A 41,357-nucleotide genomic window follows, 5' to 3' on the forward strand; every position below is an offset into this window, starting at 1 on the left:
CTCTTTTATGAGTTTTGAGAAATTCGTCATCAGGGCAAACTACCTATTGTGAGGTGAATAAGTTGTCTAGATTCTATCTATAATAGCATTTTTTGTCTGACTTTTCTCAACGTTCAACACTTCTGGTTTTAACGCCTAAATTTAAGCGGACTTTCCGTAAGTTTGTTCTCAGAAATCCTCAACGACAGAAAGCGATTGAGAAGACATTGGCACAAATGAGGGAAGATATTTATTTTTTGAGCTTGGGAACTCATTCATTAAGAGGGGAATTATTGGGACTTAAAGCTTGTTCTTGTGGTTATGATTGTCGGATTATTTTTTCTATAGAAATTGAGCCAGACACCCAGGAGGAAGTTATTATTTTACTAGACATTGGCACTCATGATGAAGTGTATTGATAAAATAGGAAAAACTAGAAAGCAATCCTGCGGGTTTCGGCGTTGCGGTACACATATATTTATAATAAATAATAAGATAAATTTGGCTCTCTTAGGTTTGGTGGGTCTAAGATACAGTCCTGGTGACGAGCGAGTGGATCAAACCACAAAGACACAAAGGACACAAAGATTGATCGCTCCTATATAAGTTAAACTGATCACACAAAGAATAAGATATCCCAGGTTTTTATCGAGAGTTAAGAGGTAAAATGATGACTTTGCAAGAAATGATCAAATCTTTTGAGAATTTATCAGAGGATGAACAAGAGTCATTGTTAGAGATTTTGTCTCAATATAGAGCTAAAGCAAGAGAAAGAGAAATTTTAGCTAATTTTAAGGAATTGAAAGAGGCGATCGCTACTGGAACGGCCAGAAGGGGAACCGTAGAAGATTTGATTGCTGATTTGAATGAGGATTAACCATGGATTTAATATGGAGTGATGGGTTTAAGCGTTCGTTTAAGAAGCTAATCAAGAAAAATCCCCAGTTAAAACCTAAAATTTTCGATGTACTTAGAAAACTGGCAGAAGACCCATTTACACTGTCTTTAAAAACCCATAAGTTAAGTGGTAATTTATAAGGATTATGGTCTTGTACTGTAGCTTACGATTGTCGAATTATTTTTAGTTTTTCGGAAGATGGAGAATATTTAGAAGTTATCATCTTGTTAATTGATATTGGTAGTCACGATCAGGTGTACAGAAAATAGGATATACTGGAAAGCGATCCTGCGGGTTTCGGCGTTGCGGTACACATATATTTATAATAAGATAAATTTTTCCTAATCGTTAGGATTTCTTTTAAGATAGGATTTAAACACAGGATTAATGGGAAAATAGGACGAGGTTTCTGATGGTAATTTATCCAGTAAACAGCGTCTCATTAATGACTGAATAGCTGCCCAAAATTGGGATTGAGAAAGGTCAAGATTAGCAGTTTTGGGAAATTTTTCTACCGCTTCAGTTTGATTAGCTAACCAGTGCATCACCTTTTTTTCTGTTGCGGATAAACGCTGTAAATGACATTCGATCGAGTTTTCTATATCCCCTAAATAAATTTCATTTTTCATTTGTTCTAAAAATAAGGATACTTCTCCATCAAATAGTTCAATAATGGTTGAGGAGATAATATTTAACCAGTTAGGATGACCTTGATAAAGTTCCCTCAGTTCTGTCCATTTCTCCTCACTTTTTAAACCGTATTCTTTGAATATTTCTTCAAATTCTGTTGTTAAACCTTGCAGGTATAAAGTTTTAATTTTATCGGATTTTAAGGTGACAAAATCTCTGGGAAGTTCCCAACTAATTAAAATCCAACAACTTTGATGAGATGTGGTAGCGATTTGCTGAAAAAATTTATGATAGTCCTGACAGTCGCTTAAATATTTACCTGCTAATTCCCCCAGTTTAAAAATATTCTGCACATCATCAAGAATAATTAAACAACGATAGGAGCTTAGATAATCTATTATATCAGGTAAGGGGGTTGATAGAGGTTGGGCGAAAAACTGTTTTAGATCATCTTTGAGAGCGATTAATTGAGGAATATTTTCCAGACTGCGATAAATAATATAATCAAATTGTGGGGCAATTTCTGAAATTAATTTAAGGATTAAAGCTGTTTTTCCAATTCCAGTTAACCCATAAATAGTAATTAATCGAGTTTTATTATCTAGCCATTCTTTTAAGGTTGATATTTCTAACTTACGTCCATAGTTATACCTTAATTCTGGGGCTTTTGTTAGGTTAATTATTGGGTATTGATGATCATTATCTGGAAAATTTGAAGACTTTTTTAAGTTATTTTCTGAGTGGGGGTTATTTTCTCTACAGATATTAACACGACTATTGCTAATATTATTATGTGGAGAGTTAACAAAGTGATAAATAGTAGATGAAGCTTTATTTTCTAAAATAGAACGAACATTAGACTTTTTTATATCTTCTTGAAAAATATCTGATAACAGTTGCCATAATTTCCATGCTTCTTTTTTTATATGGTCATAACTGCGCTGATTATCTTTGGCAATTTCTTCGTAATCTTGATGTTCCCAAATACCCTGTAAGATGGATTCTTGCAATGAATCAAGATGTTTACCGGTTTTCTCTAATACCTGTTTATCTGTCCATTCTAAAAGGGTTTGAATATCCATATAAGTAAGTGATAGAACATTTGTATTGCTGGTTGGTATAAGGGAACAGATTTTATTTTTCTCGTTTTCTTATAAATATTTGCCAAATTATTTTATTTCTGACATTTAAACCTCCTGATTTGTTTCCGACTGTCACCTGTTACTTAATCGATTAATATTAATGCCAATGCTTGATTAATAATTTTATTTTTATCAATCATAGCTTCAATTTCTTCTGCTTTATATATACCCTCAAAAGCTTCTAATGATGCTTGTCTTAAAGCTGAAAAATAAGCATCATCTAAAGTTTCCTTTAACTCTTCTATTGTTAGATAATTTCCTCCAGTTTTACGTCGTTGATTAATGCGTTGAATCTGTTTAACAGAATTAGAAATAGAGGTTTCCCATGAGCGGGTACTGCGTTTTTCTGCTTGCTGTTTAATCAGATGTAATAGAACAATAATACTAAAGCTAAAAATCTTATTGAGCTTATCATCTTTGCTCATTTCTGTCATTTCCTCTACCAGGAGCAAGGCATCGGGAATATTGCCAGCTAGTAATAGATTTTTTAACTCTAATAATTCTTCCATTTTTTGCCTTTTTTTTACTGATTAACCTCTTAATTTAGTAATTTGTCCTGCATTTAAATTAACCCAAGTTGCTAGTTATAAGCTTCGCTAGTTCGATCCCCCTAAATCCCCCTTTTTAAGGGAGACTTTGAGTCTGTTTCCCTCCTTAAAAAGGGAGACTTTGAGTCTGTTTCCCTCCTTAAAAAGGGAGACTTTGAGTCTGGTTCCCCCCTTTTCAAGGGGGGCTAGGGGGGATCGAACCTAGAAATCAAATTTAGCCTTTTTTATGATCCTTGCCCTCCTTTTTGCCACTAAATCCCACTTTATCCCACGAAAATTATTATATCAGAAAATCCAAAATGGCCACAAATTCCCATAGACAAAACCAAAGTGAACATCTAGATTGTAAGAATCACTCAGTTTTTTGGATTTTTATCAGGTTATGAACAAGATACTAGCTAATTGTATCAGCTTAGGGATCGGATTGGGTGCGATCGGGGTAACTTTCCCCGCACAAGCCGCCTCTTTTCAGGGATTAGGGTTCTTGCCGGGGGATGGTATCAATTTCAATAGTCGTGCTAATGGAGTATCAGCCGATGGGTCTGTGGTGGTTGGTGATAGTTTTGGTGAGGCATTCCGTTGGACACAAGCAACGGGGATGGTCGGACTAGGGGATTTATCTGGGGGTAGTTTCGAGAGCGATGCTACTGGAGTATCAGCCGATGGGTCTGTTGTGGTTGGTAGCGGCACAAGTGCTAATGGTAATGAGGCATTCCGTTGGACACAAGCAACGGGGATGGTAGGACTAGGGGATTTACCTGGGGGTGGTTTCTCGAGCGATGCTACTGGAGTATCAGCAGATGGATCTGTTGTGGTTGGGTACAGTGAGAGTGAGAGTGCTATTGGTGGTGTTGAGGCATTCCGTTGGACACAAACAACGGGGATGGTCGGACTAGGGGATTTACCTGGGGGTTTACCTGTGGTTGGTTTCTATAGCAATGCTGCTGGAGTATCAGCAGATGGATCTGTTGTTGTTGGTTTCAGTCAAAGTGCTATTGGTTTTGAGACATTCCGTTGGACACAAGCAACGGGGATGGTAGGACTAGGGGATTTACCTGGGGGTGGTTTCTCGAGCAGGCCTTTGGGGGTATCAGCCGATGGGTCTGTTGTGGTTGGTATCGGCAATAGTGCTAATGGTCGGGAAGCATTCCGTTGGACACAAGCAACGGGGATGGTAGGACTAGGAGATTTATCTGGGGGTATTTTCTCTAGCGATGCTTCAGGAGTATCAGCAGATGGGTCTGTTGTTGTCGGTGGTGGCACAAGTGCTAATGGTAATGAGGCATTTATCTGGAATAGTACCCAAGGGATGCGGAGCTTACAAGAGGTTTTAACTAATGATTATGGTTTAAATTTAACGGGTTGGACTTTGACTTATGCCAATGCAATTTCTGCTGATGGGTTAACAATTGTGGGTAGTGGAATTAACCCCAGTGGTAATACTGAAGCTTGGATTGCTCGTTTAAATCCGCAAAATAATCCATCTGTACCGGAGCCTAGTTCTATATTAGGGTTAGGGCTGTTTTCTTTGGTGGGTTTTTTAATTAAGAAACGGTCATAATATAACCTAACTTTGATGGGAAAGTCCATAAATTACCTATTTTTGGCATTTCAATCAGTTAGCATCTAAATCATTAGATAAAAGGGCATCCTCGAAAAGGGGTGCTTTTTTGTTGTTCGGATGTATCGATCGAGCTACTCTGTTCTCACTCAACAAGCTCGGAGAAAGCGGGTTTCTTAACAAAAAATCTGAGCGTTAATTTAGATATTTACCAGAAACCCGCTTTCTGTTGCACTGACTGATAAGTATTGATATTGACTGATAACTGATAACTCAGGTTAACTAACTATTTTTCGCCTCTAATTTGGTCAAACGACTTTTAAGTTCCTGATTTTCCTGTTTCATTTTTTCTAATTCCTCGCGAATTTCCTGAATTGCTTTGTCGGAACCTAATTTTTTCTGGACTTTTTGTACTGCTTCCTCCGCTACACGACGCACGCGACCATCGGGAGTTTGATCGCTCAAAGCTTGTAAAATAGCGATAGCTTTGGTATTTTCTATCTGTCCTAAAGCGTTACACAGTGCCACCTGCGTCAAGAAAAAAGTTTCCTTGGCAATGGTTTCTAAACGTTCCAAAATTACGGTTAATTTATCCGTGGTTTGTCCGGAAGAAATCGCTCCTAGGGCGCGGATAGCGGCTAATCTCAGGGGTTGAGGCGTGCCTAAAGCCGTGTAGGTCAAAATTGACTCCAAAGCCGCCGGCGAGGTTTTTAACTGGCTTAAACCCCCAATTGCGCCCGCTCTTACTACCTCATTCCACCCCTTTCTTGACTGTAAAATGTGATTGAGCAGGTCAATAATTTCCCCTTCTTTATTTTGCAATTGTCCCACGGCCATGGAGCCTAATCCTCGCGCTGTGGCTGCTTCCACATAATAACTAGCATCTCCAGCTTCTAGTAGGGATTTAAGCGCGTTATAACTATCTAAGGTTTTAATTTCACTTAATCCCTCGACCACTGCCCGACGTACTTGTGCTTTTTCGTCGTTTAAACCTTTAATTAAAGCAGTAACTGCCTGATCTAAACCAAGAGTTGCTAACTGTTTGGCCACCTCCACACGCACCCCCCAAAAAGGCTCATTTTCTAGGGATGTTCCTAAAGCTTCGATCGCTTCTAAACCGCCTTTTTTAGCAATGGCCGTCGCTGCATAGATACGGGAAATCGGGTCGGGATCCTGTTGTAATTGCGCTTTTAATTCGGCGATGGGATACTCAAGAGTGACGGTTTTGAGGAAATTATTACCCCGATCAAACTTGACAAAATCGGGCTTTTGTGCTAGGGGAAAATAGAAACTTTGTTCTTTTTGGTGAATCCGCAGATTGTAGGTAAGATCCTCAGAGTTGAGATAGGCAAAAGCGACAGGAATTTTCAAGTCGAATAGTTCCTTTTCATCCTGAGTTTGAGTGACAGTTAATTGGGCTAAATTATTCTCATTATCCCAACTGTAAGCGACCTTATAATCGGGATGACCACCGCGATAAACGTACTGATCAAAGAGGAATAATAAATTGTAGCCAGTCGCTTTTTCGATCGCCCGTAATAAGTCCACAGTTTCTACGGTTTTATAGGCATTATCCCGCACAAAAGTCTGAATCGCTTTTGCGAATAAATCTTCACCTAAAATAGAGCGGATCATGTGATAAACACAAGCAGCTTTTTCGTAGAGATGACGATCATAAAGTTCGATCGCTTCTCGATAAACATGAGTAACAATCGGACGACGATAGCGGGAAGCATCTTCTTCTAAATAACTTCTTGCTTCCCCTAATAAATAATAACTAGCATCAGCTTGTCCGTATTCCGATTCTGTCCATAAAACCTCAGAATAGGAAGCCATTCCCTCTTTAATCCAAGCGTGAGACCAGTGTTTAATCACCACTAAATCACCGAACCATTGATGAGCTAATTCATGGGCAACTAAGCTTTCTGTCCAAGTATAATCGATGCTGGCTCTTTGATCAATTAAACAGCGATCGGTTAAAATTGTGGTGGAAGTATTTTCCATCCCACCAAAGATAAAATCATCTACACAAACTTGTGCGTATTTAGGATAGGGATAGGGATAACCAAACTTTTGGCTAAAAAACTCGATCATACGGGGAGTTTTACCCATACTTCTTTGTCCCTCTTCTTCCCGTCCTTTTTCCACATAATAAGTGACAGGAACACCATTCCATGAGTCGCATAATTCGGCAAAATCTCCCACCGCAAGAGTCATTAAATAGGTAGGATGAATTTGCTTTTGTGACCAGTGATAAATTCTGTCCTCACCAACGGGTTCCACCGAGATTAATTCCCCGTTAGAAATAGCCATATAGGGTTGGGGAATTTTAACCCGAATTTCGGAGGTAGCTAATTGGCCGGGGTAATCAAAACAGGGAAACCAAAAGCGAGAATCTTCATCTTCTCCCTGGGTCCAAACTTGCATCGGTTTGTCAGGATAATATTCGTCGGGTCTGATAAAATATAATCCCCGTTGTGGTTGGTTAACTTGATAGTTAATCGTCAGGATAATCGGTTTCTCGGTGGTGGGTTGTAGCAGATGAATGGTCAGCAAAGAACGATCATAGTCAAAGGGTTGACTGATACCTTCAATGAACACAGAATTAATATTTAAATCCACCGCATCTAGGGTTAAACTGCTAATTCCCTGACGAATGGGGGTGAGGGTAATCTGACAGCTACCCTCAAAACTTTGTCCGGGAATATCAATAATTAAATCGAGAAAAATATGATTAACTTGTCCGGGTCGATCGGGGTTATAATGGGGTTTAGCCCCCGGTAACTCAAAGGGTTGACGCTGATTATTTTCCGTGTCGATGGTGAGATGAGACATATTAGCCCTAACTTGCTGATTTTTGTCCGGTAAACTTAAATTAACACGATCGGTCGTCCCTTTCTTTGCTAACAATAATCCCACCCCTATGAATCTCCCCTCCTTTCTCTGGTTATGGAAAATTGCCGCTTGGTCGATGGGATTTTCCCTCTTTGCCTATTTTTTACTAGCGGTTTCGGGGGTAAACATGGGTTATCGACGACTTGCGGGCCAATCTCGACCGAAATGGTTAAGACCCTTTCATCTCCTCAGCGGCCTGATCATGGTTGCTTTGGTCTTAATTCTGCTGGGAATCGGATTAGTGGGAACAATCGGTCATTATGGCAGTTTAGGCCACTCTTCCCACCTGATAGCGGGTTTATCGGTGGTTTTTCTGGTTTTTGTTTCGGCAATTAGCGGCCTGAACATTACAACTCGTCCACCCCTAGCGCGGTCTCTCCACATCGGCACTAATCTTTTATTGTTTCTGGGTTTTCTTTTTGTTACCCTAACAGGATGGGATGTTGTCCAAAAATATCTACAATAAAAATAGTCGGCGATCGAGTGGAGACTGTTCGATCGAGAAAAACTAGCTATCTCATCCCGAAAAATCGCTTTTTAGTGATAGAATACTCACCCCCAAATCATTATGCAAACCGTCGAATCACAAGCTATTAACACCATGTCAGTGCCAAAAAAAGGGATACCAGTAACAATTATTACTGGGTTTCTTGGTAGTGGCAAGACTACTCTCCTCAATCATATTCTCAGCAATCAACAGGGATTAAAAACTGCTGTTCTTGTCAATGAATTTGGCGAAATCGGTATCGATAATGAACTGATTATCAGCAGTGATGACAGCATGGTAGAATTAAATAATGGCTGTATTTGCTGCACGATTAACGAGGATTTAATTCAAGCAGTTTATAAAGTTCTCGAACGTCCCGAAAAAATCGATTATTTAGTCGTAGAAACCACGGGATTAGCCGATCCTTTACCGGTAGCTTTAACCTTTTTAGGGACGGAATTACGGGAAATGACCCGTTTAGATTCCATTGTCACTATGGTGGATTGTGCTAATTTTAGCCTCGATTTATTCAACTCGCAAGCAGCCTTAAGTCAAATCACCTACGGTGATATTATTGTTCTCAATAAAACTGATCTAGTGGATGAAGGGGATGTGGATTCTTTAGAAATAAGAATCCGGGACATGAAGCAAGGAGCGAGAATTCTTCGTACTAGCAAAAGTCAGGTTCCTTTACCCTTAATTCTCAGCGTCGGACTATTTGAATCGGATAAATATTTCGACACAGAAGAAGAACACCACGACCATCATCACCACGACCACGACCATTGCGATCATGATCACGATCATCATCACCACGATCATGATCATCACGACCATTCCAATCATTTAGAGGTGGATGGATTTACTTCTATTTCCTTTGCTAGTGACCGACCTTTTTCGATTCGGAAGTTCCAATATTTCCTCGATAATCAGTTACCGGAAAGCGTTTTCCGCGCTAAGGGTATTCTCTGGTTTGATGAAAGTCCTAAACGTCATATTTTTCACCTCAGTGGTAAACGTTTTACTCTCGAAGATGACGAGTGGAAAGGTACTCCGAAAAATCAGCTAGTTCTTATCGGTCAAAATCTCGATCATGAAACCCTAAAAGAACAAATTAACAGTTGTCTCATTTTACCTGCTGTCAATCGCGGTAAAGGATTTGGGAAATAGATAACCATCTCTTGCGGGGGTGTTAGCCTAGGGTAACACACCCCCATCACCTAAATTCCCCACTTCCCCCAATTATTTATTTTTATTCGGGTACTTTTCCTCCTAAAGATTCCACGATCAATCGAGTATTTTCTTTCAGCATTTTTACATAACTATCCCCCCTAGTACCCACCGCACCGATGGAATCAGAATATAATTGTTGTGGTGCTAATTTCACCCCCGCTTCTTCGGCTACAGTGGTAATTAAAGCGGGATTAATAGTAGTCTCGGCAAAGATAGCAGGAACCTGGAGATTTTTAATAGCATCGGCTAAGTTTTTCACCGTTTGGGCGCTTGGTTGTTCTTCGGTACTAATGCCAATTAAAGTTCCCGCTACTTTTAAACCATAGGCATGAGCATAATACTGAAAAGCGTCATGAGTGGTGACTAATTGTCTTTGGGAAGGGGGGATAGTTTCAATAGCCGCAGTAATCCAGCGATCAAGATTTTCTAATTCTGCGATTAATTGGGCGGCATTTTGGGTAAAAATTTCTTTATCTTCGGGACTTAATTCAATCAATTGATCTCGAATTTTTTCCACCATAATTATACCATTTTTAGCCGAACCCCAAACGTGGGGATCGGGGACTTTCTGCCCCTCTTTTTCTAGTTGTAAAGGCTTGATTGCTTCTCCCACAGCCACTTTTTTAGCTTTAATTCCCGTAGAATTGATCATTTTAATTAACCCTGGTTCGAGATTATAACCGTTATAGAGAATTAAATCGGCTTTTTCTAAAGCCACACTATCGGCGGGAACCGGTTCATAAACGTGGGGATCATCCCCCGGTTTTAAAATGTCTTGATGGTCAATTTCTTCACCGCCTACTCGTGCGGTTAAATCGGCGATAATTGTGCTAGTGGAGATTACCTTGGGTTTTTGGTTATCGGTGGTATTAACCGAGGCATGACAAGCAACCAATCCCAAAAATAAACAGGATAAAATTAGTTTTTTCATCAAGAAATAGAGATGAGGGGTTAGAGGTTAGAGATGAGCGGAAATGGCATTGATATCTATCCTGATTTTTTTCCTGACTAAAGACTCCTTTTACTATTAAAATAGAGAATAGAGAAGGTGTAAATTGAAGAGATATGGATAACCAAGCCCCGATTAAACTACCGAAAACCAGCGAATCCGACCACCTCAAGCGCATTCGCCACACCACCTCCCATGTTATGGCCATGGCGGTGCAGAAATTATTCCCGAAAGCCCAAGTTACTATCGGGCCTTGGACTGAAACCGGATTTTACTACGATTTTGATGTGCCAGAACCTTTTACCGATAAGGATCTCAAGGACATCAAAAAAGAGATGGTCAAAATTATCAATAAAAAACTGCCGGTGATTCGCGAGCAAGTTTCTCGGGAAGAGGCGGAAAAGCGCATTAAAGCGATTAATGAACCCTATAAGCTGGAAATTCTGGCGGGAATTCAAGAACCCATCACCCTTTATCATCTTGGGGACGCTTGGTGGGATTTGTGCGCCGGTCCGCACCTAGACAATACAAGTGAACTAGACCCGAAAGCGATCGAATTAGAGACGGTAGCGGGTGCTTATTGGCGTGGGGATGAGAATAAAGCCCAATTACAGCGCATTTACGGCACAGCCTGGGAAAATCCCCAACAATTAGCCGAATACAAGCGCCGTAAGGAAGAAGCACTGAAACGGGACCATCGGAAATTAGGCAAAGAATTAGGTTTATTTATTTTCTCTGATTCTGTCGGGCCGGGGTTGCCTTTATGGACACCCAAAGGAACTTTAATTCGTTCTTTGTTGGAAGATTTTCTGAAAAAAGAACAGTTAAAACGCGGTTATTTACCTGTAGTTACTCCCCATATTGCTCGCGTCGATTTGTTTAAAATTTCCGGTCACTGGCAAAAGTACAAAGAAGATATGTTTCCCATGATGGCAGACGATGAGGAATCTGCTAGTAAGGAAATAGGATTTGTCCTCAAACCGATGAACTGTCCTTTTCATATTCAAATCTATAAAAGTGATTTGAGATCCTATCGGGAATTGCCGATGCGTTTGGCAGAATTCGGGACGGTTTATCGTTACGAACAATCGGGAGAATTGGGAGGATTAACTAGAGTTCGCGGTTTTACCGTCGATGATTCCCATTTGTTTGTCACTCCCGAACAATTAGACAAGGAATTTTTAAGCGTTGTTGATTTAATTTTGACGGTGTTTAAGAGTTTACAATTAAAGAATTTTAAGGCGCGATTGAGTTTTCGTGACCCTGAATCGGATAAGTATATCGGTTCCGATGAAGCTTGGGAAAAGGCACAATCAGCGATTAGAAAAGCGGTGCAAACTTTGGGGATGGATTATTTTGAAGCCCCCGGAGAAGCGGCTTTTTATGGTCCAAAATTAGACTTTATTTTCCAAGATGCCCTCGAAAGAGAATGGCAGTTAGGAACGGTACAGGTAGATTATAATTTACCCGAACGTTTTGAATTAGAATACGTTGCTGAAGATGGTAATCGTAAACGTCCGGTGATGATTCATCGCGCACCTTTTGGTTCTTTGGAACGTTTAATCGGTATTTTAATCGAAGAATACGCGGGGGATTTTCCTCTTTGGTTAGCCCCTGTCCAGATACGATTATTACCGGTTAGTGATAGTCAATTGGATTACGCTAAAGAGGTGACAGCGAAAATGCAGTTGTTAGGAATTCGCGCCGAAACCGATACCAGTGGCGAACGTTTGGGTAAAATGATTCGCAATGCTGAAACTGCAAAAATACCCGTGATGGCAGTGGTGGGGGCAAAAGAAATGGAAAGTAATAGTTTAAGTATTCGCACCCGTGCCACGGGCGATTTAGGAGTAATTAGCGTTGAGGAAGTGGTGGCAAAATTAGAAACTGCCATCCAAAATCACGGTAATTTTTAAGCGTTTGCTCATCTAATTCTATGGGGCAGAAAATATTTCTGTCCCAGCATTTTTTATCAAGCGAGGAGATTTTTCGGGTGCATCTGATATTTGTGACTTTCTCTCACATATAGGTGAGCAGCAGCAGTTATTCAAAGAGGGCGAATGCAATTCGCCCCTACAATAATATTATTGCGCCAATAGTAGGGGCGCACCGCGTGCGCCCTGTAATATAGATATTTCTACAAAATTGAGATGCACCCGATTTTTCTTGATTATCTTTTAGGTATCATCATCTTTTTTAAAGGGATTTTCCCCAATGCCTAGGCCTTTTTTGCTCTGTTTTAAGTCTTTCCAGAGGGCTTTAATTTTTTGGTAGGCTTCTAGAGAACTGATTTTGCCCCCCGTTTCCAGATTACAAATAAAACTGACTTTTTGGGCAAATTCCTGTAAATTGGCGTTAAATAGCAAGTTTTCTGGCTTAAATTCTCCATAGTAGGGGGCGCGAGGATAGAGAAAATCCTCCTTGCGGCGATCGGGGAGATTCGGGTTATCATCGTTAGGAGGATTCTGGTTCATAGGGCGACGGCGGGTAATTGTGCGGAATTTCTTTAGATTTTTCGGTAATGGTAATGGGAGATAATATCAATTGTTGGCTATCATTGAGGATTTAAGTAAAAACTTGACTGATTCGCCAAAAGTTGACCCCTGGTATCGTGACACTTTTTGGTTATAGGTTAAGGTTCGGTCGCCAAATGTTGGCATTTATCTTTAAGCAGCAATTATACATTATTTTTCTCAACAATTATCCCCCTGATGAGATAAATTTTTTGTCTGGGTTGATCGCCCAAATTTACTGATGCCACTATCTGATTAACCATCGATTTTATTCTATCAATGCCGAGGATGATAACTATGGAAAAACTCTATGAAGGTAAGGCCAAAATTCTCTATCAAACCGATGATCCCGATATTCTCCTCACTTATTACAAAGACGATGCCACTGCTTTTAATGCCCAAAAACGCGGGCAAATTGTTGGTAAAGGGGAAATTAACTGTACTGTCTCCACTGCCCTATTTCAATGGTTAGAATCCCTAGGAATACCTACCCATTATATCGATCGCCCTAGTTCTAGGGAAATGCGCGTCAAGGCGATTAAAATTATTCCTTTGGAGGTAGTAGTCAGAAATATCGCCGCCGGGAGTTTGTGCAAGCAAACGGGATTAAAGGAGGGGAAAGTTTTACCTTTTCCTCTTGTAGAATTTTACCTCAAGGATGATGCTTTAGGCGATCCTTTGTTAACGCCCGATCGCATAAAAGTAATTGATATTGCCAGCGAGGAGCAAGTCAATCAGTTACGAGATTTAGCCCTGAAAATCAATCAATATCTACAAGAATTTTTTGATAAGTGCCAGATTATTCTCGTCGATTTTAAGTTAGAATTTGGAGTTGATAAAACGGGCAAAATTTATCTAGGTGATGAAATTAGCCCCGATACTTGTCGTCTCTGGGATAAAACCCAAGAGGATGCTCAAGCGCGTATTCTCGATAAGGATCGTTTTCGTCGCGATTTAGGAGATGTGGAAACTGCCTATCAACAAGTACAAGCAAGAGTTTTACAACAGATAGAGAGTTTATAACCGTAGGGTGTGTTAGCGAGCGCGTAACGCACCTTAATTGAGATTAGCAATTTAATAATTTATGTCGAGAAGAATTATCGGGTTAACAGGGGGAATAGCTTGTGGTAAATCCACGGTTTCTCATTATTTGGAAAATATCTACAAAATTCCAGTCCTTGATGCGGATATTTATGCTCGGGAAGCAGTGGAAAAAGGTTCGGCAATTTTAGAGAGAATTTTGGCGCGTTATGGCAGAAAAGTTAAAACTGAGGATAATTCCCTTAATCGCCAACAGTTAGGAGAAATTATTTTTAATAATACCGAGGAAAAAATCTGGTTAGAAAGTCAGATTCATCCCTACGTTAGAGAATGTTTTAAGCGGCATTTAGAGCAGTTAGAAGCATCGATAGTTGTTTGTTCTATTCCTTTATTATTGGAAGCTAAATTAACCCATTTAGTCACAGAGATTTGGGTGGTTTCTTGCAGTTTCGAGCAACAAATTCAACGCTTAACGACTAGAAATAACTTAACTAGAGAACAAGCGATTGCTCGGATTAATAATCAAATGCCTTTAGCCGAAAAAATTGCCTTAGCTGATATTGTTTTAGACAATTCCGGGGATTTAGAAGCTTTATATACCCAGATCGATCGAGCTATAAGTAGCTGGTTAGAATTAAATTGAAGATAGATTTTGGGTTCGATCCCCCCTTAATCCCCCCTTGATAAGGGGGGAAACTGATAGTTTTTAACACCTAACTACTTACAATAGGGATTAATTTTAAAACAACCAGGCAAATTTTCCTACCCCGAATTTTACATAGAGAATGATTGCCAAAACCAATAAAAATAGAAAGCCAATAATTAATAAATAGTCTTTATTGGTTAATATTGATTCCTGTAAAAATGTGCGATCAGGATCACCAGAGAAAGCTTTAGCCTGTAGAACTACCTCTAATTTTTGCGATTTAGCCATAGCGTTTAAAATTAAAGGTACAGCGATGGAAGCATAAATTTTTCCTTTTTGCAGCCAACCCATTTTTTCTATTGCTAATCCTCGTAATCTTTGAGCAGAAATAATCGATCGAGATTCTTCTACTAGGAGAGGAAATAAGCGCAGGGTAGAGGAAAAAATAAAGACTATTTTGTAAGGAATTCTGGCTTTAGTTAAACTCACCATCATCTGATTTATATCGGTGGTAAAAATAGCGAGGGGAATAATTAAAACCATCGTGAGAGTTTTAAAGATCACATTTAAACCGTAGAGGGTTCCCTCCACAGTCATTTTATTAGAACCGACAGTTAATAAGGGAGTTAATTCAGTTTTTCCCGTTAAAGCTTTTACCTGTTCCACATTAAAAAATCCCATGGTAATTAATAAGAATAGATAAAAAGGAGCCATGAATTTTAAAATAGTGAGGAGATAAGACCATTTTACCCCCGCCCAGAGACAAGCTAAAGCGACAATAAGAGTTAGCAAACCGCCAGCGAGGGGACTTTCCCAAGTAAAAGCGATGAGAGTAACCACGATCATCATGGTTAATTTTGTCCGAAAATCTAGGCGAGTAAAAGGAGAATCTCGATCGACGGTTTGCCAGTTAAATGATTGCATAATCAGGAAAAAAGTTAGTAAGTAGCTAGGTGTTAAAAACTGTCAGATGCCCCCCTTATTAAGGGGGGATTAAGGGGGGATCGGCACCCCCCTTATCAAGGGGGGCAGAGGGGATCGGCACACCCCTTATTAAGGGGCGATTAAGGGGATATCTATCTTCAATTTAATTATAACTTTAAGGGAATGAGTTAATTACCCATCCCCATTAATCAACTAGGAAGGGTTAGCAACTCTCTTCATTTGCTCTTGAATTTCGGGGTTATAAATCTGGAGATAATTCCAATAATTACCAAACACCGATTCTATATAACCCTTAGTTTCTCTAAAGGGAATATTCTCGACAAATTCATCGGGATCGCTAAAATCAAAACGCTGTCTCCATTTGGAAACTGCTCCAGGTCCAGCGTTATAACTAGCCACAGCAAAAAGTGAATTTCCAGCGAATTTACCGTGGGTATAATCGAGATACCATGTCCCCATCATAATGTTATCTTCGGGATTGGTTAAAGAATAACTTTTATTGCCAGTATTACCCGCGATATATTTACCCGTATCGGGCATAATTTGCATTAATCCCACTGCCCCCACAGGAGAACGAATTTCTTTTTCAAAGCGGGATTCTTGCCGGATTAAAGCTGTCACTAGCAGGGGATTTAATTGTCTATCTTTTGACCATTGTAGGATGCTATCGTAGTAGGGGAAAGGGAATAAAGCGTGCCAGTATTTATCATTTTGTCGTAGGACTTTCCATGCTTCTCTTTCCTCCGGGGTATCTCTTTCTCGCAAGCGCCAAATCAGGTTAATTCCTTCTAAATTTTGATTGCGAGAGAGTTTATAGACACCGAGGTTAAATTGTTCGTCAACGGTTAAATTCCAAGGATCGACAATTTCTGCTTGGAAGAGATTCCAAGCGTCCGTATCTTCACCAATTCGATATAATTCCTTGAAAGCTTCCGAACCGGCGGGGGGATCGTTACGAGTAGCGGGTTTGACGGTGGTAGGATTATAGGAGCGGACAGTGGTAAAATCCCCCACGTCCCAACCTAATAAAACCGCCGAGCGCCAAGCATAATAGGAATGGGGATGACGAGAAATAGTGTAGGTAAAAGCTTGTTTTGCTTCTTGGTTTTTGCCCAGTTTTTGCGCCCATTTTCCCACCCAAAAGGCCGCTTTCGGGGCAATTTGACTATCGGGATTATTAACCGCAATTGGCTGCGCCCACTGCCACGCCTTGGCGTAATCACCGGATTTAGCGGCTCTTTGGGCCATTAACCAGCGATAATCGGCGGCTTCGTCGGATTTTGGGTATTTATTTAATAAAGTCTGCCATGTTTGACTAGCGGCCTGGGCATTAGTTGATTCCAGTAATTTGGCTTTCGCTTCCAAAGCTTCCGGCGCGCGATCGGGAAATTGCTTGACAATGCGATCGAGATATGCTATAGCATCGCGGTTAGGGGAAATTTGGGCGAGTCGCAGTAATCCTAACCCGGTTTCTGGGGCCTGGGGATAGGTTTTAATTAATTTTTGGTAAGCGATGCGAGCTTCTGGCAGTTTTTTGGCAATTTGTAGCCCGCGAGCGTAACGATAGGCTTGTTCGGGGCTAGGAGTGGCTTTAGCGTAGGCTTTATAGGCTTTTTCGTACAATCCCGACTGCCAATAACCCGCCCCAATCATTGCCCAATCCGCCGGAGTTAACTGATTGGCGTAGTCTTTCACCAAACGATCGCGGGCCTGATTGAGGGTAGGATCAAAAGGATTAGCCTTGGCTAACTGTAACCATAAGGGAAATTGATCGGGATTTTCTTGAAGACGTTGGCGAATTAAAGCCAAAGTACGCGGGTGTCGGGGGTATTCCTTAAGCAATTTCTCATAATAGCTGGGGTCGTATTTGCCCAAAGAGTAGTAAGCTTCCGCCACTACGGGCGATTGGGGATAGGTTTCCAGTAATTTTTGCCAAATTTCTCGCGCTTTTTCACTATCATTGCTTAATTCGTGGGCGCGTCCCTGTTTGAGGAGAATCTGGGGAGCGAGGACAGGATATTGTTTTTCTAAGCCTTCTAATTGTTTTAAAGCTGGACCCCCTTCATATTTTCTCAATAAATCCATAGCCAAGAGATAGCGGGCGCGACTACGATCTAAAGAGGGCGCATTGGCATCAGCAACATTTTTTAACTTGACATCTCGCTCGGTTTGTGGTAGGGAAGCGCTATCAACTACGGCAGAGGGTTGGTTAGGATCTTGGCTAGGAACCGAAGCACTATTGCGATCGAGCCAAGCAAGGATTTTCGGGTGAAAGAGAAAGAGACTGGTGAGAGTAAAAAGCGCAACCCCAGAACCTAGTCCAAGAATGAGCGGGGTGTGAGGGGGGAATTTCTTAAACATTACCTTATTAAAGACAGCAACTCAACATACATTATCAGTGATCGTGGTGACAGGTTGTTTGTTTCAATCTGGTTGGGGAAGTGGGGTGTGGGATGTGGGGAGAAAATTAATGAATTTTGGCCAGTAGCTGCCTTTTGCCTTTTGCCTTTTGCCTTTTGCCTTTTGCCTTTTGCCTTTTGCCTTTTGCCTTTTGACTTTTGCCTTTCCTAACCAAGAAGTTAATTTTGCACGACTACTTACTTAACGTGATTACCAGCCCCAACTATTGGGAACGCCTTTAAACGGACCCACCACATCGAAGGTTATCCATCCCCCATAAAAGTTGCCCGGTTGCGGTTGTACTAATTCCCCGTCGGCATAACAAGCGCTCATTTTCGCAGGATAAAAAGCCAGATAATTCTTAATTGCCTGAAACTCTGGTGTCGGATCCGGATAATACCAAGCGGCGTTAATTGCCCGTTGATCTCCAACGGTGATATTGTAATATCCCGCTAGACCTTTCCACTCACAAAAAGACTTTTCTGCTGTGGCTTGCAGGTATTCCATTTTAATATCTTGGGGCGGTAGATAATAAACTGGAGGATGACTGGTTTCTAGAACTCGATAACTGCTTTTAGTATCGGCAATTATCACACCATTAAAGATAATTTTTAGGTGTTTAGGCGATAATTCTAGGCGCGGGGGACGAGGATAATCCCAGACGGATTCCTGTCCTGCTTTTGCTGGTATCGGTTGGGGACGAAACATAATTTTTCTTATATTATTCTCCGAGTCAGTATTCTCCGAGTCATTTCACCGTTTACTGATTACTGATTACTGATTGGGTGCATCTCCTATTGGTGACTTTCTCTCACATATAGGTGAGCAGCAGAAGTCATTTAAAGAGGGCGAATGCAATTCGCCCCTACAATAATAATATTATCGCACCAATGGTAGGGGCGCATCGTGGTCAGTGAGTTTATCGAACTGCGTGCGCCCAAATGTAGTATAGATATTTCTACAAAATTGAGATGCACCCGATTACTTTTCACTGTTTACTGTTTACTGATCACTGAAAAGAGTTTTCTCAGGGTTTCCACTCGTTCTCGATTGACATTTAAATCCGATTCTCCTAAGCGGGAGGCCGAGCGAACATCGATCGCATTTTTGCTAGGATTAAGAGAAAATTCCAGATCATCGACAAATCCCATCCATTGACTGCTAAATTCGGCGTAGAGATAGTTACTATCTTGGTTAATAATTTTAGTTCTCGGTTGGGAAGCGATAATTTTAGCTAATTGCTCGATCGCTTTTTCCCCGCTACCCTGATAACTAAGGGATTCGATCGCATGAGCCGGATCCTGACTCTGACTACTAACACAATTAGGACTGACCGGACAAGGGGCCAGTTTACCCTCCCTGACTCCCAAATAATCGGGACGAGTACCAGCGAATAAACTGACGCTATCGGGAGCAATTAACCTAATTCCTAGCCAGATGAGCAGTATTCCCAGGAAAATAAACGGGGTTAGCCGGAAAGATTTTTTCACCGTGTCGGAAGTTTCAGTCATGCTAGTCTCACAGAATCACTTCAATTAACTTAACATTGATAGGTGTGACAATATCAGGAGATAGAATAAGATGTTTCTCGATGAATTACAACCCGTTGTTAAAGAACTGATTCAACAACCGATCGCTTTTTTCGGTGGTTTTGCCTCTGGATTACTGCGCTTGAAACTTTCGGACGATCCCCTCAAAAAATGGTTAGAAGAGCAGGGATTAGTCAGTTTTAACGACAATAATCAGGATAACGGCAACGGTCCCCAGTCGATCTCGATCGATTAGGGATCAGGGGTTAGCTGTTGGGGGTGAGGGTATTCTCCCATCCCCAAAACCCCCCACTTATCACCCCATCAGCTTAACTTGTTGCTGAAAGTAGATAAATTTCCTCGGCTACTCGTTTTAAGCGTCTTAATTGCGCTTCCATATCCTTTTTAGTCCATTTGGCGGCGAATTGCTGAAATCCCCACCCCACAACTGGATTAGGAATCGCAAACTCAAAACGATTGATGAGACAAGTGCCGCTGTCATTGGGTTGACATTCCCAGCGATCGCAACCGCGAAAAAAGCCTTCAAATTGCCAGACAATTAATCCCGGTTCCCTCTCAATCACCGTACTTTTTAGCGTTGGCTGAATTAGGGGGATTTGAATCAAAAAACGACTTCTCCCACCGATATCGGTCTTCCAATCGCCGATAGGTTCACAAACTAACACTGGATTCAACCAACGACGCATTAACTCTAAATCCGTGATACAACGCTCCACCGTCGTGGCACTAGCTTTAATCTGAATTGATTGTTCAAATACTTGACAAGATGACATTGATCTGCTTATAAATTGCTGGCTGAGAATTATCGGTAGTCGGACAAAAATAAAGTTAACTGTGCAGACAAGGCAACAGTAAGGGTTTTGTACTTCGTTACATTTCTTAACATAGTCTTGTTTATAGCCTTTCTCATCAAGATGAAGTGTAACCTAATTTGCTATTGGAGTCAGGTTTGTCTAGAAAACGGGTTTCTTAAAGAAACCCGTTTTCTGTTATTAAAGACTAATTATTTAGGATTTGCTGAAAAACTTTTTCGGCAAACCCTAACTATAGGCTCAAGCTCACTTTTTAACCAACTTGACAAATTTTCGAAAACGTTGGCGTAAACTCTCGATATTAGCCGATTTCCCGCCATAACGCCAATCAACGTAGGCGCAAGCAATCTCCTCGATAATATTCGCCACTGGCGGCGGTTGGACGCGGCGGGCGGCGGTGGCGTATTCTAAAGGGGTTTGAGCGGGATGTTTACCATAACCGGCTTCTGTTAAGATTCCTAACATTTGCTGGTATAAACGCTCGATTGGTGGTAGTTTTGCTAACCGGCGACCCCGACGCCAACGATGGAACTGTCCCCATCCTAACCAACCAGCGTAAGCGAAAACGACCCCCACTAAACCACCGAGAATTCCCCCGAAAAGACTGCCGGAAATAAAGCGCCATAACCAGGCCAATAACTGACCGATAGTAACGATAACATTTTCCCAAATCAGACCGAGAAAACCCGTTACTGGAGAGGGCAACCATCCGGCCACCCATTGCCAAAATTGCTTAAGGACGCTAAAAGGTTCCGCTTCCTCAAAGGATGGGGGAATTAATTCGTGGCCTGGGATAGGATCGAAAGTGTACCAACCGTAACCAGGGAAAAACACCTCTGTGATGGCGTAAGCGTCCGTATTTTGGACAACATAAAAGCCAGTAAAAGGATTAAACTGGCCAGGGGCAAAACCGGTGGCTAATCGGGCAGGAATACCGATCGAGCGTAACATAATCGTTAACACGGTGGAAAAATGATCGGCGTAACCCCCCTGAAAACGAAATAAAAAGGCCGAGACTAAATCCTCATTTTCGGCTAAAAAGGGCAAATCGGCTTTTAATTCGTAGTTTTGCTTCAATGCTTGGGCCAAATATAGGGCCTTCTCGTAGGGAGAGGTTAAAGGTGTGGGAGATTTGGCCAGCAATTCCTCGGTTTTTCGGCGGACTTTCGGGGCAATTTCGGCAGGAATTTGTAAATAATACTTGAGAATAGACTTAGGATAAGTTTCTGATGCTGATCGCAATTGGCTGCGATTGCGTTCCGGCACTTGTGAGATTACAGTATAAGTTAGCCCTTCCGCTAACCCCCCCGGCGACCTTAAGCTATTTTCTCGGTCCAGAGATACCTGTCGAGTAGGAAAAAAGAGAAACTGGGGCGAAGTAAGAGCAGGGATAATATTCGGTAAACTAGAGACAATGCTGTAGGTTTGGACTACCTGATGGGTTTTGGCTTGGGTTGCGGGTAACGGCACAAAAAAGCGATAGGACCAACTACTGCGATTTAAATCCTCTAATTCTTGATCTCGCGAGATTTGCCACCCTTGACCAGTATAGCGATCAAACGCCATGGCGCGCCAGAATCCGGGGGCTTGGGAACGTACCCGCATGACTATTTCTGGAGTCATACTTCCCCGCAAATTTTGGTTGATTTGGCTGTTAAAACCGTAATAAAAGGTTGGATCTAACTGTCCTGACCCTTTAGTGGGACTATTACCGCCATTTACGCCACCATTCCCCGTTTCACCCTCGCGCACATAGCCGGGGTTAACGATTTGTCTGTCTCCCTGTTCAAAATCCTGATTTTCCATACCTCCTGGACTATTGACGGGAAAAGATTGAATTTGATAACCCGGAAAACGCGGCATCAGAGCAAAAATTGTCAATCCCAAGAGGAGAATTGTCAGAAAGAAAATCCCGAAACGTTTGGGAGAAAGGGGAGAATTTTGCAGGGAAACTAATTTTTTTGTGGCTAGACGGGGGGGTTTCTTTGAGAAGAAAGGGAGACTCTGATTGAGATTATCTAAACCTAAACGAGAACGATAGTCTAAAACTAGGGTAGGTAGGGATAAAAGCAGAAAGAGGATTAACCAAGGCGCAAAAGCGAGGGTTTGGGAGATTGTCCCGGCGACTCCCAAGAGAATTAAACCGATTACCATAGAATACCCTAAATCTTTGCGTCGGGGCAGGTCAAAACTATGGAGAATTTGCAATTGAATTAATAATTGTGTTAGAGCAATGCGACTATCCTGCATCGCAACGATATTACCCAAGAATACCGCCAACACTACCAACATTCCGATCGCTATACAAAATTTTGCCCCAATATTGCGCTTTTTCCTACGTCGCCAACTCCAGATTCCACCGATAATACTGAGAGGAACCGCCCAAATACTGGTATAACTATCGATAGCCACATCGGTGGCGATAATACCCACGATTACTAAAGCTTGCACCAGAATTCTTAAAATAATCGATTCCTCGGTTTCTGGCAACGGAGAAGATTCTATCTTTTGCCAGAGGGTTTTTAAGGAAGGTCTTGGACGAGCGGCGCTGCTAACCATAGGGTAAATTGGGAGAAGGACAAAGAAGTTAATTTTATATTTCCCAGTTCTAATCTCGATCGCTCCATGGGGTAAAGTGGATTTTAGATGTCAGGAGACAGGGAGATAGGGAAATAGGGTGATAGGGAGATGGGGAGCAAAAAGCTGATAACTAATGACTGATAACTGATAACTGATGACTGATAACTGACCTATGATAGCCGTTACCAACCCTGAAATTTTACCGTTACTTCATCCCCTGATTGGACAATTAGCCACAGCAATTTTGTCCCACTGGGAAAATTATCTTGATTTGTCGCCCTTTGAGTTACCCGAAGGTTTAGGCTATGTGGAGGGACGTTTAGAAGGGGAAAAATTAATTATCGAGAATCGCTGCTATCAAACCCCCCAGTTCCGCAAAATGCACCTAGAACTGGCTAAACTGGGCAATGGTTTGGATATCCTTCACTGTGTCATGTTCCCCCGTCCAGAATATCCGCTGCCGATGTTCGGATGTGATATAGTCTCTGGCAAAGCGGGAATCAGTGCCGCTATTGTGGATCTTTCTCCCACCAGTGGCGATAAAACCCTCTCTAGTGCCTATAATCAAGCTTTAGCGGCTTTACCTGCGGTCGATTTCGCCCAAGCTCGTGATTTGCCGCCTTGGGGTCATATTTTCTCCCAATATTGTCTGTTTATTCGTCCCGAAACCGCCGCCGAGGAACGACAATTTTTACAAAGAGTAACAGATTTCTTGACAATTCACTGCAAATGTGCTAGGGAAAGTCAGCCTCTTTCTGGGGAAGAAGCGCGTATTTATTTACAGGGACAACGGGATTATTGTAGTCAACAGCAAAAAAACGATAAAACTCGGCGTGTACTAGAAAAAGCCTTCGGGTGGGAATGGGCAGAGCGTTATATGACGGGTGTTCTCTTTGATTTACCCGATTAAGTAGGGAGGCACAATTATTTGTCGGATGGGTTAATGGTATAAAACCCTACACCCCCCTGCCCCCCCGATGTCGGGGGGGCAGGGGGGGCCACACCCTGCCCCCACCGAAAAACTTTTTTAGCAAACCCTAATTAAGCTGGAAGTCTCTTGAAACTTAACAATATTAACAGACAAGGACAGGAAAATAATTGCTAGATTGGGTTAGGTGCAGTCAAATGTAACCGCGAGAACAAGCGAAAAAAAGGCGGTTTTGCTAGGTAAAACCGCCAAAAAGCCCTAGCTTAATTTCTCGATTCTGACGATTAAATAAATATTAAAACAGCCGATGAATCTAACGAACTTTCCTTGGTTAACTGCCATCATCCTTTTTCCCATCGTCGCCGCTTTATTGGTTCCCATAATTCCCGATAAAGACGGTAAAACCGTGAGATGGTTTGCTCTGACGGTGGGATTAATCGACTTTGCCCTAATTATCTACGCTTTCTATACCAGTTACGATTTCGCTAATCCCAATCTGCAATTAGTGGAAAGTTACCAATGGTTGCCAGAAATTGACCTAAGATGGTCCTTAGGAGCCGATGGCCTCTCCATGCCTCTGATTATCTTAACGGGATTTATCACCACTCTCGCTATCTTAGCGGCTTGGCCGGTCACTTTTAAACCGAAACTATTCTACTTCCTGATGCTGTTGATGTACGGGGGACAGATTGCAGTGTTTGCCGTGCAGGATCTGTTACTGTTCTTCCTCGTCTGGGAATTAGAATTAGTCCCCGTCTATCTGATCCTCTCTATTTGGGGCGGTAAACGCCGTCTCTACGCAGCCACCAAATTTATCCTTTACACCGCCGGAGGCTCTCTCTTCATCCTTGTAGCGGCGCTGACGATGGCTTTTTATGGCGATACCGTCTCCTTTGACATGGTGACTATTGCCGGCAAGGATTTTCCCCTGAAACTGCAATTATTCCTCTACGCCGGTTTTCTGATTGCCTACGGGGTAAAACTGCCCATCTTCCCCCTCCATACTTGGCTGCCGGATGCCCACGGCGAAGCCACTGCCCCTGCCCATATGTTACTAGCGGGAATTTTGCTTAAAATGGGTGGTTATGCGCTCCTACGCATGAATATGGGGATGTTACCCGATGCTCACGCGGTTTTCGCTCCCGTTTTGGTGATTTTAGGGGTAGTTAATATTATCTACGCCGCCTTAACTTCCTTTGCCCAACGCAATCTTAAGCGCAAAATTGCCTATTCTTCCATCTCTCACATGGGATTTGTCCTGATTGGTATGGCTTCCTTTACCGATATTGGTACAAGTGGGGCGATGTTACAGATGATTTCCCACGGACTGATTGGGGCGAGTTTATTCTTTATGGTCGGTTGTACCTACGATCGCACCCATACCCTGATGTTAGACGAGATGGGCGGTGTCGGCAAGAAAATGAAGAAAGTTTTTGCCATGTGGACCACCTGTTCCCTCGCTTCCCTCGCTTTGCCCGGGATGAGCGGTTTTGTGGCGGAATTAATGGTATTTATCGGTTTTGCCACCAGTGATGCCTATAGTCCCACTTTCCGGGTTATTATCGTCTTTTTAGCGGCTATCGGTGTCATTCTCACCCCGATTTATCTCTTGTCCATGTTGCGAGAAATTCTCTACGGGCCGGAAAATAAGGAATTAGAAGAACACCATGCCCTCGTCGATGCGGAACCCCGGGAAGTCTTTATCATAGCTTCTCTATTAGTGCCAATTATCGGTATTGGACTCTATCCCAAAGTGGCCACGACAATTTACGATGCTACTACCAATAAATTAACCGCCCTAGCGCGTAATTCTGTCCCCAGTTTAGTGCAACAGGCAAAGGCAAAAACCCCTAGTTTCTCCTTTTATTCCCTAAAAGCTCCCGAAATCTAAGAAGTTATCAGTTACCAGTTATCAGTTATCAGTTATCAGATTTGAGTTTTAAGTGAGCAGTATTAAATCCCACTTTCCGCACTTCCTAATATTCAATTGATAATTTTTACTAATATTAAATCCGGTTATTAAAGAATGATTATTTATTCTCCCTTTTGCCTATTGCATGAGTAGAAAACGGGTTTCTCGGAGAAACCCGTTTTCTGTGCGTTACTCAACGGATTTAGTATTATTATACTTTTAATTGATTGTGTGATTATTTTAATGCGATCGCTACCGAGTACAGCCTAGAGAATTATGAGAATTAGTCCCCACTGGAGCAATCGCGCCCACAGAAGATTAGGCGGTCGCAACGCGCTCGCTACGCGAGACCGCAACATAGCAAAATATAGGAGTTTAGCTCATGTCTAACGAAACCGTGACTTATTCCCTAGAAGCTGTTCTAACAAGGATTGAGGGGAAAATAGACTCTCTACAAAAAGATGTTAATCAAAAATTCGGCTCTTCTGGTTTTCGTGTGTTAATTTTTGTTATGAATTAAAGCAAGCAAACAGCTTAAGTCGAAGATGTTCAAAATTGGTAAATCCATAACTCATTCTTTTAATAAGCTTTATTTTGGTATTCATTCCCTCAATTAATCCGTTGGTTGTATGATTTTCAAAGTAATTACAAATACCAGGCAAATGCTTCTGGATCATGCTGGCACTACTTTCATATAATATCTTGCCTATTCTTATCCATTTTTCCAATTTTCTCTCAGCACCTCTGAACGTTCTACTACTTTGATAAATTTGTCTAATTTCTTCTTTCATTTCCCAGGCTATTCCCAAGCAGGGATGTTCTTTTAAGATAACTTCTAGTTGTTGTTTTTGCTCGTCCTTTAAGTCCTCTTTATTCTTCCATAATAAATGAGGTAATCCTTTTTCATGCACCCCCATTAACTTTCTCAAGTTATTAAGCTCGTCATTGATGATAGCCATTACATGAAAACGGTCATAGATGATTTTAGCATTGGGAAATAATTCCTTGATCACTGCCGTAAATCCTGACCACATATCGACGCTCACTTTTTTCACCTTCTCCCGAACTGCGTCTGGCTGTGCCTTTAAGGCTTCCATTAATTCTTCTTGCTTATGTCCTTTAATCACATCTAGTAAAATTTTTTTGTCCAGATCTACGACCGTTGTTATGAAATCTTTATGTCCTTTTAAGTTACTAAATTCATCTAAGCTTATTCGTTCTGGTGCTTCCCACTCTTCCTTTTCTAGTTCTTTAGCACAGTGATTAAATATTAACTCAACTTCTTCCCATCCCAACCCTTCTTCTCGACTTATTTCTTCGATACTACAATTTTTTACTCTCTCATAAATCATCGATTCATAGCGAATTGTATGATGCTGTCTTAATCTCATACAACTCAGTCTTTCGCTGATATACTTTTGACAATGAAACTGGCGGCATGGTACTTCTAAATATACTCGATTGCCTAATATTGACAAATCTCTGACTAGATTATACTCTGTCTGATTGATTCTGTCCAAGGTTTGATGGCAATTCGGACATTCAATTGTTTCATTTAAAAGAGCGAGCTTTAGGAAAATTGTCTGAGCAATTTTTTGATAATTGACCACTGTTACATTTGGTAAATCGAGGAGTTGATCAAAATTTATCCACATAATCCACCCCCTGTTCTGTGTCACTATTATACCATGCTCACACAGAACCTAGAACAGCCACCAAAACGAACAGATAACTGCTGTATTTCAATTTTTACAGTTTATTTTAAATAAATCAAGAGATTTAACCCCGGAATCGTGCGCGAGAGGGTCCAGATAAGGAGAGTGATATAAAAGATGCCGATACCCCATTGATACCAAACTAAAAAAGAAACAATGGTGGGTAATTCTCGATCGCGAACTCGCCAATCATTAAAGCCTAATTTTAGCAAATTATTGAGACTTAAATCGTAATAATTTAACCAATTCCAACGCTTTTGCCAAGGAATAGGAGTATAACGATCGCGAAAGAGGGGAAATTCGGGAACTACGGGTAAACGGGTAATTAATAAGCGTAATTGTCGCATACTACCATCTTGGAGGAAATAGGAACTATCCATTAAATCGTGATAGCGTCCCCGACGATAAAGTTCGATAATTAAAATTAGGGGTAAGGGGACAAGAATTAGGGCAATAGCTGTTAAAGTTAGGAGAGGACGACTGGCAGATTGCAGAATATTAAACACACCAGAAAGGGTGAGAATAATATAGCTAGTTACCATACAAAAGATTTCATAACCATTAGGAATTACTGGTTTAGGAGTGAGACGACGCACGCGATCGATTAACCAAAATAAACAGCCAAAATAGGCAAAAATTATAATTCCTGTGCCGAAAACTAAACTAAAATTTGTACCATCTTGACTTAAGAGTAATAGTAAAGTAAGGAAAGAAGTATGCAGAAAATCAGCTACCCAAGTGAGGTTAATTAGGCGAATAATTGAGATATTATTTAGTTTTTGTTTTAACTGTTGTAATCGCAATTTTTCAGTTTTGTATTCAATTTGATTAGCATCGGCAATTTGTTCTAGGGAGCGAAAATTACGAACTAAATTTCTTAAAACTGTTTCATTTCCTGCTAGGTTTGGTAAATAAATTGCTTGACCAATTACTCCTCTATCTCCTAGTATTTTCGCTTTATCGGAATCAAAAGCTAATCCTGATACACTCAAATAACTATTTTTACTAAAAGTGGAATTGCTAAAATCTACCTGATCTAAAAGTTTCACATCTTGAAAACTAACCACACCATTAAAATAACTAGACCGGAAAGCACCCGATTTTTCAAAAGTGGCATTTCTAAAGGTTAATAAACTTAAAAATCTACTCTTAGAAAATAGCGGACGATCTCGCCATTGACTTTGGGAAAAATTGGCTTCTTTTTGCCAGAAAGTACGGGTAAAATCTGCGAGTTTATCGTATTTGGTTTGATCAAAATAAGCTTCGGCAGTAAAATGACTGCCATGGAAGTTAGTAATACTTTTAAAATGGGCCGTGCGAAAAATAGCTTTATTTAAAAATTGACTTTGACTAAAATTTACATCTCCCATAAAAGTGGCTTTGCTAAATTTCGCCACCCTAGCAAAACGGGATTCTAACCAATTACTTTCACGACTAAATTTTGCTGCCATTGCTTCGACAATTTGCAGAAAAAAAGTCTTAGAAAAGTCCACTTCTCCCATAAATACGGTTCCCTGCAACTTCACCGGTCCACGAAAAACTGTGACATTAAAAACCGGTTCATCGCTATCGAATAAAAAATTTTCGTCCTGTTGTAATAACTGTTCTTCCATGGGTGATAATAAGGTAGCGAGAGCTACTTTTGTTAAAGGAGTCGGTAAACCGAGACGGGAAGCGATAAAATTGCCTTGAATTAAGGAATTACTAAAATCTAAACCTAGGGGTTGTTTAGCGCGATTAATTTGACCTTGAATCTGTTGATAAAATTGTTCTTGCAGTTCCTTATTTTCATCGCGGATATCGATAACTAAATTGGCTAAATCGATGGTAGTCATCCCTTCTTTAAGGACGGGTGCGCTTAAACGTTCCTGCAATAAAGTTACTGTTAAGGGAACCCTATCCACTACTGCCAAACTAGGGAGAGAATGTAAACAGAAAAACAGAAAAACAATAATTAGTAACCAGCAGCCTTTCAACAACGCACCCACGACAGTTATTTTCCTAAACAAGCTTGGATAGCCATCTCTAAGTCCTCTTGGTTTAAATCGGTGATAACAAAGACTTCCTGAACACTTTTTCCTGTCCTCGCAATCAGCTTAAAACCACCACGAATCGGCACTGAGATCCGCAATTGTAACCGAGGACAATGACCTTTTGAGCGAGAAAGTACCCCGGGGGTGACAGTAGTGATTCCTTGATAGGTAATTAACTTTTCTAATACCGCAATCAACCCCGGGATATGAGTAGAATGATTCCAAACTAAGCGACCATTATTCATAATTATGCGGCCTCTAGGGGAGCCATGGTTAATCCTTCCCGTCGCAATTGTTGGTGATAAAGTTCCGCTTGTTCTTGGGGACCGGTCCAGACAATTGCCTGTCCTTCGTGGTGAACTTGATTAGTTAATTCCCAAGCTCGATCGGTAGTCATATCCGGGATATATTTAATTAAACAATTGGCCACATGATCGAAGGTGTTAAAGTCATCGTTGAGAACAATAACTTTATAGTTGGGATAAGTCTTTTTGACCACTTGGGTGGACTTATCTAAGGTGGTACTGGGTGCGCTGGCCATAAAAGTTACAATAGGTCAAGGTTTTTGCGATTAAATTCGAGCATTTTGACAACAATTAAGCGGCAATAGCCACAGAATTATTCTTCAAAACTTGGTGATAGTAATTTAATAACTGTTTGGTGGCCGCTTGCCATGCCCATTTTTCCGCTTCTAGACGCGCATTTCGTCGTAATTCCTCTCTTTCTGCCTTGGCGGTTAGTAATCTTTGGGTGGCACTAATTAAACCTTTTTCATCCCTAGGATCGAAGAGATGACCATTAACTCCATCGGTGACAATATCGGGAATTCCCCCCGAATTTGCCGCTACTACCGGACAACCGGCAGCCATGGATTCTAAGAGTACCAAACCGAGGGTTTCTGTGCGTGAGGGAAAAAGAAAAGCATCTGCGGAAGCAAAAGCGGAGGCTAATTCTAACCCTTGTAAATAACCGACAAAATGGGTATTTGTGTCGGCAAAATGACTTGTTAAAGCTTCCCGATGGGGACCATCTCCCACAATGGCAAATCTTGCTTCGGGAATCGCTTCTAATACTGGTTTAATGCGATCAATTTCTTTTTCGGCCGACACTCGACCAACGTATAATAAGAGAGGACTATCGGGGTTATTTTGGGATAATTTCAGTCTCATAGCTGGGGATTTTAAATGAGGTTGAAATAATTCCGTATCGACTCCCCTTTGCCAAAGCTCTACCTTTTCAATGCCACGACTAGATAATTCTTGTACCATAGCGGTGGAAGTGCAGAGATTTAAACTTGCTTGATTGTGGGCCAATTTTAATAATTCCCAGAGTAATCCTTCTAGGGAACCTAACCCGTAGTGCTGTAGGTATTGGGGGAGATGGGTATGATAGGAAGCGACGAGGGGAATGTTCATAGTTTTGGCAAAATAAATGCCGCCCACCCCTAAAATAGCCGGGTTAACCACATGAATAATATCAGGTTTAAACCTCTCTAAAGCTTGACCGACTGAAGGCCGGGGGAAAGCCATTTTTAATTCTGGATATAGGGGTAAGGGAATCCCTGTAACTCCATGAATCTTAGCACCTTTGTACTCTTTTAAACCGCCATCGGGAGAGAAAACTAATACCTGATGACCTAATCTTTGTAGGTGTTCCACAGTATGTTTAAGACGGGTGACAATGCCATCGATTTTCGGTAAGAAAGTTTCTGTAAAAAGAGCAATTCGCATAGAGAAAACAAGGTTAAGTAATAATTAAGGGCAAGCTTTTTGAGATAGCTAGGAATAATTACTGAATTTCTCAAGGCAATTAACTCCCCAATTAATCATAGATCAGAAAGGCCAAAGGTTTTAATCACTCGATCGCTACCTTCGATAACCACCGTCGCTCGATAATTATCGCCGATTGCCGTTGTCCATAATTGCCATTCCCCCGCCACATTGTCTAATTTTAAGGGATTAAGGCCCACTTCCACTCGATCGAGTCCCCCGCTAATTCCCGTTCCCAGTGCCTTTAAATAAGCCTCTTTTGCCGTCCATAACTGAAAAAATAACTTTTCCTTCTCTGCGGACTTTTCAACAAGCTCATGTTCCTTAGCACAAAAAAACCTTTTTGTCAAGCTATCTAAATCTTTCATCCGGCGCATTTTCTCTAAATCTACCCCAATGCGAGCGGTTAAAGTCAAGCCACAGATGGCCATCTCCTCGGAATGGGAGAGATTAAACTGCAATTGGTGGTTAATACTCGGTTTTCCCCGTTCACTGTAGATAAACTCGATTTTTTCGGGACTTATGGTCAAATATGACCCTAAAATCTCGCGTAAACATCCCCTAGCCACCAAAAAACGCCGCTTGTGTTGGGGAAAATGGTAACGATTAGCTCTAATTATTTCATCTTCCGAGAGCAAAGAAGCCAGTTTTTCTAGTCTATCCCCAGAGGGATCGAGACTGATAAAATAGAGATGAACCTCATCGGTAGATATAAACATTAAACTCAGAAGCGATCAAATAATTAATTATCGGTAAATTTTACCGTAAAATGAGAATTGCCGACTCAATAATTTATCCACCTTCTAACTCTTGACTTTGCAGCACACCTATGAACTTTTTTCATACTGAAGACCACCTCCAACAGTTCGGTACAGATATTTTAGAAACAACTTGGCGAGAATTTCCCCAATTAGCTCAAGAACAAATCGCCCTAACTTGGATAGTATATGATCCTCCTGTTATCGTCAACACGGGGGGAGCAATTTCTCACGAAGAATTCTGGAAATATTCCCCCCGCGGATTTAGCTATCGCGGACAAGAAAGAACCTATCCCGCTAGTTTAGTGAAATTATTTTATCTAGTAGCGATTCATGAGTGGTTAGAGGGGGGGATGATTGCCGAAAGCAGCGAATTAAATCGCGCCATTCGTGACATGATTGTTGACTCTAGTAATGATGCTACCAGTTTAGTTGTAGATCTAGTCACGGGAACCACTAGCGGTCCAGAAATTGCCGCCGGTCCCTTTGAAACTTGGAAGCAACAACGCAACATAGTTAATCGTTATTTTCAATCCCTAAATTGGCCAGAATTAGCGACAATTAACGTTAATCAAAAAACTTGGTCTGATGGTCCCTATGGACGTGAACGCGCTTTTTTAGGGGAATTAATGGAGAATCGCAATATGTTAACTAGCAATGCAGTGGCGCGTTTAATTCATACTATTATCGGGGGGATTGCTGTTTCTTCCCAACGTTCTCAAATGATGATGTCTTTACTAAAACGAAGTCTTAATCCTGCTGATTGGACAAGTCAAGGAGATGATACACAAATCTTAGGATTTCTAGGACAAGGATTACCAGAAAATAGTCAAATTTGGTCAAAAGCTGGTTGGACAAGTCAAGTACGTCACGATGCAGCTTATATTGAAATTCCCCATCATACTCCCTATCTATTGGTGGTATTTACCGAGGGAAAAAATAACAGTCAAAATCGCTTAATTTTACCTTTTATTTCCCAGAAAGTAGCCGAGAAAATTATGCAGTTCAATTAATTGAAGCTGTGAGTAGGATGGTTTTTTCTGCCATTATCAAAAGTGCTAGATAAACATCCTACTGCTATGAACCCGTAAATTGACTGATATTCATCTCAATATGTAGCTTTTCTGGGATAGATGGGGTTTGTTCTTGCAGCTGAAATACTTGATTAAGTAAGGATTTAGTCTGTGCTTCACCTTGACGAGAAGGGCTATCACCATTTAAACTAACAATAAGTTGTTCTTACGTATTTCCTCATATGTGTGACTTTTAACCCTCATCATTGTCATAACGAAAGGGAAGTGGAGAGTAAATTCATTGTCCAGTATTTACTCCCCAAACTAGGCTACAATGCCGAACATTGGTATCAACAAGTTAGCTTCGGTAAAGTTCGCTTAGATTTCCTTGTTTCTGCTCAAAAACCTATCAACAAAAAGCAGTTTTTATCCTCTCACTGCCTAATTGTCGAGGCTAAAAATCCCAGAGAAAAGCTCATCAATCATCGTCATCGTTTAGGTTATTATCTCAACTACTTTAAAGTGCAGTGGGGATTATTAACTAATGGTGATGAGATTCAACTTTATCAAAGGAAACCCGATAAAATTTATTTAGTTTTTAGATGTTCTGGGTTAGAAATTGCCTCTCACTTAGAACAGTTAAAATCTCTGATTGGCTACGAAACCTTATCCCTAGGTATTCCACCGCTCAATTCTCCAACAATCAACCACAGAAATCCCATGAAAACCATCGCAATTTATCATCATAAAGGTGGTGTTGGTAAAACCACCGTCGCTACCAATCTAGCGGCAGCTTTGAGCAAAAAAGGTAAGCGAGTATTATTAATTGATATTGATGCTCAAGCTAATAGTACCTTTGCCGTTGGTTTAATTAAGTTTCAATTCGACGATGACGATGATTTAAAAGATAAAAATGTCTTTCATTTACTCAATGATGGAGACATAACTTTTGTGCAAACTATTGTCAGAAAATCTCAGGGATTTAACCATCCAGAAATTGATGTAATTCCCGCTCATATTAGCTTAATTGAAAAACAAACTACCTTAACCAGATACGGAACTTCTAACACAAGATTATCTAAAAAATTAGATAAAGTTAGAGATGATTATGATTTTGTTATTATTGACACACCGCCATCCTTAGATTTTTATGCTCAAGCTGGTTTAATTGCTTCCGACTATCTGATTATTCCATCAGATCTTAAACCATTTTCTAATCAAGGTTTAAATAGTGTAAAAAATTTTATCAAGGAAGCAATTAACGAAAGTCGTGAAAATTTAGGTAAAGAACCCCTAAAAATTTTAGGCGTTTTACCTTCTAAAATTTCTACCCATGCTCAATACTTAAGATTTAATTTTCCCAAACAAAAACAAGTAATTCCAGACAAATATGGTTTACCCTTGATGGAATCGACTATCTCGGAAAGAATGCCTTTATCTCGCTGTATAAATCAATCCGTTACCGTGGGAGATTTAGAAATTCCTGCTCCCCAATCTATAATGGATTATGCCGAAAATCAAGGCGATGCGGGAGTATCAGCAGCAGAATTTGAAGCCTTAGCACTGGAAGTTTTAGCTAAAATAGGAGTTAAATAAATGTGGGATTTTTTACTAATTGATTTACAGGACGTGGTAGCTACTAAAGAGCGTTCTTATTTTCCAGAAACAGATTTACACAACTTAGCTAATCTTATTGTAGCAATGAAGGGCTTAATGCGTCCTGTCATTCTCAAAAAAATTGGCTTTGAACGCTTCCAGATTATTGAGGGAAATTTAGAGTATTATGCCTGTTTAATTGCTAAAGAAAAAGAACGCAGCCTAGAAACTATTAACGCTTTTGTGGTTGATAAAGAAGCGGAGAATATCGCTTTACAGCAAATGCAGTTATTATCTCCTTCTCCTGGGTTAATTACCACTTCTGAAAAAATAGATAATCCTCTAGAATTGAGGGTGAGTAATCTTGAAAAACGATTAGAAACCCAGTTACAAGCAATCCGAGAGGAGTACCAAAAAGAAATCAAAAGACTGGAAGAAAAAATTATTATTATTCTTCCTCCTCCTCCTCCTTCTTCTAAGTCGATTTTAGAGCTTTTGAATACCTGTGATGCTAATCAACTTAAAAAAGCGGGAATTCCACCGGCATCTGTTAATGACTTTCTGAAAAAACGTTCAGAAAAGCCCTTTGATTCTGTGGAGGATATACGCAAGCGACGAGTCAAGGGAATTGGGGAAGCAAGGTTGGCTAAACTTGTCGATTATCTGCTGACTTACAATTAATTTTTGTGGGTGTGTTGAGATGCTTTAACACACCCTACCGATGGGTGTTATAATAATGGAAGATCAGGAAAAAAACCTGATCCGATAGCGGGCAAAGATTAACTAGAAGACGGGTGAAAAGAGAAAAATTATGATAATTACCCCAGTAATAGCTGCTTCTTTAACAATTCCTCCCCTAGAAAACGGCGATAAATTAACTCGATGGGAATTTGAACGACGTTATCAAGGGATGCCCCATCTCAAAAAAGCGGAACTAATTGAAGGAATTGTTTATATGGCATCTCCCCTCAGATTTGAAAGTCACGCCGAGCCTCATGCTAATATTATCGGATGGTTAGCTCTCTATAAAGCGGCGACTCCAGGTGTTAGATTGGGTGATAATGCCACCGTGAGATTAGATATTGATAACGAACCCCAACCGGATGCCCTATTAAGAATTGACAAGGGAGGACAATCGACAATTAGTCAAGATGATTATGTAGAAGGAGCGCCGGAATTAATTGTCGAAATTGCCGCTTCTAGTGCTTCCTACGATGTTCATCAAAAATTAAATGTTTACCGTCGCAATCAAGTCCAAGAATACCTAGTCTGGCGGTTTTATGAACAAGAAATTGATTGGTTTCGGCTACAGGCAGGAGAATATATTAAACTAGAACCCGATAGTGATGGCATAATGCGCTCCCAAATCTTCCCCGGTTTATGGCTAGATAAAAACGCTTTATTAATGGGCGACTTAGGAAAAGTTTTAGTGATTTTGCAGCGGGGGTTAGAAACAGCAGAACATCAAGATTTTGTTAATAAATTAACTAGCGATCGCTCTCAAGTTTAAAAATTAGATAATTATTTTCTCTCAAGTGTTCTATAATATGGGAGAAAAAACTTTGCTCAAATTAATGGATTATTTATTGACTTCTAACTGATTTTTGTGGGTGTGTTGAGCTACTTTAACACACCCTACCGATGGGTGTTATAATAATGGAAGATCAGGAAAAAAACCTGATCCGATAGCGGGCAAAGATTAACTAGAAGACGGGTGAAAAGAGAAAAATTATGACAATTACCCCAGTAATAGCTGCTTCTTTAACAATTCCTCCCCTAGAAAACGGCGATAAATTAACTCGATGGGAATTTGAACGACGTTATCAAGGGATGCCCCATCTCAAAAAAGCGGAACTAATTGAAGGAATTGTTTATATGGCATCTCCCCTCAGATTTGAAAGTCACGCCGAGCCTCATGCTAATATTATCTGATGGTTGGCTCTCTATAAAGCGGCGACTCCAGGTGTTAGATTGGGTGATAATGCCACCGTGAGATTAGATATTGATAACGAACCCCAACCGGATGCCCTATTAAGAATTGACAAGGGAGGACAATCGACAATTAGTCAAGATGATTATGTAGAAGGAGCGCCGGAATTAATTGTCGAAATTGCCGCTTCTAGTGCTTCCTACGATGTTCATCAAAAATTAAATGTTTACCGTCGCAATCAAGTCCAAGAATACCTAGTCTGGCGGTTTTATGAACAAGAAATTGATTGGTTTCGGCTACAGGCAGGAGAATATATTAAACTAGAACCCGATAGTGATGGCATAATACGCTCCCAAATCTTCCCCGGTTTATGGCTAGATAAAAACGCTTTATTAATGGGCGACTTAGGAAAAGTTTTAGTGATTTTGCAGCGGGGGTTAGAAACAGCAGAACATCGAGATTTTGTCAAGAAACTAACTGCCAATCACAGCTAGATTGTAAAATTAGACAATTATTCTTGATCCACTGTCCTATAATGACAGAAAGGGTATTTTTGACTTGAATTTGTTCTTAACTCTACCCCACATTTCGACAAGCTCAATGTAAAATAATCTCGCCCCTGATAATCTTCACTTCGACAGGCTCAGTGACCACTCATCACCTTACTTTATGTCAAACCTAATCCTTTTCTGGCATCGTCGCGATTTACGTCTCTCGGATAATATTGGACTGAGTAAAGCTAGGGAGCGCAGTCCGAAAATCATCGGGGTTTTCTGCCTCGATCCTGCTATTTTAGAAGGGGATGATATTGCCCCTGCTAGAGTTGCCTATCTCCTCGGTTGTCTAGAGGAATTAGAAAAAAATTATCGCCAAAAAGGTAGTCAATTACTGATTATTCGCGGCAACCCCAGTCAAACACTCGTCAACTTAGCCAGCAATTTATCGGCAAAAGCAGTTTTTTTTAACCTCGATATCGAACCCTATGCGCGTCAACGGGATCAACAGGTAATCGCCGCTTTACAAACAAAAGGAATTGAAGTAGAAACCTTCTGGGATCAACTTCTTCACGCTCCAGGGCAAGTCCTCACCCTCTCAAAAAGCCCCTACACCGTATATACTCCTTTTTGGAAAAATTGGAGCCAATTAGCCAAAGCCAGCCCCACAACCCTAGAAAACCTGCAAGGATTAGAGGAAAATGAGGGGGAGAAACTCACAGAAACTATTAATTTACCAACCCTAGAAAATTTAGGTTTTACTTGGCAAAACCCCTTACCCCTCACCCCCGGAGAAAAAGCCGCCAATAGCAGATTAGAAGAATTTTGTCAAGGGGTTATTAACAATTATCAAGAAGATCGTAACTTCCCCGCTTTTGATGGCACCTCGCGCTTGAGTGCCGCTTTAAAATTTGGGGCGATTGGCATTCGCACGATTTGGACGGCAACCCTAGAGTTATTAGAAAATTGCCGCGCTCAGGAAGCAAAAGATAGTATTATCACTTGGCAGCAAGAGTTAGCTTGGCGGGAATTTTACCAGCATTGTCTCTATTTTTTCCCAGAATTGGCGGTCGGTGCTTATAGAAAAGAATTTCGTCATTTTCCTTGGCAGGATAACGAAGAACATTTTCAAGCTTGGTGCCAGGGAAAAACCGGCTATCCGATCGTTGACGCGGCGATGCGACAATTAAATGAAACGGGATGGATGCACAATCGTTGTCGCATGATCGTGGCGAGTTTTTTAACCAAAGATTTAATTATTAACTGGCAAAAAGGCGAAAAATACTTCATGCAGAAACTTTTTGATGGGGATTTAGCCGCTAATAATGGTGGTTGGCAATGGAGTGCGTCTAGTGGCATGGATCCGAAACCTTTAAGAATTTTTAACCCCGCTAGTCAGACACAAAAATTCGATCCAGAAGGGGAATATATTCGTCAATGGTTGCCGGAATTAGCTTCCGTAGATACGGAATATTTAGTAACGGGGAAAATCCCCCGTTTAGAAAGACATCGTTGCGGTTATCCTGAGCCAATTGTCGATCATAATCAACAACAAAAAGAATTCAAACGACTCTATAGTAATCAGAAGCCAAAACGGTAAAACTTGCTACTTTTGACCGGCTTTAATCTGGTTCCAAACATCCTCTAAACTTAGATATAACACAGGCACAACAATTAAACTCAACAGGGAAGAAGTGACTAAACCTCCCACAATCACCATCGCCATGGGTTGCCGCAATTCCGCACCAGTACCCAATCCCAAAGCGATCGGAATCATGCCTAAAATTGTCGAACAGGTGGTCATTAAAATCGGTCTTAACCTAATCATTCCCGTTTCTAACACCGCTTCCTCCCGACTCCAACCCTGTTGACGCAATTGGTTAGTATAATCCAGCAATAACACAGCGTTTTTATCCAGTAATCCCAAGAGGAAGATAAACCCGATCAAAGAAATCATACTAAACTCACTACCCGTTACCAATAACCCCAACATTGCCCCCACAATCGCTAAAGGTAAACATAAAGCGATGACGATAGTTTCTAACAGTCTTCTGAATAATAACCATAAAACTCCTAACATTAAAATTGTCGCCAGGATTAAAGTGCGACCAAAACTGCCCAAAACATCGCTACTTTGAGAAGAAGTACCCCAACGCTGTAAAGTTATCCCTTCTGGTAAAGGAATCGCTTCAATTTTAATCGCCGCATCTTCTAATCCTAAATCTGGACTGAGATTAGCACTGAGAAAAATCGCCTGTTGACCATTTAAACGCTCGATCGCCAAAAAATCCCCCCGCTCATTTAATCTAGATGATAGGGAAATATCCTTTAAACCGGGGATTTTAGCGGCCTCAACCCGCAATTTCTCGGCACTATCGCGCAATAGCTGCAAATCATTGCTTTTAATCGCAATTTGGATCGGCTTTTCCGCTTCCGTCTGCACAAAAGGAATGTCCTCGATACTGACATTCACCCCTCTAATTGGCGGTAAAATTTGCCGAATCCGTTGCTGCACGGCACTGGTGTGAGATTTACGATCGCTCTTCAGTGTAACGTGAATTTTGCCCCGATTCGGCTCACCGCGTAAACCGGCGATCATAAAAGTCGATTCCACTTCCCCATCGCGTAAAATCGGCGCTTCTAATTTGCTGCCATCCCGGATAGTGCGACGCAGGAGAAAACTTTCGGGAGAACTCGCTAACTGGGAAATCCAAGCGAAACTATCGCTAGAACTCTTAGCCGTCGGTTTATTCTTGCCCTGAGCTAGGCCGAAGGGAGGACTAATTTGCGTTATTTTCGGCAAAGGAGACGTATAAACCAGATTAAACTCGCCGCGATCGAGTCGGGGAATAAATCCCCTAGAAATAAAAGGAATCAGGGCAATACCCGCAAAAAAGGTAATTAGGGCAATAGCAATGACCAGCAAACGATGACGCAATGACCAGTTTAAGAGCCGTCGATAGGCGTTTTCAATCGGTCGCTTTTGTTTCGTCATTTTTGCCTGCGACTGCGGTTTCAGCCAATATACTGCCAAAACTGGCGATAAAGTTCTGGCGATCAACAGAGAAAAAATCACCGCAGCCGAGACAGTTAAACCGAAGGGTTGGAAAAACTGTCCCACCGCACCCCCCATAAAAGCCACGGGTATAAACACGGCAACAATGGTTAAAGTGGAAGCAGTCACAGCTAATCCGATCTCCCTTGTCCCCTTGAGTGCCGCATTTTTCGGGGTTTCCCCCGCGTCGATTAAACGGGAAATATTCTCCACATCCACGATCGCATCATCCACGACAATGCCAATCACCAAAGCGAGAGCCAGCAGCGTCAGGGTTTCCAGATTAAACCCATAGATGGCCATGATAATGAAAGTCCCCAAAAGAGATAGGGGGATAACCAGAGCAGAAATGATTGTAGCGGCGAAACTGCCTAAAAATATCAATATCACCAGCACCGACAGCAAAACTGCCAAAAGTAAATCATCGATCGTGCCTTGTAGGGCAGCGCGAATATATTCCGCTTGGGTTTCAGCTAAAATTATCTTGACATCGGGCAGTTTTTGTGCTATGTCTTTAACCAGTTTTTCTGCTTGAGCGGCCAGATCGAGACTATTGGCGGCACCTTTTTTGATTACCTGCACTGCGATCGCTTCTTGCCCATTAAAGCGCACCAGCGTGGGTAATGGTCGGGTTAAGCTTTTATGGGGATTATCTTCCCCAACTGTACCTTGACCGAGTAAATTAACTTTAGCCGTACCTGGGAGAGCTTTTAAGGGTGGAATTAAATTATCTTGGGCGATTTGGCTTAATTCTTCTAGAGTTTTCTGCTCACTCCCTTCGACTTGGCTCAGCTTGCCCTGAGCCAAGCCGAAGGGGGCAGGCACCAGCGCATAGGTGACTGTTGCCGACTCATTTAAATCAACGGGAATAACTTCTGTGGTAGCTTGAGAGGGTAAAGGGACTTGCGAGATAGCCTGTTTAACTGCTGCGGTAGCCTTGTCTAAATTTGTGCCAATTTTAAAGAAAATGCTGATTACTGACTGTCCGGGGGCAGTAGTCGAGGAAATATCACGACGACCGGGGAGAGAGAAAAGAGGATTTTCTAGGGGTTTAGTTAATTGCTGTTCCGTGGTGATAGCAGTAGCTAAATCCGCTTGGGCGTTAATTATTACGACTGGAAAGCTGATATCGGGGAAAAGAGCGTATTTTAGGGAACTAAAAGCCAAAATTCCCGCCATGGCCACCGCTAACCAGAAAGCAATGGTTAACCTCGGGGCATTAATCGCTATTCGAGAGATATTCAGACGTTCTCGCCATGATTCTTTCATCTTTGTTGAATAAGTGGGGTGTGGGGTGTGGGGTGTAGGGTGTAGGGGAATTATGAATTATGAATTATGAATTGGG

The 41,357-nt window shown here is 41.2% G+C and carries 35 protein-coding genes and 2 pseudogenes; 19 read left to right on the top strand and 18 right to left on the bottom strand.

The window, feature by feature from the left end:
- Positions 1 to 92 precede the first annotated feature (92 nt).
- The 3 genes and pseudogenes from IQ234_RS04280 (at position 93) to IQ234_RS20960 (ending at position 1,146) form a co-directional block, all read left to right on the top strand.
- Positions 93 to 398 (top strand): type II toxin-antitoxin system YafQ family toxin, encoded by a 306-nt coding sequence (locus tag IQ234_RS04280; RefSeq protein ID WP_228008368.1) that lies wholly within the window; start codon positions 93 to 95, stop codon positions 396 to 398.
- A gap of 251 nt (positions 399 to 649) precedes the next feature.
- Positions 650 to 856, top strand: coding sequence for a hypothetical protein (locus tag IQ234_RS04285; protein WP_193956187.1), 207 nt, complete (start codon positions 650 to 652; stop codon positions 854 to 856).
- 2 nt (positions 857 to 858) lie between these two features.
- Positions 859 to 1,146, top strand: a pseudogene (locus IQ234_RS20960) (type II toxin-antitoxin system YafQ family toxin).
- 72 nt (positions 1,147 to 1,218) lie between these two features.
- Here the strand turns inward: IQ234_RS20960 and IQ234_RS04290 are convergent.
- Positions 1,219 to 2,589: an AAA family ATPase gene (locus IQ234_RS04290; protein WP_193956157.1), complete on the bottom strand. Its 1,371-nt coding sequence runs from the start codon at positions 2,587 to 2,589 to the stop codon at positions 1,219 to 1,221.
- A gap of 143 nt (positions 2,590 to 2,732) precedes the next feature.
- Entirely contained in the window at positions 2,733 to 3,158 is a 426-nt protein-coding gene (locus tag IQ234_RS04295) for a DUF29 family protein (protein WP_193956158.1), read from the bottom strand.
- Between the two features lie 421 nt (positions 3,159 to 3,579).
- Here IQ234_RS04295 and IQ234_RS04300 point away from each other — a divergent pair, with 421 nt between their 5' ends.
- Positions 3,580 to 4,758 (top strand): PEP-CTERM sorting domain-containing protein, encoded by a 1,179-nt coding sequence (locus IQ234_RS04300; RefSeq protein ID WP_193956159.1) that lies wholly within the window; start codon positions 3,580 to 3,582, stop codon positions 4,756 to 4,758.
- A 282-nt stretch (positions 4,759 to 5,040) separates the two neighbouring features.
- Here IQ234_RS04300 and IQ234_RS04305 read toward each other — a convergent pair whose 3' ends face one another.
- On the bottom strand, positions 5,041 to 7,677 hold the full coding sequence (locus IQ234_RS04305) for a M1 family aminopeptidase (RefSeq protein WP_193956160.1): 2,637 nt from the start codon (positions 7,675 to 7,677) through the stop codon (positions 5,041 to 5,043).
- A gap of 4 nt (positions 7,678 to 7,681) precedes the next feature.
- Between IQ234_RS04305 and IQ234_RS04310 the strand changes: the two genes are divergently transcribed.
- Positions 7,682 to 8,119: a DUF4079 domain-containing protein gene (locus tag IQ234_RS04310; RefSeq protein WP_193956161.1), complete on the top strand. Its 438-nt coding sequence runs from the start codon at positions 7,682 to 7,684 to the stop codon at positions 8,117 to 8,119.
- Positions 8,120 to 8,221: 102 nt separating this feature from the next.
- Positions 8,222 to 9,310 (top strand): CobW family GTP-binding protein, encoded by a 1,089-nt coding sequence (locus IQ234_RS04315; protein ID WP_193956162.1) that lies wholly within the window; start codon positions 8,222 to 8,224, stop codon positions 9,308 to 9,310.
- Positions 9,311 to 9,392: 82 nt separating this feature from the next.
- On the opposite strand, the gene IQ234_RS04320 is transcribed toward IQ234_RS04315, so the two are convergent.
- The gene (locus tag IQ234_RS04320; protein ID WP_193956163.1) at positions 9,393 to 10,304 is read right to left on the bottom strand and encodes a metal ABC transporter solute-binding protein, Zn/Mn family; all 912 of its coding nucleotides are present in this window, start codon (positions 10,302 to 10,304) and stop codon (positions 9,393 to 9,395) included.
- A gap of 134 nt (positions 10,305 to 10,438) precedes the next feature.
- Between IQ234_RS04320 and thrS the strand changes: the two genes are divergently transcribed.
- Positions 10,439 to 12,238, top strand: a complete 1,800-nt coding sequence (gene thrS, locus IQ234_RS04325; RefSeq protein ID WP_193956164.1) for a threonine--tRNA ligase — start codon at positions 10,439 to 10,441, stop codon at positions 12,236 to 12,238.
- 261 nt (positions 12,239 to 12,499) lie between these two features.
- On the opposite strand, the gene IQ234_RS04330 is transcribed toward thrS, so the two are convergent.
- Positions 12,500 to 12,796, bottom strand: a complete 297-nt coding sequence (locus IQ234_RS04330; RefSeq protein WP_151694659.1) for a hypothetical protein — start codon at positions 12,794 to 12,796, stop codon at positions 12,500 to 12,502.
- Positions 12,797 to 13,132: 336 nt separating this feature from the next.
- Between IQ234_RS04330 and purC the strand changes: the two genes are divergently transcribed.
- On the top strand, positions 13,133 to 13,858 hold the full coding sequence (purC, locus tag IQ234_RS04335) for a phosphoribosylaminoimidazolesuccinocarboxamide synthase (RefSeq protein ID WP_322743438.1): 726 nt from the start codon (positions 13,133 to 13,135) through the stop codon (positions 13,856 to 13,858).
- Positions 13,859 to 13,919: 61 nt separating this feature from the next.
- A complete protein-coding gene (gene coaE / locus IQ234_RS04340; RefSeq protein WP_193956166.1) occupies positions 13,920 to 14,519 on the top strand; it encodes a dephospho-CoA kinase in 600 nt (199 codons plus the stop codon).
- Positions 14,520 to 14,615: 96 nt separating this feature from the next.
- Here coaE and IQ234_RS04345 read toward each other — a convergent pair whose 3' ends face one another.
- From IQ234_RS04345 to IQ234_RS04360, 4 genes are all read right to left on the bottom strand, one after another.
- Entirely contained in the window at positions 14,616 to 15,446 is an 831-nt protein-coding gene (locus IQ234_RS04345; RefSeq protein ID WP_193956167.1) for an energy-coupling factor transporter transmembrane component T family protein, read from the bottom strand.
- A gap of 213 nt (positions 15,447 to 15,659) precedes the next feature.
- Complete coding sequence (locus IQ234_RS04350) at positions 15,660 to 17,828, bottom strand: transglycosylase SLT domain-containing protein (protein ID WP_193956168.1); 2,169 nt, start codon at positions 17,826 to 17,828, stop codon at positions 15,660 to 15,662.
- A 249-nt stretch (positions 17,829 to 18,077) separates the two neighbouring features.
- Positions 18,078 to 18,575, bottom strand: a complete 498-nt coding sequence (locus tag IQ234_RS04355; RefSeq protein ID WP_193956169.1) for a DUF427 domain-containing protein — start codon at positions 18,573 to 18,575, stop codon at positions 18,078 to 18,080.
- A 287-nt stretch (positions 18,576 to 18,862) separates the two neighbouring features.
- Positions 18,863 to 19,378 (bottom strand): DUF1499 domain-containing protein, encoded by a 516-nt coding sequence (locus IQ234_RS04360; protein WP_193956170.1) that lies wholly within the window; start codon positions 19,376 to 19,378, stop codon positions 18,863 to 18,865.
- A 70-nt stretch (positions 19,379 to 19,448) separates the two neighbouring features.
- On the opposite strand from IQ234_RS04360, the gene IQ234_RS04365 reads away from it, so the two are divergent.
- The gene (locus IQ234_RS04365) at positions 19,449 to 19,652 is read left to right on the top strand and encodes a hypothetical protein (RefSeq protein WP_002742962.1); all 204 of its coding nucleotides are present in this window, start codon (positions 19,449 to 19,451) and stop codon (positions 19,650 to 19,652) included.
- Between the two features lie 73 nt (positions 19,653 to 19,725).
- Here the strand turns inward: IQ234_RS04365 and IQ234_RS04370 are convergent, their stop codons facing one another.
- Complete coding sequence (locus IQ234_RS04370; protein ID WP_002742963.1) at positions 19,726 to 20,190, bottom strand: SRPBCC family protein; 465 nt, start codon at positions 20,188 to 20,190, stop codon at positions 19,726 to 19,728.
- A gap of 285 nt (positions 20,191 to 20,475) precedes the next feature.
- Positions 20,476 to 22,788 carry a transglutaminase TgpA family protein gene (locus IQ234_RS04375; protein ID WP_193956171.1) on the bottom strand — a complete coding sequence of 771 codons (2,313 nt, stop codon included), beginning with the start codon at positions 22,786 to 22,788 and terminating at the stop codon, positions 20,476 to 20,478.
- Positions 22,789 to 22,981: 193 nt separating this feature from the next.
- Here IQ234_RS04375 and IQ234_RS04380 point away from each other — a divergent pair, with 193 nt between their 5' ends.
- The 3 genes from IQ234_RS04380 to IQ234_RS04390 all read left to right on the top strand — a co-directional run bounded on the left by IQ234_RS04380 (position 22,982) and on the right by IQ234_RS04390 (position 26,169).
- Positions 22,982 to 23,719, top strand: a complete 738-nt coding sequence (locus IQ234_RS04380) for a phycocyanobilin:ferredoxin oxidoreductase (protein ID WP_193956172.1) — start codon at positions 22,982 to 22,984, stop codon at positions 23,717 to 23,719.
- Between the two features lie 325 nt (positions 23,720 to 24,044).
- The gene (gene ndhD1 / locus IQ234_RS04385; RefSeq protein ID WP_193956173.1) at positions 24,045 to 25,628 is read left to right on the top strand and encodes a photosynthetic/respiratory NAD(P)H-quinone oxidoreductase subunit D1; all 1,584 of its coding nucleotides are present in this window, start codon (positions 24,045 to 24,047) and stop codon (positions 25,626 to 25,628) included.
- Positions 25,629 to 26,031: 403 nt separating this feature from the next.
- A complete protein-coding gene (locus IQ234_RS04390) occupies positions 26,032 to 26,169 on the top strand; it encodes a hypothetical protein (protein ID WP_193956174.1) in 138 nt (45 codons plus the stop codon).
- Here the strand turns inward: IQ234_RS04390 and IQ234_RS04395 are convergent.
- The 6 genes from IQ234_RS04395 to IQ234_RS04420 form a co-directional block, all read right to left on the bottom strand.
- Complete coding sequence (locus IQ234_RS04395) at positions 26,159 to 27,304, bottom strand: ISL3 family transposase (RefSeq protein ID WP_193956175.1); 1,146 nt, start codon at positions 27,302 to 27,304, stop codon at positions 26,159 to 26,161. The two genes, IQ234_RS04390 and IQ234_RS04395, sit on opposite strands and share 11 nt — an antisense overlap.
- Positions 27,305 to 27,405: 101 nt before the next feature.
- Complete coding sequence (locus IQ234_RS04400) at positions 27,406 to 29,352, bottom strand: pentapeptide repeat-containing protein (protein ID WP_193956176.1); 1,947 nt, start codon at positions 29,350 to 29,352, stop codon at positions 27,406 to 27,408.
- Positions 29,353 to 29,357: 5 nt separating this feature from the next.
- Positions 29,358 to 29,642 carry a DUF2103 domain-containing protein gene (locus tag IQ234_RS04405; protein WP_002732155.1) on the bottom strand — a complete coding sequence of 95 codons (285 nt, stop codon included), beginning with the start codon at positions 29,640 to 29,642 and terminating at the stop codon, positions 29,358 to 29,360.
- A 2-nt stretch (positions 29,643 to 29,644) separates the two neighbouring features.
- On the bottom strand, positions 29,645 to 29,938 hold the full coding sequence (gene clpS / locus IQ234_RS04410; protein ID WP_193956177.1) for an ATP-dependent Clp protease adapter ClpS: 294 nt from the start codon (positions 29,936 to 29,938) through the stop codon (positions 29,645 to 29,647).
- A gap of 55 nt (positions 29,939 to 29,993) precedes the next feature.
- Positions 29,994 to 31,127 carry a glycosyltransferase family 4 protein gene (locus IQ234_RS04415; protein ID WP_193956178.1) on the bottom strand — a complete coding sequence of 378 codons (1,134 nt, stop codon included), beginning with the start codon at positions 31,125 to 31,127 and terminating at the stop codon, positions 29,994 to 29,996.
- Positions 31,128 to 31,222: 95 nt separating this feature from the next.
- On the bottom strand, positions 31,223 to 31,885 hold the full coding sequence (locus IQ234_RS04420) for a 4'-phosphopantetheinyl transferase family protein (RefSeq protein WP_193956179.1): 663 nt from the start codon (positions 31,883 to 31,885) through the stop codon (positions 31,223 to 31,225).
- A gap of 110 nt (positions 31,886 to 31,995) precedes the next feature.
- Here IQ234_RS04420 and IQ234_RS04425 point away from each other — a divergent pair, with 110 nt between their 5' ends.
- From IQ234_RS04425 to IQ234_RS04450, 6 genes and pseudogenes are all read left to right on the top strand, one after another.
- On the top strand, positions 31,996 to 32,937 hold the full coding sequence (locus tag IQ234_RS04425; RefSeq protein ID WP_193956180.1) for a serine hydrolase: 942 nt from the start codon (positions 31,996 to 31,998) through the stop codon (positions 32,935 to 32,937).
- Between the two features lie 246 nt (positions 32,938 to 33,183).
- Positions 33,184 to 34,533 carry an AAA family ATPase gene (locus IQ234_RS04430; RefSeq protein ID WP_193956181.1) on the top strand — a complete coding sequence of 450 codons (1,350 nt, stop codon included), beginning with the start codon at positions 33,184 to 33,186 and terminating at the stop codon, positions 34,531 to 34,533.
- On the top strand, positions 34,534 to 35,214 hold the full coding sequence (locus IQ234_RS04435) for a chromosome partitioning protein ParB (protein WP_193956182.1): 681 nt from the start codon (positions 34,534 to 34,536) through the stop codon (positions 35,212 to 35,214).
- A 130-nt stretch (positions 35,215 to 35,344) separates the two neighbouring features.
- Entirely contained in the window at positions 35,345 to 36,043 is a 699-nt protein-coding gene (locus IQ234_RS04440; protein WP_193956183.1) for a Uma2 family endonuclease, read from the top strand.
- A gap of 221 nt (positions 36,044 to 36,264) precedes the next feature.
- Positions 36,265 to 36,957: pseudogene (locus IQ234_RS04445) on the top strand (Uma2 family endonuclease).
- A gap of 175 nt (positions 36,958 to 37,132) precedes the next feature.
- Positions 37,133 to 38,557 carry an FAD-binding domain-containing protein gene (locus IQ234_RS04450; protein WP_193956184.1) on the top strand — a complete coding sequence of 475 codons (1,425 nt, stop codon included), beginning with the start codon at positions 37,133 to 37,135 and terminating at the stop codon, positions 38,555 to 38,557.
- Positions 38,558 to 38,563: 6 nt separating this feature from the next.
- On the opposite strand, the gene IQ234_RS04455 is transcribed toward IQ234_RS04450, so the two are convergent.
- Positions 38,564 to 41,281 carry an efflux RND transporter permease subunit gene (locus tag IQ234_RS04455; RefSeq protein WP_193956185.1) on the bottom strand — a complete coding sequence of 906 codons (2,718 nt, stop codon included), beginning with the start codon at positions 41,279 to 41,281 and terminating at the stop codon, positions 38,564 to 38,566.
- Positions 41,282 to 41,357 lie beyond the last annotated feature (76 nt).

The organism is Microcystis aeruginosa LEGE 91341 (assembly GCF_015206885.1).
Classification (GTDB): Bacteria; Cyanobacteriota; Cyanobacteriia; order Cyanobacteriales; family Microcystaceae; genus Microcystis; species Microcystis aeruginosa_H.

Excerpts from the sequence above, each read along its gene's own strand:
- IQ234_RS04315 (WP_193956162.1), top strand. The coding sequence starts at position 8,222 with ATGCAAACCGTCGAATCACAAGCTATTAACACCATGTCAGTGCCAAAA.
- purC (WP_322743438.1), top strand. The coding sequence starts at position 13,133 with ATGGAAAAACTCTATGAAGGTAAGGCCAAAATTCTCTATCAAACCGAT.
- IQ234_RS04360 (WP_193956170.1), bottom strand. The coding sequence starts at position 19,378 with ATGACTGAAACTTCCGACACGGTGAAAAAATCTTTCCGGCTAACCCCG.
- IQ234_RS04435 (WP_193956182.1), top strand. The coding sequence starts at position 34,534 with ATGTGGGATTTTTTACTAATTGATTTACAGGACGTGGTAGCTACTAAA.
- IQ234_RS04300 (WP_193956159.1), top strand. The coding sequence starts at position 3,580 with ATGAACAAGATACTAGCTAATTGTATCAGCTTAGGGATCGGATTGGGT.
- IQ234_RS04405 (WP_002732155.1), bottom strand. The coding sequence starts at position 29,642 with ATGAATAATGGTCGCTTAGTTTGGAATCATTCTACTCATATCCCGGGG.
- IQ234_RS04380 (WP_193956172.1), top strand. The coding sequence starts at position 22,982 with ATGATAGCCGTTACCAACCCTGAAATTTTACCGTTACTTCATCCCCTG.
- IQ234_RS04365 (WP_002742962.1), top strand. The coding sequence starts at position 19,449 with ATGTTTCTCGATGAATTACAACCCGTTGTTAAAGAACTGATTCAACAA.
- IQ234_RS04350 (WP_193956168.1), bottom strand. The coding sequence starts at position 17,828 with ATGTTTAAGAAATTCCCCCCTCACACCCCGCTCATTCTTGGACTAGGT.
- IQ234_RS04345 (WP_193956167.1), bottom strand. The coding sequence starts at position 15,446 with ATGCAATCATTTAACTGGCAAACCGTCGATCGAGATTCTCCTTTTACT.
- IQ234_RS04415 (WP_193956178.1), bottom strand. The coding sequence starts at position 31,127 with ATGCGAATTGCTCTTTTTACAGAAACTTTCTTACCGAAAATCGATGGC.
- IQ234_RS04425 (WP_193956180.1), top strand. The coding sequence starts at position 31,996 with ATGAACTTTTTTCATACTGAAGACCACCTCCAACAGTTCGGTACAGAT.
- coaE (WP_193956166.1), top strand. The coding sequence starts at position 13,920 with ATGTCGAGAAGAATTATCGGGTTAACAGGGGGAATAGCTTGTGGTAAA.
- thrS (WP_193956164.1), top strand. The coding sequence starts at position 10,439 with ATGGATAACCAAGCCCCGATTAAACTACCGAAAACCAGCGAATCCGAC.
- IQ234_RS04310 (WP_193956161.1), top strand. The coding sequence starts at position 7,682 with ATGAATCTCCCCTCCTTTCTCTGGTTATGGAAAATTGCCGCTTGGTCG.
- IQ234_RS04395 (WP_193956175.1), bottom strand. The coding sequence starts at position 27,304 with ATGTGGATAAATTTTGATCAACTCCTCGATTTACCAAATGTAACAGTG.
- IQ234_RS04285 (WP_193956187.1), top strand. The coding sequence starts at position 650 with ATGACTTTGCAAGAAATGATCAAATCTTTTGAGAATTTATCAGAGGAT.
- clpS (WP_193956177.1), bottom strand. The coding sequence starts at position 29,938 with ATGGCCAGCGCACCCAGTACCACCTTAGATAAGTCCACCCAAGTGGTC.
- IQ234_RS04355 (WP_193956169.1), bottom strand. The coding sequence starts at position 18,575 with ATGTTTCGTCCCCAACCGATACCAGCAAAAGCAGGACAGGAATCCGTC.
- IQ234_RS04290 (WP_193956157.1), bottom strand. The coding sequence starts at position 2,589 with ATGGATATTCAAACCCTTTTAGAATGGACAGATAAACAGGTATTAGAG.
- IQ234_RS04320 (WP_193956163.1), bottom strand. The coding sequence starts at position 10,304 with ATGAAAAAACTAATTTTATCCTGTTTATTTTTGGGATTGGTTGCTTGT.
- IQ234_RS04330 (WP_151694659.1), bottom strand. The coding sequence starts at position 12,796 with ATGAACCAGAATCCTCCTAACGATGATAACCCGAATCTCCCCGATCGC.
- IQ234_RS04420 (WP_193956179.1), bottom strand. The coding sequence starts at position 31,885 with ATGTTTATATCTACCGATGAGGTTCATCTCTATTTTATCAGTCTCGAT.
- IQ234_RS04440 (WP_193956183.1), top strand. The coding sequence starts at position 35,345 with ATGATAATTACCCCAGTAATAGCTGCTTCTTTAACAATTCCTCCCCTA.
- IQ234_RS04295 (WP_193956158.1), bottom strand. The coding sequence starts at position 3,158 with ATGGAAGAATTATTAGAGTTAAAAAATCTATTACTAGCTGGCAATATT.
- IQ234_RS04390 (WP_193956174.1), top strand. The coding sequence starts at position 26,032 with ATGTCTAACGAAACCGTGACTTATTCCCTAGAAGCTGTTCTAACAAGG.
- IQ234_RS04455 (WP_193956185.1), bottom strand. The coding sequence starts at position 41,281 with ATGAAAGAATCATGGCGAGAACGTCTGAATATCTCTCGAATAGCGATT.
- IQ234_RS04450 (WP_193956184.1), top strand. The coding sequence starts at position 37,133 with ATGTCAAACCTAATCCTTTTCTGGCATCGTCGCGATTTACGTCTCTCG.
- IQ234_RS04370 (WP_002742963.1), bottom strand. The coding sequence starts at position 20,190 with ATGTCATCTTGTCAAGTATTTGAACAATCAATTCAGATTAAAGCTAGT.
- ndhD1 (WP_193956173.1), top strand. The coding sequence starts at position 24,045 with ATGAATCTAACGAACTTTCCTTGGTTAACTGCCATCATCCTTTTTCCC.
- IQ234_RS04375 (WP_193956171.1), bottom strand. The coding sequence starts at position 22,788 with ATGGTTAGCAGCGCCGCTCGTCCAAGACCTTCCTTAAAAACCCTCTGG.